The sequence below is a fragment of the Marinobacterium weihaiense genome (genome assembly GCF_019061305.1).
In the GTDB taxonomy this organism is placed as follows: Bacteria; Pseudomonadota; Gammaproteobacteria; order Pseudomonadales; family Balneatricaceae; genus Marinobacterium; species Marinobacterium weihaiense.
This window is the reverse complement of sequence record NZ_JAHQZT010000002.1, coordinates 172,435-224,185: the sequence shown is the minus strand read 5'-3', so window position 1 is coordinate 224,185 and position 51,751 is coordinate 172,435. Positions and strand designations below refer to the sequence as shown.

The 51,751-nt window shown below is 57.8% G+C and carries 43 protein-coding genes and 2 tRNA genes (1 of these 45 cut by a window edge); 30 read left to right on the top strand and 15 right to left on the bottom strand.

The annotated features are described in order from the left end of the window. Positions 1 to 15 precede the first annotated feature (15 nt). The 12 genes from KTN04_RS02855 (at position 16) to KTN04_RS02800 (ending at position 9,735) form a co-directional block, all read left to right on the top strand. Positions 16 to 92: transfer RNA gene (locus tag KTN04_RS02855), tRNA-Asp, on the top strand. Positions 93 to 158: 66 nt separating this feature from the next. Beyond that, positions 159 to 234: transfer RNA gene (locus KTN04_RS02850), tRNA-Val, on the top strand. A 59-nt stretch (positions 235 to 293) separates the two neighbouring features. Further along, entirely contained in the window at positions 294 to 1,253 is a 960-nt protein-coding gene (locus KTN04_RS02845) for a 1-aminocyclopropane-1-carboxylate deaminase/D-cysteine desulfhydrase (RefSeq protein WP_217333689.1), read from the top strand. Positions 1,254 to 1,298: 45 nt separating this feature from the next. After that, positions 1,299 to 2,186 carry an NAD(+) kinase gene (locus KTN04_RS02840; RefSeq protein WP_217333688.1) on the top strand — a complete coding sequence of 296 codons (888 nt, stop codon included), beginning with the start codon at positions 1,299 to 1,301 and terminating at the stop codon, positions 2,184 to 2,186. 3 nt (positions 2,187 to 2,189) lie between these two features. Next, complete coding sequence (locus KTN04_RS02835) at positions 2,190 to 3,173, top strand: metallophosphoesterase (RefSeq protein WP_217333687.1); 984 nt, start codon at positions 2,190 to 2,192, stop codon at positions 3,171 to 3,173. Then, a complete protein-coding gene (locus KTN04_RS02830; RefSeq protein WP_217333686.1) occupies positions 3,170 to 4,021 on the top strand; it encodes a rhomboid family intramembrane serine protease in 852 nt (283 codons plus the stop codon). The genes KTN04_RS02835 and KTN04_RS02830 overlap by 4 nt, the downstream gene beginning before the upstream one ends. Positions 4,022 to 4,066: 45 nt before the next feature. Next, positions 4,067 to 4,336, top strand: a complete 270-nt coding sequence (locus KTN04_RS02825) for a YeaC family protein (protein ID WP_217333685.1) — start codon at positions 4,067 to 4,069, stop codon at positions 4,334 to 4,336. 1 nt (position 4,337) lies between these two features. Beyond that, positions 4,338 to 5,165, top strand: a complete 828-nt coding sequence (locus KTN04_RS02820; protein ID WP_254262328.1) for a DUF2797 domain-containing protein — start codon at positions 4,338 to 4,340, stop codon at positions 5,163 to 5,165. 11 nt (positions 5,166 to 5,176) lie between these two features. Beyond that, positions 5,177 to 7,792, top strand: a complete 2,616-nt coding sequence (gene pepN, locus KTN04_RS02815) for an aminopeptidase N (protein WP_217333683.1) — start codon at positions 5,177 to 5,179, stop codon at positions 7,790 to 7,792. Between the two features lie 83 nt (positions 7,793 to 7,875). After that, positions 7,876 to 8,262 (top strand): MFS transporter, encoded by a 387-nt coding sequence (locus tag KTN04_RS02810; RefSeq protein ID WP_217333682.1) that lies wholly within the window; start codon positions 7,876 to 7,878, stop codon positions 8,260 to 8,262. Positions 8,263 to 8,270: 8 nt separating this feature from the next. Next, on the top strand, positions 8,271 to 9,086 hold the full coding sequence (locus KTN04_RS02805; RefSeq protein ID WP_254262327.1) for an AlbA family DNA-binding domain-containing protein: 816 nt from the start codon (positions 8,271 to 8,273) through the stop codon (positions 9,084 to 9,086). A gap of 91 nt (positions 9,087 to 9,177) precedes the next feature. Further along, a complete protein-coding gene (locus tag KTN04_RS02800; RefSeq protein WP_217333681.1) occupies positions 9,178 to 9,735 on the top strand; it encodes a hemerythrin domain-containing protein in 558 nt (185 codons plus the stop codon). Here the strand turns inward: KTN04_RS02800 and KTN04_RS02795 are convergent. Beyond that, positions 9,724 to 10,341, bottom strand: a complete 618-nt coding sequence (locus tag KTN04_RS02795; RefSeq protein WP_217333680.1) for a riboflavin synthase subunit alpha — start codon at positions 10,339 to 10,341, stop codon at positions 9,724 to 9,726. The two genes, KTN04_RS02800 and KTN04_RS02795, sit on opposite strands and share 12 nt — an antisense overlap. A 78-nt stretch (positions 10,342 to 10,419) precedes the next feature. Here KTN04_RS02795 and KTN04_RS02790 point away from each other — a divergent pair, with 78 nt between their 5' ends. Further along, a complete protein-coding gene (locus KTN04_RS02790) occupies positions 10,420 to 11,313 on the top strand; it encodes a TIGR01777 family oxidoreductase (protein WP_217333679.1) in 894 nt (297 codons plus the stop codon). Here the strand turns inward: KTN04_RS02790 and KTN04_RS02785 are convergent. Then, positions 11,308 to 12,960, bottom strand: coding sequence for a BatD family protein (locus KTN04_RS02785; RefSeq protein WP_217333678.1), 1,653 nt, complete (start codon positions 12,958 to 12,960; stop codon positions 11,308 to 11,310). The genes KTN04_RS02790 and KTN04_RS02785 overlap by 6 nt on opposite strands. A gap of 183 nt (positions 12,961 to 13,143) precedes the next feature. Between KTN04_RS02785 and KTN04_RS02780 the strand changes: the two genes are divergently transcribed. From KTN04_RS02780 to KTN04_RS02770, 3 genes are all read left to right on the top strand, one after another. Further along, a complete protein-coding gene (locus KTN04_RS02780; RefSeq protein ID WP_217333677.1) occupies positions 13,144 to 17,985 on the top strand; it encodes an NAD-glutamate dehydrogenase in 4,842 nt (1,613 codons plus the stop codon). Positions 17,986 to 17,994: 9 nt separating this feature from the next. Further along, the gene (locus tag KTN04_RS02775; protein ID WP_217333676.1) at positions 17,995 to 18,216 is read left to right on the top strand and encodes a DUF2835 domain-containing protein; all 222 of its coding nucleotides are present in this window, start codon (positions 17,995 to 17,997) and stop codon (positions 18,214 to 18,216) included. A 66-nt stretch (positions 18,217 to 18,282) separates the two neighbouring features. Continuing rightward, positions 18,283 to 19,311, top strand: a complete 1,029-nt coding sequence (locus KTN04_RS02770) for a quinone-dependent dihydroorotate dehydrogenase (RefSeq protein ID WP_217333675.1) — start codon at positions 18,283 to 18,285, stop codon at positions 19,309 to 19,311. Positions 19,312 to 19,369: 58 nt separating this feature from the next. Here KTN04_RS02770 and rmf read toward each other — a convergent pair whose 3' ends face one another. Continuing rightward, a complete protein-coding gene (gene rmf, locus KTN04_RS02765; RefSeq protein WP_217333674.1) occupies positions 19,370 to 19,576 on the bottom strand; it encodes a ribosome modulation factor in 207 nt (68 codons plus the stop codon). A gap of 319 nt (positions 19,577 to 19,895) precedes the next feature. Here rmf and rlmKL point away from each other — a divergent pair, with 319 nt between their 5' ends. Next, positions 19,896 to 22,037 carry a bifunctional 23S rRNA (guanine(2069)-N(7))-methyltransferase RlmK/23S rRNA (guanine(2445)-N(2))-methyltransferase RlmL gene (rlmKL, locus tag KTN04_RS02760; RefSeq protein ID WP_217333673.1) on the top strand — a complete coding sequence of 714 codons (2,142 nt, stop codon included), beginning with the start codon at positions 19,896 to 19,898 and terminating at the stop codon, positions 22,035 to 22,037. Positions 22,038 to 22,247: 210 nt separating this feature from the next. Continuing rightward, positions 22,248 to 23,459 carry an ammonium transporter gene (locus tag KTN04_RS02755; RefSeq protein WP_217333672.1) on the top strand — a complete coding sequence of 404 codons (1,212 nt, stop codon included), beginning with the start codon at positions 22,248 to 22,250 and terminating at the stop codon, positions 23,457 to 23,459. Positions 23,460 to 23,524: 65 nt separating this feature from the next. Here the strand turns inward: KTN04_RS02755 and KTN04_RS02750 are convergent, their stop codons facing one another. Then, positions 23,525 to 24,007, bottom strand: coding sequence for an FKBP-type peptidyl-prolyl cis-trans isomerase (locus KTN04_RS02750; protein ID WP_217333671.1), 483 nt, complete (start codon positions 24,005 to 24,007; stop codon positions 23,525 to 23,527). 229 nt (positions 24,008 to 24,236) lie between these two features. Between KTN04_RS02750 and KTN04_RS02745 the strand changes: the two genes are divergently transcribed. From KTN04_RS02745 to KTN04_RS02720, 6 genes are all read left to right on the top strand, one after another. After that, positions 24,237 to 25,199, top strand: a complete 963-nt coding sequence (locus KTN04_RS02745) for an NAD(P)/FAD-dependent oxidoreductase (protein WP_217333670.1) — start codon at positions 24,237 to 24,239, stop codon at positions 25,197 to 25,199. 46 nt (positions 25,200 to 25,245) lie between these two features. Then, entirely contained in the window at positions 25,246 to 26,181 is a 936-nt protein-coding gene (locus KTN04_RS02740; protein WP_328515950.1) for an AAA family ATPase, read from the top strand. Next, positions 26,171 to 27,148 carry a DUF58 domain-containing protein gene (locus tag KTN04_RS02735; protein ID WP_217333669.1) on the top strand — a complete coding sequence of 326 codons (978 nt, stop codon included), beginning with the start codon at positions 26,171 to 26,173 and terminating at the stop codon, positions 27,146 to 27,148. The genes KTN04_RS02740 and KTN04_RS02735 overlap by 11 nt, the downstream gene beginning before the upstream one ends. Beyond that, entirely contained in the window at positions 27,145 to 29,130 is a 1,986-nt protein-coding gene (locus KTN04_RS02730) for a transglutaminase family protein (protein ID WP_217333668.1), read from the top strand. The genes KTN04_RS02735 and KTN04_RS02730 overlap by 4 nt, the downstream gene beginning before the upstream one ends. Further along, on the top strand, positions 29,127 to 29,813 hold the full coding sequence (locus tag KTN04_RS02725; protein ID WP_217333667.1) for a M48 family metallopeptidase: 687 nt from the start codon (positions 29,127 to 29,129) through the stop codon (positions 29,811 to 29,813). Before KTN04_RS02730 ends, KTN04_RS02725 begins: the two co-directional genes overlap by 4 nt. A gap of 120 nt (positions 29,814 to 29,933) precedes the next feature. Beyond that, positions 29,934 to 31,733 (top strand): methyl-accepting chemotaxis protein, encoded by a 1,800-nt coding sequence (locus KTN04_RS02720; RefSeq protein ID WP_217333666.1) that lies wholly within the window; start codon positions 29,934 to 29,936, stop codon positions 31,731 to 31,733. Positions 31,734 to 31,754: 21 nt separating this feature from the next. On the opposite strand, the gene KTN04_RS02715 is transcribed toward KTN04_RS02720, so the two are convergent. After that, entirely contained in the window at positions 31,755 to 32,558 is an 804-nt protein-coding gene (locus tag KTN04_RS02715) for a response regulator (protein ID WP_217333665.1), read from the bottom strand. 254 nt (positions 32,559 to 32,812) lie between these two features. Here KTN04_RS02715 and KTN04_RS02710 point away from each other — a divergent pair, with 254 nt between their 5' ends. Together KTN04_RS02710 and KTN04_RS02705 are read left to right on the top strand one after the other, a co-directional pair. Next, positions 32,813 to 33,991, top strand: coding sequence for an MFS transporter (locus tag KTN04_RS02710; protein ID WP_217333664.1), 1,179 nt, complete (start codon positions 32,813 to 32,815; stop codon positions 33,989 to 33,991). A 14-nt stretch (positions 33,992 to 34,005) separates the two neighbouring features. Next, positions 34,006 to 34,845 (top strand): class II glutamine amidotransferase, encoded by an 840-nt coding sequence (locus KTN04_RS02705; RefSeq protein WP_217333663.1) that lies wholly within the window; start codon positions 34,006 to 34,008, stop codon positions 34,843 to 34,845. Here the strand turns inward: KTN04_RS02705 and KTN04_RS02700 are convergent. The 4 genes from KTN04_RS02700 to ptsP form a co-directional block, all read right to left on the bottom strand. Continuing rightward, positions 34,842 to 35,387 carry a mechanosensitive ion channel domain-containing protein gene (locus tag KTN04_RS02700; protein WP_217333662.1) on the bottom strand — a complete coding sequence of 182 codons (546 nt, stop codon included), beginning with the start codon at positions 35,385 to 35,387 and terminating at the stop codon, positions 34,842 to 34,844. The two genes, KTN04_RS02705 and KTN04_RS02700, sit on opposite strands and share 4 nt — an antisense overlap. Before the next feature lie 14 nt (positions 35,388 to 35,401). Next, positions 35,402 to 37,414 (bottom strand): flavohemoglobin expression-modulating QEGLA motif protein, encoded by a 2,013-nt coding sequence (locus KTN04_RS02695; RefSeq protein WP_217333661.1) that lies wholly within the window; start codon positions 37,412 to 37,414, stop codon positions 35,402 to 35,404. Further along, entirely contained in the window at positions 37,398 to 37,634 is a 237-nt protein-coding gene (locus KTN04_RS02690; protein ID WP_217333660.1) for a hypothetical protein, read from the bottom strand. Before KTN04_RS02690 ends, KTN04_RS02695 begins: the two co-directional genes overlap by 17 nt. Before the next feature lie 485 nt (positions 37,635 to 38,119). Continuing rightward, positions 38,120 to 40,417 carry a phosphoenolpyruvate--protein phosphotransferase gene (gene ptsP, locus KTN04_RS02685; protein ID WP_217333659.1) on the bottom strand — a complete coding sequence of 766 codons (2,298 nt, stop codon included), beginning with the start codon at positions 40,415 to 40,417 and terminating at the stop codon, positions 38,120 to 38,122. A gap of 216 nt (positions 40,418 to 40,633) precedes the next feature. On the opposite strand from ptsP, the gene KTN04_RS02680 reads away from it, so the two are divergent. Further along, positions 40,634 to 43,087, top strand: a complete 2,454-nt coding sequence (locus KTN04_RS02680; protein WP_328515952.1) for an EAL domain-containing protein — start codon at positions 40,634 to 40,636, stop codon at positions 43,085 to 43,087. 12 nt (positions 43,088 to 43,099) lie between these two features. After that, positions 43,100 to 43,315: a hypothetical protein gene (locus tag KTN04_RS02675; RefSeq protein WP_217333657.1), complete on the top strand. Its 216-nt coding sequence runs from the start codon at positions 43,100 to 43,102 to the stop codon at positions 43,313 to 43,315. Here KTN04_RS02675 and KTN04_RS02670 read toward each other — a convergent pair. Beyond that, positions 43,312 to 43,461 carry a hypothetical protein gene (locus tag KTN04_RS02670; RefSeq protein ID WP_217333656.1) on the bottom strand — a complete coding sequence of 50 codons (150 nt, stop codon included), beginning with the start codon at positions 43,459 to 43,461 and terminating at the stop codon, positions 43,312 to 43,314. The genes KTN04_RS02675 and KTN04_RS02670 overlap by 4 nt on opposite strands. Before the next feature lie 145 nt (positions 43,462 to 43,606). Further along, positions 43,607 to 44,179, bottom strand: coding sequence for a TIGR04211 family SH3 domain-containing protein (locus tag KTN04_RS02665; RefSeq protein ID WP_217333655.1), 573 nt, complete (start codon positions 44,177 to 44,179; stop codon positions 43,607 to 43,609). 129 nt (positions 44,180 to 44,308) lie between these two features. Here KTN04_RS02665 and KTN04_RS02660 point away from each other — a divergent pair, with 129 nt between their 5' ends. After that, positions 44,309 to 45,121 (top strand): mechanosensitive ion channel family protein, encoded by an 813-nt coding sequence (locus KTN04_RS02660; RefSeq protein WP_217333654.1) that lies wholly within the window; start codon positions 44,309 to 44,311, stop codon positions 45,119 to 45,121. On the opposite strand, the gene KTN04_RS02655 is transcribed toward KTN04_RS02660, so the two are convergent. The 4 genes from KTN04_RS02655 to KTN04_RS02640 all read right to left on the bottom strand — a co-directional run bounded on the left by KTN04_RS02655 (position 45,118) and on the right by KTN04_RS02640 (position 50,982). After that, positions 45,118 to 47,325, bottom strand: coding sequence for a sodium:solute symporter family protein (locus tag KTN04_RS02655; RefSeq protein ID WP_217333653.1), 2,208 nt, complete (start codon positions 47,323 to 47,325; stop codon positions 45,118 to 45,120). The genes KTN04_RS02660 and KTN04_RS02655 overlap by 4 nt on opposite strands. 54 nt (positions 47,326 to 47,379) lie before the next feature. Continuing rightward, complete coding sequence (gene yidD / locus KTN04_RS02650) at positions 47,380 to 47,646, bottom strand: membrane protein insertion efficiency factor YidD (RefSeq protein ID WP_254262326.1); 267 nt, start codon at positions 47,644 to 47,646, stop codon at positions 47,380 to 47,382. Positions 47,647 to 47,749: 103 nt separating this feature from the next. After that, entirely contained in the window at positions 47,750 to 49,267 is a 1,518-nt protein-coding gene (mqo, locus tag KTN04_RS02645) for a malate dehydrogenase (quinone) (protein ID WP_256449042.1), read from the bottom strand. 326 nt (positions 49,268 to 49,593) lie between these two features. Beyond that, positions 49,594 to 50,982: a PhoH family protein gene (locus KTN04_RS02640; RefSeq protein ID WP_217333651.1), complete on the bottom strand. Its 1,389-nt coding sequence runs from the start codon at positions 50,980 to 50,982 to the stop codon at positions 49,594 to 49,596. Positions 50,983 to 51,199: 217 nt separating this feature from the next. On the opposite strand from KTN04_RS02640, the gene ppnN reads away from it, so the two are divergent. Further along, positions 51,200 to 51,751 carry the 5' end (the start) of a nucleotide 5'-monophosphate nucleosidase PpnN gene (gene ppnN / locus KTN04_RS02635; protein WP_254262325.1) on the top strand. It continues 834 nt past the right edge of the window, so the window shows 552 of its 1,386 coding nt (coding positions 1-552); it begins with the start codon at positions 51,200 to 51,202; its stop codon lies off the right edge, out of view.

The following is a 51,751-nucleotide window of genomic DNA, read 5'->3' as shown; positions in this document are numbered from 1 at the left end:
CGCCCACCAAAACACGGAGCGGTAGTTCAGTTGGTTAGAATACCTGCCTGTCACGCAGGGGGTCGCGGGTTCGAGTCCCGTCCGTTCCGCCACTTACAAGATATTCGTCTTGTTTCAGTGCACAACACGTTGTTTCATTCCTTGCGAATATGCATTCTGGGCGAATAGCTCAGTTGGGAGAGCATCTGCCTTACAAGCAGAGGGTCGGGGGTTCGAACCCCTCTTCGCCCACCAGAATGCAATGTCCTTTATAACTCTCCTTTAGCATTGTCAGCTCTCCGGCGGGATTTTGTATGTCTGTTTCAGGGCTTGTCGTGACACCTGATGCGGTTGTGCTGCAGGCGCTTTCCAGTCCTTTTCTCGACCATTTCAACATTGACCTTTCTGTGTTACGTCTTGACGGCATTCACCCTGCGATCAGCGGCAATAAATGGTTCAAGCTGATGCCCGCGCTTGAACAGGCACAGCGTCAAAACAAGCCCATATTGAGTTTTGGGGGCGCCTGGTCCAATCATATCCATGCGCTGGCTTGGGCGGGGCATGTGCTGGGTATACCCACGACAGGGGTTGTGCGCGGTGAAGCGGATTACGCCCGGAATGCCATGCTGAGTGATGCCCGGCGTTGGGGGATGCGGCTGCACTTTGTCACGCGTGAGGACTATCGGCGGCGCCACGAAGCGGGCTATCAGCAGGTGCTTTTGCGGCGGTTGGGGGATGCGGTAGTGGTGCCGGAAGGTGGCAGTACGCTGGCATCGGTACGCAGCGTTGCCGACATCTGGCGCCTGCCTGCATTGTCAGCGGTGACATGTGATGTGCTGGTAACGGCTGTGGGGACAGGGGCAACCCTGTCGGGGCTCGTGCTGGGTCGCCCGCCCGGTGTGCATGTGCTGGGTGTACCTGTGCTTAAGTATGATCAACGGCTGTCACAAACTGTGCAATCATGGCTGCAGGCGTTGAAAGTGGCGGATGAGGGCTGGTCATTCGTAAGTGGCGGGCATGGAGGTGGCTATGCGCGTATCAATGCCGAGCTGGCCAGGTTGATACAGGAGGCGGAGCAGCATTTTAATCTGCCCCTTGATCCCGTCTATACGGCCAAGGCTATGCATGCGCTCCATCGACAGATTGTCCAGGGGCGCATCAAGCCGGGCAGTCATGTTGTCTTGCTCCATACCGGTGGGTTGCAGGGGAAAAGAGGGCTGCAGGCACAGCTGGATGATCTGGCCCCTGCTTTTACAGGTCCACTGGCCTTATAATGACTCAATCTAATAAAGACCAATAACGGGAGTGCGTGGCGAGGCATGGATAATTTTCGAAATATCGGTTTGATCGGACGACTCGGCAGCAAATCCGTGATTGATACCTTGAAGCAGTTGATTCGTTTCCTGGATGATCGCGGGCTGAACGTGATTCTGGATCAGAACATCGCCGAGGTCATGCCCGGGCATGGTCAGCAAGTCTGCAAGCAGAAAATGATGGGCGAGATCTGTGATTTGGCCATTGTCGTCGGTGGTGATGGCAGTCTGTTGGGTGCTGCCCGTTCGTTGGCGCAGAGTAAGATCCCTGTAATAGGGATCAATCGCGGTAATCTCGGTTTTCTGACCGATATTCCGCCGCTGGATTTTGAAGATAAGCTGGGCCAGGTGCTCTCTGGCCGCTATACAGTAGACACGCGCTTCCTGCTGGATGTGGAAATCAAGCGCAATGGAGAGCCGATTGGTGAAATGACCGCACTGAATGACTGCGTGGTGCATCCAGGCAAGGCCACGCGCATGATTCAGTTTGAGCTCTATATCGAGGGGCAGTTCGTATACACTCAAAAATCGGACGGCCTTATCGTTTCGACGCCAACCGGCTCAACGGCATATGCGCTCTCGGGCGGTGGTCCGATCATGCACCCCAAACTGGATGCGCTGGTTCTGGTACCGATGTTTCCGCATACCCTGTCCAGTCGCCCGATCGTGGTTGACGGCAACAGTGAGCTCAAGCTGGTCATTACGGAAGAGAACAAGACCTATCCGGCCATATCCTGTGACGGTCAGCTGAATCAGAGCCTGGCACCCGGTGACAGCGTCACGATTCGCAAGCGGTCACAGAAACTGAAGTTGCTGCATCCGCTTGACTACGATTTCTATCGAACCTGTCGCGAAAAACTGGGGTGGGGTACCAAATTGGGTGAGCAGGAGTGAGATGTGAGCTGCCAAGGATACGACCTGATCGGTGATATTCACGGCTGTGCGCTAAGCCTGCGTATGCTGCTGGCGCGTCTGGGGTATCGTCAGGTCAACGGTGTCTACCGGCACCCGCAACGGAAGGTGATTTTTCTCGGTGACATTATCGATCGTGGCCCCCACATCCGAGAAGCACTGCAACTGGTGCGGAGCATGGTCGACGCCGGTGAAGCCCATATCGTCATGGGCAATCATGAATACAATTTTCTCAGCTACATGACACCACACCCGGACCGCCCCGGTGCCTACCTTCGTGAACACACTCCCCGCCATGAGCGTATCCTGCAGCAGACCTTGAAGCAGCTGGCGCCCTATGGTAGCGAGCAGCAGGATTACATGAACTGGTTCCTGGAGCTGCCGCTGTTTCTCGAATTCGAGCATTTTCGCGTGGTACACGCCTGCTGGCATCAGGGGCTGATCGACCGGTTTCGTGATCAGTACGGCGGGCCCTGTATCGATCATGATTTCCTGTGCCACTCGGCCATCGAAGACAGCTTTGAGTGGGAAGTGATGGACAGGCTGTTGCGCGGTACGCACCTGCGCCTGCCCAACAATGAAATGATGGTTAGCAAGGATGGTTTCAGACGTCATTTCTTCCGCACCAAGTTCTGGATGCCGGACCCGCAGTATCTGGTCGATGTGGTGTTTCAGCCGGATCCCTTGCCGGCGCATCTGGCACGATTGCCGATTACGCCGGAACAGCGCGAGGATTTGATCTGCTATGGGCCGGATGAAAAGCTGCTGTTCATTGGTCACTACTGGCGCCAGGGCACCCCCGAGCCTGTCACCAATAATATCGCCTGCCTCGATTACAGTGCCGTTAAATTCGGCAAGATGGTGGCCTATCGGCTGGATGATGAGCCCTGCATTCGACCGGACAAGTTTGTCTGGGTTGATGTGGCCCGTGAAGTGCACCTCTCCAATGTCGAGGTAGGGGCGTCATGATCCCTGTGTTGGAGGTGCCGTCGAGCGAGGATTTGACCGAGCTGACGGCCTTTCTGTGGCAGCAAGGGGTTGCCCACCGTGTCACAGAGGAGGATGGTCGCCAAGTGCTTTGGGTTGCGGATCAACAGGATCCGGTCCGTTTGCAGGAGCTGTATCGCTATTGGCGCAGCGGTGGCAATCTGGCTGCGGTTCAGTGGCCTCAGGCGCGCCACCGACGCCGTGCCGAAGTCAGCTGGACGGCGCTGCCGGTCACGCTACTGCTGATTGTGTTGAGCTTTGTGTTCAGTCTGATGATTGGTTTCGGTGCCAGCTTCGAGCGCATGAGCTGGTTCAGCTTCACGCCCTTTCAGGTGCAGGGGCAGGCGCTCATGCATCAGCTACTGTGGCCAACCCTTGTTTCAGGTGAAGTCTGGCGCTTGTTGACGCCCATTTTTCTGCACTTCAGCTTAATCCACATCTTGTTCAATCTGCTGTGGGTCTGGATTGTCGGGTCGCGCATGGAGCCCACGCAGGGCAGTCGCTCTCTGATCGGCTTGGTACTGTTCAGTGGCCTGTCATCCAATCTGGCACAATACCTCGTAAGCGGTCCCATGTTTGGTGGCATGTCCGGTGTCGTGTTTGCGTTGCTGGGTTATAGCTGGCTCTGGGACCGTCAGGGCGGGCAGCCGCGCTTTGGTCTGCCGCCGGCCTTGATGGGTATGATGCTTTTCTGGCTGGCGCTGGGGTATACCGGCGTACTGGAGGGTGTCGGCTTGGGGGCCATTGCGAACACGGCCCATCTGGTGGGGCTGTTGGCCGGCTTATGCTGGGTGCCGATTGCAAGGTATCTGAACAGGCATTCAGGTTGAGCACTATGCTAGAATCGAGAAGACTGGATCGGGAGAGTTGTGGTAATGACCTTTGAAAAAATGATTGAGGCAATGCAGCCTGAAGTCTATCAGTCGCTGCGACGTGCAGTGGAACTGGGCAAGTGGCCCAATGGTGAGCGCCTGACCCAAGAGCAGCGCGAGACCAGCCTGCGCGCCGTGATTGCCTATGAGCACACGCATAACGTTGCCGAAGATCAGCGCGTCGGCTTCATCGATCGCACGCGCCAGGATGGTACCCAGCACGGGACCGACCCCCTGCAGCCTCAGGTGTTGAAGATTCTGACGGATGCCTGAGATGACAGTTGAGGGCCGGTGCGGCCCGTTGCGCAAGATGCACACCCGTCTGGAGTCGCCGGTCTCCTATCAGTTGCCGCTGGGGGACCAGTTGGTCAGCCTCAACGAACACCTGGGAAAGGTGATCACACTGGAGTTCACCGGCCAGATCAATTGCCTGCATTGTGGCCGCAAGACACGCAAGAGCTACAATCAGGGATTCTGCTACCCCTGTTTCACCCGTTTGCCACAGTGTGACAGCTGTATCGTCAAACCGGAAAAGTGCCACTACCATGAGGGCACCTGCCGAGACCCTTCCTGGGGCGAGCGCCATTGCTTCCAGCCGCATGTGGTCTATTTGGCCAACTCATCCGGCATCAAGGTCGGTATCACACGTGGCGAGCAGGTGCCAACGCGCTGGATGGATCAGGGGGCGATACAGGCCCTGCCGATTCTGGAAGTGGATACACGCCTGCACTCGGGGCTGATCGAACAGATCATTGCCGCCCATGTCAGCGACAAGACCAACTGGCGCACCATGCTCAAGGGCGAAGTGGCACCGCTGGATCTGCCGCGAGAACGTGACCGCCTGCTGGAACTCTGTGCACTGCAGCTGGATGCCCTGCGTGATCAATACGGTGAGCAGGCCATTCGTCAGCTGGATGCCGATGTGATCGATATTGAATACCCGGTGCTTGAATATCCCACCAAAATCGCAACGCACAACTTTGACAAACAGCCGTTGGTGTCCGGTGTACTGCAGGGCATCAAGGGCCAGTATCTGATTCTCGATACCGGCGTGATTAACATCCGCAAGTTTGCCGCCTATCACGTGCAGTTAAGTCTTTAATTGGAGTTGTAATGTCATCCAAGCAGCCTAGCACCATTTACCTGGAAGATTATCAGCCGCCGGCCTGGCTGGTGACACACACCGAGCTGCGTTTCGAGCTGGAAGAAGACCAGACGCTGGTTCGCGCCCAGCTCAGCATCCAGTCCAACCCCGCGGTCAGTGATCGCCGCAAGCCCCTTGAGCTGCTGGGGGATGCGGGAATGGAGCTGTGCCGCCTGAGCATCGACGGCCAGGTGCTGGATGCTGCCGACTATCAGCGCGAGGCCGGTTGTCTGCGTATCGCCAATGTGCCTGAAAGCTTTGTCCTCGAATGTGTTACGCGTCTGCTGCCGCACGAAAATACGGCGCTTGAGGGGCTGTACAAGTCCGATGGCATGTTCTGTACCCAGTGCGAGGCCGAAGGCTTTCGGCGCATCACTTTTTTCCCGGACCGCCCGGACGTCATGTCCATCTTCCGCACCACGCTGGTGGCGGACAAGCAGCGTTATCCGGTTCTGCTGTCCAACGGCAACCCGGTCGACAGCGGTGAGGATGATGAAGGCCGCCACTGGGTGACCTGGGATGACCCCTGGCCCAAGCCGAGCTACCTGTTTGCACTGGTGGCGGGTGATCTGGCGCTGCTGGAAGATCAATACACCACCGCTTCCGGGCGTGAGGTTGCCCTGCGTATCTATGCCGAGCGCAAGGATCTCGACAAGCTTGACTATGCCATGCAGGCGCTCAAGGATGCCATGCGCTGGGATGAGGACGTCTATGGCCGCGAGTACGACCTCGATATCTACATGATCGTGGCGGTCGATTTCTTCAACATGGGCGCCATGGAAAACAAGGGCCTCAATATCTTCAACACCTCTTGTGTACTGGCGCACCCGCAGACCACCACGGATCAGGGCTTCCAGCGCGTTGAAGGTGTTGTGGCGCACGAGTATTTCCATAACTGGTCCGGCAATCGCGTTACTTGTCGCGACTGGTTTCAGCTCAGCCTCAAGGAGGGCTTCACCGTCTTCCGTGACGCCGAGTTCTCGGCCGACATGAACTCGCGTACCGTTAAGCGCATCGAAGATGTGACACTGCTGCGTACCGCCCAGTTTGCCGAAGATGGTGGTCCCATGGCGCATCCGGTGCGTCCAGAGTCATACATGGAAATTTCCAACTTCTATACCCTGACCGTATATGAAAAGGGTGCGGAAGTAGTGCGCATGCTGCACACCCTGCTGGGGCCTGAGCTGTTCCGTCAGGGCAGTGACCTCTACTTCGAGCGGCATGACGGTCAGGCGGTCACCACGGACGACTTCGTGGCGGCCATGGAAACGGTATCCGGACGTGACCTGAGCCAGTTCAAGCGCTGGTACAGCCAGGCTGGCACTCCACGGCTGCAGGTCAGCGACAGCTTTGATGCCGCGACCGGCTGTTACCAGCTCAAAGTGCGGCAGAGCTGCCCGCCATCACCGGGCCAGGAGCACAAGCAGCCTTATCACCTGCCGCTGGCTGTTGGCCTGCTGGCCGAAGACGGACGGGAACTCTTTGCCGGTCTGCTGGAGCTCACTGAAGAGGAGCAGGTATTCCGTTTTGACAATATCAGCGAGCGCCCAGTACCTTCGTTGCTGCGTGGTTTCTCGGCGCCCGTCAAGCTCGACTACGATTATACCGATGCCCAGCTGCTGATGCTGTTGCGGCACGATACCGATGGCTTCAACCGCTGGGATGCCGGTCAGCGACTGTGTATCCGTCTGTTGCAAACCCAGATACGCAACCATCAGCAGGGTGTGGCGCTGAGCTGTTCAAGCGAGCTGATCGAGGCCTGGCGCAACCTGCTGCAGGATGCCAGCCTGGATCCGGCGATGCTGGCACAATGCCTGCGGCTGCCGTCAGAAGCCCAGCTCAGTGAACTGGCCGAACAGATTGATGTCTCAGCCATCCATGAAGCGCGTGAATTCATGCGTACCACGCTAGCGCAGGTGCTGGAACAGGAGTGGCTGCAGGTGTATCAGCGCTGCGATACCGGTGAGACCTATTCCACCGATGCCGAGGCGATGGGGCGTCGCAGTCTGAAAAACCTGGCGCTGGCCTATCTGATGGCAACCGGTCGTGAGCCTTGGCTGGAGCTGGCGCGCCAGCAATACAGTCAAAGCGATAACATGACCGACCAGCTGGCTGCGCTGTCACTGGTGGCGCACTCTGACTTCCGTGAAACTGCTGACGAACTGCTGCAGGCGTTTTACCTGCAGTGGCAGCATGAGTCACTGGTGATGAATCAGTGGCTATCCGTGCAGGCCTCGGACCCGTCGGCGGGTGCGCTGGCGCGGGTCAACCAGCTGGCAGAACATCCGATTTTTGATGCTCGCAACCCGAACAAACTGCGCGCACTGATTGGCGGATTCTGTGGCCAGAACCCCATGCATTTCCATGCCGAAGACGGTTCGGGCTATGCCTGGCTGGCCGACTGGATTCTCCGGCTGGATCGCCAGAATCCGCAGGTTGCGGCGCGACTGCTGACACCGCTGACACGCTGGAAGCGCCATGAACCGGTGCGTTCAGCTCTGATGCAGGGACAGCTTCAACGAATGATGGATACCGCTGAGCTGTCTGCTGATGTATATGAGGTAGTCAGCAAAAGTCTGATGTAATCCGGCCGGATCAACCGGCCACTTTCGACGTAAGCCGGGCCACCCCCGTGGCCCTACAACAACAAGCTGTGAAGGACACGCAGATGGAACCCTATTTTGACGCAAGCGACAAATTTGATCTTCAGCAGAACTACCGTCGTTACCTGAAGTTTCATGACCAGAGCCAAACGGCCAATGAACTGTTCAAGGATGCGCGTGCCAGCCGTGTATGGGTGGCCGGTATCATCCTGATGGTATTTGCCATGGCATCCGAGTTCTTTTTGGGGGCTGCGGCTGGCCTGTTTGGTCTTTACTTTTATCGTATTTTGGCGGCTTGGCACCGCGTCAGCCAAGCGGATGAAGGTCTGGAAGAAACTGCTCGCTGGTTTGCCAGCAAGGGCCTGAAATTCGAAGGGCGCATCCTGTACCCGCGTACCGATGATCAGCTCGAGCGTCCGCTTGACCCGTTCAACGAAGACCTGTATCGCTGATCGTCGCCATGCAGCGTGAATACCGCCGCTTGAGCCGTCGCACACAGTACCTGCTGTCACTGCCGGAGGGGCTCAACGTGGACTTCAAACGCGAAGTCCATGCGGTCAAAAGCTCTGATCTGGTGGCGTTTGCCAACACGGCTCAGGGTGGTACGCTGCTGATCGGCATTGATGAATACACGGCCGACAATGGTGTCCAGCGCGGACGCGTTGTCGGTTGTGAGGTGGACGACAAGGCCCGTTTGATGCTGGTCAACAAGTCCACCGGCTGTATCCCCAACGTGGAGATTCAGATCTTCACCGAAAACCTTTCCCAGGCGCGTCCCATTCTGAGGGTTGAAATCGCGCCCGGCCAGCACAAGCCTTATTGTACTCAGCGCGGTGAATATGCCGTGCGCACCGACGGGCGCAACCGGGCCCTGTTGCCCGAGGAGTTGTTGGCCATCTTCATGGAGCGTGAAGGGGAGCAGTTTCTGTCGCGTTTTCGTGATGCGGTGCACCAACTGGAACATCAGCTGGGCAGCGTCAGCCACGCGCTGAGTGAGGGCATGCTGGGCGTCAGTGAACGCCTTTATGAGCTGGATCATCAGCTGCAGCGCACGCTGGGCCGAATCGAGCAGCTGACCGACAGCAACAAGAAGCGCTCGCGCAATCTGATGCAGGCGCTGCGTCAGAGCCAGGCCGGTATCGTTCAGCTCGAAAACAGCATCGCACCGGTGATCAATGATCAGGGCCAGCATCTGCTGCAGGATATCGAGCATAAGCTGGGCATGCTGCTGGATCTGCTCGACAGTGATAGTGGCAACGGACATCAGGGACACTGACAGGCTTTGCGACTGATTTGATACGCATCAAGAAGCGGTGGTCAGAGTCGTCTATAGTGAAATCAAACTACCTGATTCGGAGATGAGCACCATGAATATCGTGTCAGAACTGCACCAGGATCACGTCAACCTTGACCGCCTGCTGGAAATCCTTGAGCGCAAGGTGACGCGGCTGCGTGCCGGCAACCACCCGGACTTTTCCTTGATGGCGGAAGTGGTCGACTACGTGGGCGATTATGCCGATCAACACCACCACCCGCGTGAAGACAGGATGTATGCCTTCTTTCGCGGGCGTGATGCGGCGCTCGACAAGGCGTTCGACAAGAGTGAAGCCGAGCATGTTACGCTCAAGCAGCTTTCCACCCGTCTGGCCGAATCGATTGACGGCATTCTGCATGACGCCGTAATGCCCATGGATCAATTCACGGACCAGCTGGAGGCCTTCGTCAAGGCGGAAAAAGCGCATCTGCGGCATGAGGAAAAGGCTATCTTTAAGCCGCTTGAGTCACTGGCCTCGGATACGGACTGGCAGGCACTGGCCGAGCAGTTGCCACAGTCGGAAGACCCTCTATTCGGGGAGCGTCAGGCCGACCAGTACCGTGCATTGTATAAGGCACTGGTCGAGGACATGAAATCGTCAGACAGTTGAGTGGTGCAGCGCCATGTAACGCTCAACCGTATCGACAATGGCCTGTGTCTGAGGGTCAACCTCCAGGTTGACCCGATCACCCACCTTCAGATCACGAAATGTGGTCTGGCGCAGGGTTTCCGGAATCAGAGCAACCGAAAAACATTCCCGATCCGCCTCGGCCAGTGTCAGGCTGCAGCCGTTCAGTCCAACATATCCCTTGGGCAGCAGGTAGGCCGATGCTTCGGGGGGAGTGGCGAAGCGGATACGGCAGTTGTCTTCGCGCGTGGTAATATCGGTGATTTCTGCCGTGCACAGTATATGACCGGACATCTGATGCCCGCCGATTTCGTCGCCGATCCTGGCGGCGCGTTCAAAATTGACCCGACTGCCAGGCTCGATGTTACCCAGATTGGTCAGTGCCAGGGTGGTATCGATGACATCCAGTTTTACCCTGTTGTCCGCAAACGAGGTGATGGTCAAGCAGGTGCCATTGATGGCAATGCTGGCACCGACTTGCAGGTTCTCGCTGGCAGCTGCCGGCAACGCCAGTTCGATCTGCATGAAACCTTCGCGCCGTGTGCAGTCAATCACTTGGGCGGTACCCTGAACAATGCCTGTAAACATACTGTGCTACCCTCAAAACAAAAATCTGAACCGCTAGCGGGGACGTAATCTTATCTCAAAGCGCCAAGGAGAATGCAAATGCGAGTATTGATTACCGGTGGCAGCGGATTTATCGGGCAGGCGCTGACGCATGCCCTGACAGCACGGGGCGACCAGGTCGTGGTACTGAGTCGCTCACCGGACCGAGTGCCGACTCATACGGGCATGGTCTGTGTTGCGGATCTCAAAGAGGTTCAAGGACAGGTAGATGCCGTGGTGAACCTGGCCGGGGCGCCCATTGTTGACAAGCGGTGGACGGACGCTCGCAAGCAGCTATTACGTGACAGCCGTATTGAAACGACGCGCCGACTGGTTGACTGGATAGAGCAGCGTGAACAGCGGCCAAGTGTATTGGTCAGCGGCTCAGCAATCGGTTTTTACGGCTCCCACCTGGATGAGGTGTTGACCGAGTCGGCGTCGGTTGAGGCAGGCTTTCCGCATGAGTTGTGTCGCGATTGGGAGCAATCGGCAATGGATGCCGTCAAGCTGGGTGTGCGTGTTTGTCTGATTCGTACCGGTGTTGTGCTCGGTCGCGGCGGTGCTCTGTCCAAGATGCTACCGGCCTTCAAGCTGGGGCTGGGTGGACCCATTGGCAGCGGCGCCCAATGGATGTCATGGATTCACCGTGATGATGAAGTGGGGGCCATTATATATCTGCTGGACAATCCGTCACTGCAGGGGCCGTTTAACCTCACGGCACCTGAGCCGGTTACCAATGAGGTGTTCAGCAAGACGCTCGGTAAAGTTTTGGGGCGACCGGCCTTTATGCGCGTGCCCGCAGTGGTCATGAAAGTGATGCTCGGGGAGGCCAGTGAGCTGTTGGTAGAAGGCCAGCGGGTCGTGCCGGCCAATCTCAATACGGCCGGATACACCTTCCGCTACCCTCAACTCGAGCCGGCACTGAAGCAAGTGTTGGGTCAGAAGCCTTCATGATGCCACTCTGAATGCCACGGCATCGGTCTCAGTATGCTCCGGTGCCGTAGAGTGGCTGCGTCGACTGCGCAGTTTTTCGATCGCTTCCAGCAGCAGGTCACCTTCCCAAGCATAAGGATCCTGATGCAGATGATGGTCTAGATCCAGCACCAGAAAGTCCAGGGTCTGGCTACGTGCAGCCTCGCACAGGGCTTCCAGGCTATCCAGGCTGTGCTCGGGCCAGAAGTTCTGTCCCCACTCCACCAATCGCAGGCGTGCGGCTTCCGCATCATTTTGTTGACAGGCAATGGCCAGTGCCTGGTAGGTATTGCGCTCGGCGCGTTGGTGTGACAGCAGCAGTTTCTGCGCGCGTCGCTGCTCCTCCGCTACGCCTTCTGCCTGGCTAAGGCGACGCAGACGATGCAACTGTACCCAGCTATAGGCCCAGCCTGTCGACGTGGTGGCAAGTAATACGGTTAGCAGGGTGGTCGCCAGCATCCACGGCCACAAGGGTTTGGTTGTATCGGGCTGAGCCGGTGCCAGGTCCGTGGCGGAGTCTGTCAGGCTTGCGGGCAGAGCCGGAGGTGCAACTTCTAACTGGATGGGGGGCAGGCTGGCGTGGTCGGCACGTTCGGCGAGCGTATTCCACCAGTACACGTCAATCGGTGGCAGTGTCAGCGCGCCCGGTCCCAAAGGCTCAATGCGGATGCGCTCAGTGCGGGTGCTGATCAGGCCTTGAGCCGTCATGTTCTCGGTCAGGCTGACATCGTCTCGCTGGGCAAAGAAGCTGTCGCTGTCAGCCGTAAACAGTACCGGCAGCGCATCCGCCGGCAAGCCATGTGCCTTCAAGGTGATTTGGCGCACGAAGCTTTCTCCCGGCATCAGCTGTTCGGGCGTGGGGCTGTCTTCCTGTAAGGATACGCGTTCGGCCGGCAGCCAGTACCCTTGGCTGTTGCGGTGCGCAGGCTCCAGTATCTCGACATCAAAAGTTTCGCGAACAGCAGTCGGCACCGGCTGATTGTCCATTACCAGCTCCGGTCCGATCAGCGTACGCAACCCGGTGGACGACGGGAACAGGGCAAAGGCCTGTTCCAGCACATGCCAGCTCTGACCGTCACGGTTGGTACGGTAACGCTTGGGCTCTCCCAGTGTGAATGTCAGCGCGCCCGCAAGTTCAGGGCGACCGAAACTGACAGCATCGGGAATGGGCTTCTGTTGAAACAGACGCGCCGTGAACAGCAGTTGAGCGTGTGAATACACCTGATCCTGACTGAGCAGGCTATTCATGTAGCGGTCAGGTGTTTGACTCTGCGCGGTGCGAGTTCCGGTGACTGTTATGTTATGGGGAGTGCTGATTGCATCACCCAGGCGTATGGCCGGGATGCGCAGGGTGCCGGTATTGCGCGGACGCAGCTGCAGAAGCCAGCGAGTCCGAACATCTCGGCTGGCCGAGGAGTGGCTTGAGATGATGACTTTCTGGCTGCTTTGAATGTGAAAATCCGTTTCCAGCGCCTGCAGGTCGGGCCGCTGCTCCAGTTGCCCGGGCGTTTCCAGAGTCAGAGTCAAGGTATCGGCGGCCGTCAGTGTATAACGATCAACCGTGGTTTTAACCTCAGCCGCTACCATGGATGATACAAACAAGGAAAACAATAACAGGTAGGCGCGCATCAGCGGGTCCGTTCAGAAATAAACACCATGTGATCCGGCATTATCATCCATGGATGCATCCAGATCAATTTGATGAGCCGCTTGCCTGAAAAGGACACATTAAGAATGTGTCGCATGACTTGACGCCGGGTTTAACTATACTGCTGGAAAACATGAACTCAATTAGCTGGCAAGAGAGAGCTTATGACCCGTCGACTGGCTGAAAGCAAGACTGAATTGATCAAGCAATTGAAAGCCATGGTCACCGATCGTCTGCCCGAAAAACGGTCGGCACCATTGATTTGCTTTATGGATGCCTATTTTGCCCACGCGGCTGAAAAGGATCTGTTGCAATGGCGGCTTGATGATCTTTATGGCGCGGTGCTGGCGGCCTGGCAATTCATGCAGGAGCGTGGCGAGAGTGAAACACGCATTCGGGTTTTCAATCCGGATTATGAGCGTCATGGCTGGCAGTCCACGCATACCGTGATAGAGGTGTTGCAGTGTGATATGCCGTTTATTGTTGATTCGCTGCGCATGGAATTAAATCGCCGTAACCTGTCCATCCATGCCATCTTGAATACCGTATTCAGTACGCGCCGTGATGGCGATGGAAAATTGACCGAGCTGCTGGCGCGCGACAGTCGTGCCAAGGGAGTTCAGCGAGAGTCGCTGGTTGCGATTGAAGTGGATCGGCATACTGACCCTGAGCAGCTGTCACAACTGGAGCAGGCCTTGCTGGAGGTGTTGGCGGATGTTCGCGTGGCTGTCAGTGACTTTGACGCCATGCTCGAGCAGGCTGATGAGCTGCTGGTCGGGTATGCCAAGGATCCTGAAGGGTTTGCCAGTGAAGACGTCAGCGAAACACGCGACTTCATTCGCTGGCTCAAGCAGCACTTTACCTTTTTGGGCTATGACGAGTACCAGCTGCAGGGCAAGGGCAAGCAGCAACGCTTGGAGCCGGTCAAGGGACGTTCGCTTGGCTTGTTGAGGCACACGGCAGGGCGTGCCGATCAGGGGCCGCTGTTTTCGACGGAGCGGGATGTAGGCGCTTTCACCCTGATTCCGGATTTGCTTTCCTTTACTAAATCATCTCGCAAGTCACGTGTGCATCGTCCTGCCTATCCGGATTACATCAGCATCAAGCGCTTCGATGCCAAGGGCCAATTGGTGGGCGAGTCGCGTTTTCTGGGGCTGTATACCTCGGCTGTATATCTGCATGGATCAACTGATATTCCTGTGGTGCGGCGCAAAGTCAAGGCTGTCATGGAGCGCTCAGGCCTGCATCAGAATGGCCATGACTGGAAAGAGCTGCAGCAAATTCTAGAAATCTATCCACGAGATGACCTGTTCCAGTCCAGCATTGATGAGCTGTACCAGACCGCCATGGGTATTCTGCAAATCCATGAACGCCGCCAGATTCGGCTGTTTCTGCGCCGTGATTACTACGGCCATTTCTTTTCGGCACTGGTCTATGTGCCGCGTGAAATCTACAGCACCGATTTTCGCATCAAGGTACAGACGATTCTACAGCAGGCGCTGTCGTGTGATCAGGCAGAGTTCACGACCTATTTCTCGGAATCCGTGCTGGCACGCACCCAGTTCTTGTTCCGGCGTCAGGACCACCAGCATGTGACCACCGATTACGATGTCGCCGAGCTGGAGCAGCAGATCAGTCATGCGGCCAGTAGTTGGCAGGAGGAGTTGTATGAAGCTCTGGGTGATGCGCTGGGTGAGGAAAAAGGCATTCGTGCCTACAACCACTACCACGACAGTTTCTCGGCCGGTTATCGCTCAGACTTCACGCCACGGGCTGCCGTGGTCGATATCCAGCACATGGAAAGTCTCAGTGATGAACGGCGTATGGCGCTGAGTTTTTACGAGGCGCTGGAGCGTGAGCCGGAAGAACTGAACTTCAAGCTGTACCACCGAGGCGAGGCCTTGCCGTTGTCGGACGTGTTGCCGGTGCTGGAAAACCTGGGTCTAAGGGTGATCGATGAGCACCCTTATCAGGTTGAAGTAGATGGTTGTTGCGTATGGATTCATGATTTCAATCTCCGCTACACAGGGTCCCGGCAGATTACCGCTACCACCATGCAAGAAGTATTTGAAGACGCCTTTCTGAATGTCTGGTATGGCCATGCCGGCAATGATGATTTCAACAAGCTGGTGCTGGGGGCGCAGCTGCACTGGCGTGAGGTGTCGCTGCTACGGGCCTATGCCGGCTACATGAAGCAGATGCGTTTTCCGATCAGTCAGGAAGCGGTCAGCATTGCGCTGAAACATCATGTGGAACTGGCGCGGCTGCTGGTGGAGCTGTTTGCGGCACGTTTTGACCCTTGCAAGGTGTCCGACAAGCATGAGGAAAAGATCAAGGAGCAGATTCAGGAGGGGCTGGATTCGGTAGCCAGCTTGAACGAAGATCAAGCGATCCGACAGTATCTTGCACTGATCGAAGCCACACTGAGAACGAATTTTTATCAAGAGCAGGAGGGCAAGCCCAAGGATTGCATTGCTTTCAAACTGTCGCCAAGGGATATTCCGCTGCTGCCCGAGCCCAAGCCCCTGTATGAAATTTTTGTTCACTCGCCACGGGTGGAAGGGGTGCATTTGCGTGGTGGCAAGGTTGCCCGTGGCGGCCTGCGTTGGTCTGATCGCCTGGAGGATTTCCGTACCGAGGTGCTCGGTCTGGTGAAGGCCCAGCAAGTTAAGAACGCGGTTATTGTTCCGGTCGGCGCTAAAGGCGGTTTCGTGGCGCGTCAGTTGCATACCAGCATGAGCCGTGAAGAGTGGCTGTCCGAAGGGGTAGCCTGTTACCGGACCTTCATTCGTGCCTTGCTGGATGTCACGGACAATCTGGTCGATGGTAAAGTGGTGCCACCGCCCCAGTTGGTGCGTCACGACGAGGACGATACCTACCTGGTAGTGGCGGCAGATAAGGGTACGGCCACGTTCTCTGATATCGCCAATGAGATTGCTGCCGAATACAACTTCTGGCTGGGTGACGCCTTTGCTTCCGGTGGCAGCCAGGGGTATGACCACAAGAAAATGGGCATCACTGCCCGGGGGGCCTGGGTCTCCGTGGAGCGTCACTTCCGTGAGCTGGGGCTCAACACCGCCGAGGATACCTTTACTGCCATCGGCATCGGGGACATGTCAGGGGATGTGTTCGGTAACGGCATGCTGCGTTCGGACAAGACCCGTCTGGTGGCGGCTTTCAACCATCAGCATGTGTTCATCGATCCCGATCCGGATCCGGCAGCCTCTTTTGCGGAGCGTCAGCGTCTGTTTGAGCTGCCGCGTTCGGGCTGGAACGATTATGATCGCAAACTGATTTCCGCTGGTGGCGGTGTGTTTGATCGCAGTGCCAAGTCGATCACGTTGACGCCGGAGATCAAAGAGTTGACCGGACTTAATGGCAGCCGTGTGACGCCGACCGAGCTGATATCCGCACTCCTGTGTGCCCCGGTTGACTTGATCTGGAACGGCGGTATTGGCACCTATATCAAGGCCAGTGATGAAAATCATGTTGATGTGGGCGACAAGGCCAATGACAGCCTCAGGGTCAATGCCGACCAGGTCCGTGCACGCGTGCTGGGCGAGGGCGGCAATTTGGGGGTAACCCAGCGCGGCCGTATGGAACTGGCAGCAGGAGGCTGCCGATTGAACACTGATTTTATTGATAATGCCGGTGGAGTCGACTGCTCGGACCATGAGGTCAATATCAAGATTCTGCTGGATTCCATTCTGGCCAGTGGCGATATGACTACCAAGCAGCGCAACCAGCTGCTCAGTGACATGACCGATGACGTGGCTGATCTGGTACTGCAGAACAACTACCGCCAGGTGCAGGCCATTTCCCTGGCAGAGTCCCGCGCTGCCGGCAGCATGGCGGAGTATCGACGCCTGATCAACGGCCTGGAATCAGAGGGCAAGCTGAACCGTGAGCTGGAATTTCTGCCCAGTGACGAGCAGCTGATCGAGCGTCAGAACAGCGGTCAGGGATTCAACCGGCCGGAGCTTTCGGTGCTGGTGTCCTACAGCAAAGCCGACCTCAAGGAGCAGCTATTGGCTTCGTCCGTGCCTGACGATGCCTACCTGGCGCGGGAGCTGTTGACCGCCTTCCCACAGCGGCTGCAGGATCAGTATGGCGAAGCACTGTACACGCATCGCTTGCATCGGGAGATTGTTGCGACTCAGATTGCCAACCAGATGGTCAACTTGATGGGCATCAATTTTGTCGAACGGCTGATGACATCGACTGGCGCCGATATCGAGCATGTGGTTCGGGCGTATGTGTTGGCACGAGATGTGTTCTCGCTGCAAACCACCTGGGAAGGAGTTGAGGCACTGGATTATCGGGTGGATGCACAGACTCAGCTGGACATGATGCTGGAACTGCAACACCTGATTCGTCGGGCTGCCCGCTGGTTCGTGCGCAACCGTCCTGCGGTGCTGGATTGTGAGCAGGAGCGAGCCCACTTTGCACCGCATCTTGAATCGATCAGTTGCAACCTGGGTGATCTGCTGTGTGGCGAGCCCTGCGAGGCCTGGCATCAGGCTTATAGCCATTACACCGACGCAGGTGTTCCGGCCAAGCTGGCGCAGGTTGTGGCCGGGTCACGGTCACTCTATTCGGCGCTGAGCATCATCGAAGTGGCCAGCGAACAGGGGGCGACCGTTGAAGCAGCGGCTCAGGCCTATTTTGGGCTGGGTGAGCAGCTGGATATGCAGTGGTTCAGTGCGCAGCTGAACGATCTGGGCATCACCAGCTACTGGCAGGCGCTGGCGCGCGATACCTTCCGCGACGACCTGGATGCGCAGCAGCGGGCTCTGACCGCGTCGGTACTGAGCACCGAAAAGCATGACTCTAAGCCGGTGCATGAGCGGGTAGCACTCTGGATGGCGCATAACCGCCCCCATGTGGATCGCTGGCTGATGGTACTGTCGGAATTGAAAAATGCCACGCACCAGGATTACGCCATGTATACTGTCGCCGTTCGTGAGCTGGCTGATATGGCTCGCTGTAGTGCACAATTGGAATAACAGCGTTGCATGAATGAGATTATTGTTGATCTGCGAATCAGCAAAGATGAATGTTTGAAAATGTATCAGGGCCCGTCTCGTGTGGTGTCAACCCGCGCCAGAGACGGGCGCCGGGTACAGTTCCCTGCCGATATCCTGCGTCCCTGGGTGTTGCATGACGGTATTCGAGGGTGCTTTCGAATTCGTTTTACCCCTGAAGGCAAGTTCAGTGACATCCGCCGCCTGAGTTGAGCGGTGTTCATGTCGCGTCGCCTCGCCTATAATGCCGCTTCCGTTCATTAACCATCAGTGAATACCATGCTATACGATCTTGCACGCGCACTTATGTTCAGGCTTGATGCCGAAACCTCGCATGAGATGGCACTGGGCAGTATGAACCTGGCGGCATCGCTGGGGCTGCACAAGCTTATGGGGGCCGGTGCACCGTCGCTGCCGACCAAGGTCATGGGTATTCGCTTTCCCAATCCGGTTGGTCTGGCTGCGGGTCTGGACAAAAACGGCACCGCCGTGGACGGTCTGTCAGCCATGGGATTCGGTTTTCTGGAAGTCGGCACGGTCACGCCGCGACCGCAGCCGGGCAATCCCAAGCCGCGCCTGTTCCGCATTCCGGAGCACAGCGCCATCATCAACCGCATGGGGTTCAACAATGACGGTGTTGATCAGCTGCTGAAAAACCTGGATCGCAGCAGCTACAATGGCGTCTTGGGTATCAACATCGGCAAGAACAAGGATACGCCCAACGATCAGGCGCATCTGGACTACCTGCTGTGCCTGCGTAAGGTTTATACCCGCGCCAGCTACATCACCGTCAACGTTTCCTCACCCAATACACCGGGGCTGCGCACTCTTCAGTTTGGCGAGTCGCTGAACAGCCTGCTGGATGCCCTGAAAACTGAACAGGCCCGGCTGGCCAGCCTGCATGGCCGTTATGTGCCCATTGCGGTCAAGATCGCACCGGACATGGATAGTGAAGAAACCGCCATGGTCGCGTCTGCACTGAAAACCTACGAGATGGATGGTGTCATCGCCACCAACACGACACTGTCTCGCGAAGGGGTGGAAGACAGCCCCTTGGCGGCTGAGGCCGGTGGCTTGAGTGGCTCTCCGGTACGCAACCGTTCCACGGCGACCATTCGCACGCTGGCACAGCACCTGGATGGTGCGCTGCCGATCATTGGCGTGGGTGGTATTACCGAGGGCTTTGATGCGGCGGAGAAAATCGAGGCCGGTGCCAGTCTGGTGCAGATCTACACCGGTTTCATCTACCGTGGTCCTGAGCTGGTCCGTGATGCGGTGAACGCGATCGCACAGACTCAGGGACGCTGAGGCCGTAAACGAAAACAGGCTCCCGTGGGAGCCTGTCGATGGTCAGATGAGGATATGTTTAGTGTAATGAAGGGTTGGCCTGAATTGCAGAAACACCGGACATTCCACTCCAATGCGCTTCTCGTCCTTCGCGCCAGCCGCTCATCCAGTGGCTGCGCATTTCAATGGTTTGGACAGGGCACTCCTCACGGGAACGCCCGTTAATGCCAGCCAGGAATCCACGGTTGAACAGAGTAGAGGTACGATCTCGTTTCTGTTTCTTCATATTGCGCCTCACATATTCTGATTATACAGTCTTCGGCGGTGCTCAGCTGCGTTGGCCGAAGATGCGCTGACTCGATCGATTCACTGTGACGTCACACCCCTATTGATATCTGAAAAAAGCCTCCGTGGCGATTTAAAAAAACTATAATGTTATCAAAGTGTCATAAAGTTTATCCGAGCGCAGTTGCAGCAAAGTCATTTAATTCAATAAGTTAAGTACGCATTGCTCGTTAAGGTAATGCGGTGAAATATTTTCACCTTGCAGTCAGCAGGGGTTCAGCTGCCTGACCGGGTTTATCAGTATCGGAGTCACCCTGCCCATGAAACTATTCATTACCTGCCCCAAGGGCCTGGAAAACCTGCTTCAGGACGAAATCATCGCGCTGGGCGGTGAGGGCACGCGCCAGACCGTGGCCGGTGTCTATACCGACGGTGACCTGGCGCTGGCCTACCGTATCTGCCTGTGGTCGCGTTTGGGCAACCGGGTGCTGATGCCGCTGGCCGAAGGGGAAGCGGAAAACGCGGACGCCCTGTACCAGCGTGTACAAGACGTGGACTGGCTGGCTCACCTGCGCCCGTCCGGCACCTTGACGGTGGACTTCACGGGCCGCTCGCGCGAGATCAACAACACCCATTTTGGTGCCCTCAAGGTCAAGGATGCCGTGGTTGACCAGATTCGTACTGCCACCGGGCAGCGTCCGACGGTCGATCGCAATCAGCCGGATCTACGGATCAATGTCCATCTGCACCGGGACCGTGTCACTGTTGCCCTCGACCTGTCCGGTGAGAGCCTGCACCGACGTGGCTACCGTCTCAAGGCGGGTGCAGCACCGATGAAGGAAAACCTGGCGGCCGCGGTATTGCAGCGTGCTGGCTGGCCGTTTGCGGATACGGCCGCACCGGTATTGGACCCGATGTGCGGTTCCGGCACCCTGTTGATCGAAGCCGCGCTGATGGCGGCCGATGTGGCGCCCGGTCTGTTCCGTCAGCGCTTCGGATTCAGCCGCTGGCTGGGCCACGACAGCCGTCTCTGGAGCGAACTTCAGGCGGAAGCTGAACAGCGACGTCAGCAGGGACTGGCACAGCTGCAGGCGCGCTTTTTCGGGTTTGATGCCGATGAAAACGTCCTGGGTCGGGCCCGTGAAAACGCACGCCGTGCCGGTGTGGCGGATCGGATCGTGTTCAGTCAGCGTCCACTGGAACAGCTGGCGGCGTTGCCCGAGAACCGTCCGGGCCTGGTGGTGACCAACCCGCCCTATGGGGAGCGTCTGGGGGAGACCTCGTCCCTGATGTTCCTCTATCGTACCCTGGGCGAACGGCTCAAGGCCGGTTTCGTTGACTGGCAGGTTGCTGTGTTCACCGGCAACCCGGATCTGTGCAAGGTGATGAAGCTGCGGGCCGACCGTCAGTACCGCATGTTCAACGGCGCCATCGACAGCAAGCTGTTGCTGTTCAAGGTGCACGAGCGTGTCGAGTCCGATGCCGCGGCAGCTAAGGCCGAAGTGTCTGCGGACGGCTTGTCCGAGTCGGCGCAGATGTTTGCCAACCGGCTCAAGAAAAACCTCAAGCAGCTGTCGCGTTGGGTCAAGCGCGAACAGATCAGCTGTTACCGCGCCTATGATGCCGACATGCCAGAGTACGCGGTGGCCATCGATATCTATCCGGGACATGCGGTCGTGCAGGAATATGCACCGCCGGCCAAGGTGGATCCGGTGAAGGCGTTTTCGCGCCTGCAGGACGTGATGCAGGCGGTGCCGGTGGTGCTTGAGCTGCCGGCTGAGCGCGTGGTATTGAAGCAGCGCAAGCGTCAGCAGGGGCAGCAGCAGTATGAGCGCCAGGATGAAAGCGGCCATTTCATGGAGGTGCTGGAGCATGGCTGCCGGTTGCAGGTCAACCTGCATGATTACCTGGATACCGGTCTGTTTCTCGATCACCGCCCGGTGCGCCATCGCATCCAGCAGCTGGCCCGGGGCAAGGATGTCCTCAACCTGTTCTGCTATACCGCGACCGCCAGCGTCCATGCTGGTGTGGGCGGGGCCAGCACCACAACCAGTGTTGACATGTCGGCGACCTACCTGGAATGGGCACGGCGCAACATGGAACTCAATGGGCTGCCCAAGGCACAGCACAAGCTGGTGCAATCGGACTGTTTCAAGTGGCTGGAGCAGCCCCGCGCCGAGCGTTATGACCTGATCTTCATGGATCCGCCCACCTTTTCCAACTCCAAGCGAATGCAGGACGTGCTGGATGTGCAACGTGACCATGTACGTTTGATCGAAGGTGCGATGGCGCTGCTGAAGGAGGACGGACTGCTGATCTTCTCCAACAATTATCGCCGTTTCAGCATTGACCGGGAGGCGTTGGCGGCATTCGATATCCGTGATGTCACGGCACAAACACTGGATCCCGACTTCAAGCGTAACAGCAAGATTCACTGCTGCTTCGAAATACGTCACCGCTAACGTCTGCTGGCGGAGCAGGCCGCCGGGGCCATCAGAGTGGCACGAAAGCTGCTTATACCTTCGTCCGATGCGCACTCCGGCCTGTGCTGTTTTCAGACAGTGCAGGCCGGCACGTGCGCTATTCTGATTCGAGGGTGCTCGGCGGCGCTGCCACTTTTTGGTGCGCGTGCCCGGCAAAGAGGCACTCTCCAACCTGACGGAGGACGCGACGTGGATTCGATCAGTACGGCTATCGGCACGCTGACGCAAAGTGCCAATACGATGTTCATTTTGCTGGGGGCAGTCATGGTGTTCGCCATGCATGCCGGCTTTGCATTTCTGGAGGTCGGCACGGTAAGGCGCAAGAACCAGGTCAATGCACTGGCCAAGATCATGAGTGATTTCGGCTTTTCGGCGCTGGCCTATCTGCTGGTCGGGTACTGGCTGGCGTATGGCGTCACCTTTTACGACAGTGCGGCCGTGCTGTCTGAAAACAACGGCTACGCACTGGTCAAATTCTTTTTTCTGATGACGTTTGCAGCGGCGATTCCGGCCATTATCTCCGGCGGTATTGCCGAACGCGGCCGCTTCTGGCCGTTTCTGACGGCTTCGGCCCTTGTGGTCGGTCTGGTATATCCGCTGTTTGAAGGCATTGCCTGGAATGGCAACTACGGCATTCAGGCCTGGCTGGAAACCTGGTTCGGCGCGCCCTTTCATGACTTTGCCGGTTCGGTGGTGGTGCACGGAGTCGGCGGTTGGCTAGGGCTGGTTGCGGTGCTGATGCTGGGCATTCGCCAGGGACGCTACAAGGGCGGTCGGCTGGTGGCGTTTCCGCCGTCCAACATCCCCTTTCTGGCCCTGGGGGCCTGGATTCTTTGCATCGGCTGGTTCGGCTTCAATGTCATGTCGGCCCAGACACTGGAGGGCATTTCGGGGCTGGTGGCGGTCAACAGTCTGATGGCGATGGTCGGCGGCATCATCAGTGCACTGATCGCCGGACGCAATGACCCCGGCTTCATTCATAACGGGCCGCTGGCCGGTCTGGTGGCGGTATGTGCCGGTTCCGATGTCATGCACCCGCTGGGGTCACTGGTGGTGGGTGCGGTTGCTGGTGTGCTTTTCGTCTGGAGCTTCACCCTGTTGCAGACACGCTGGAAAATCGATGATGTGCTGGGCGTGTGGCCGCTGCACGGGCTCTGCGGTGTCTGGGGTGGTCTGGCAGCCGGTATTTTCGGCAGCGAGACGCTGGGCGGCCTGGGTGGGGTCAGTTTCATGGCGCAGCTGGCCGGTTCCGTACTGGGCGTTGGCATTGCCGTGGTGGGCGGTCTGATCGTGTATGGCGTCCTGCGTCAGCTGGTCGGTTTGCGGCTGGATGCCGAGCAGGAGTACAACGGTGCCGACTTGAGCATCCATCGTATCGAATCCACGTCGGATGATCGTTGAAACGGGCGACAAGGCATAAAAAAACCGGCTTCATCAGAAGCCGGTTTTTCGTTGCAGGTGTGGCCTTAGTGCTGGTGACCACCTTCGCCGTGCACGTGGCCGTGCTCGACTTCTTCATCGCTCGCTTCACGGATTTCAACAACTTCAACGTCGAACGTCAGAGTCTGTCCCGCCAGCGGATGGTTGCCATCCAGCGTGATGTTGTCGCCTTCAACCTTGACGACGGTCACCGGCTGCTCGCCCCAGGGGGTCTGCGCCATGAACTGCATGCCGGGCTGAACGTCATCGATGCCGGCGAAGGCGCTGCGATCAACGTCCTGTACCAGCTCGTCACGCACCGGGCCGTAGCCTTCTTCAGGCTCAACGGTTACTTGCAGGCTGTCACCAACGGCCTTGCCTGCCAGCGCGTTTTCCAGGCCCGGGATGATGTTGCCGGCACCGTGCAGGTAAGCCAGGGGCTCCTGACCGTTGGAGCTGTCCAGCACATTGCCTTCGGCGTTGGTCAGGGTGTAGTGAATGGATACAACGGATTTTTCAGCGATCTGCATCAGGGGTCTCCTGGTTGATCAGAGATGCGTCGGTGCTCAGGCTACCCGCCGTGTCCTTTGCCTGAGCACAAAGGGTGTAAAGCCGGTAACAGGGCAGCTTGCAGGGCTCCCGGTTGGTTTGACGGCACATGCTAACCATCGCGTATCCAGGGTGCAACCCGAAACCGGCGGGGAGTGATCCCGAGACAGGAAAAAACCGTAGATATCTCTTTTTGTGGGAGGTTAGGGAATGACAGCAAAGCAGCGAGTGGCCATTGTCGGGGCGGGATTGGCGGGGAGCCTGGTTGCCTTCGGGTTGCGTCGGCGCGGTTGTACGCCGGATGTGTTCGACAAGAGTCGAGGCACCGGCGGGCGCTTGGCCGCGGCACGTCTGGGGGGCAGCAGTGCTGATCTGGGGGCGCCGATGATCCCGACGGATTTGGCCAACGAGCTGCGTGCATTGTCGCCCGAGTTGCCGATCCAGGCCTGGACAGTACAGGTGGCGAATTTTCAACTTGAACTGCAGGGCGAACGGTCGCTGCAGGTTCCCGTGCCGCGCGCCAGCGCACTCACGCGTCAGCTGCTGGAAGGTACCACTCTCTATACACAAAGCCGCGTGCGGGCCATTGAGCCACTGGATGCCGGCTGGCAGCTGGTCATGGATGATGATAGCGTGCATGGTCCCTACGACCGTGTTGTGCTTGCCGTGCCGGGCCCTCAGGCGGTTCCTCTGCTGGCCGCCGTGCCGGCGCTTCAGCAGCGTGCACAAGAGGTGGTGATGGCGCCGGCCTGGGTGATGCTGGCCGAGCAGCCCGCGTGTCCTGAGGCCCTGGCCGAGATTGACTGGCTTGAAGGCGAACATCCCGTGTTGGCACGCATTTGTCGTGACTGCGGCAAGCCGCAGCGCAGCGGCAATATCTGGCAGCTGCAGGCACGTGAAGACTGGTCGGCAGCTCATGTCGATGCGCACCCCGACTGGATTGCCGAGCAGCTGCTGCATGCTGTGTCCGATTTGGCCGGGGCTGGTTTCACCCCGGTGACTCAGCGTGTTCATCGCTGGCTGTATAGCCAGGTAGCGGTATCACCCGGCTCCGAGCCCTTGTCCCCCTGCGGGACTTTGGGTGTCTGCGGTGACTGGGTTGGCGGGGCTGGCCTCGAAGGGGCCTGGCACAGTGCACAGCGACTGTTGGCGGCGTTCGACACTGGTCGCTGACTAAGGTGACAGGTAGACTGTCGGCCAAATGTCGAGGGAGTGAAACGTGGCTGATACATTACGCAAAGAAGTAGACCAGGCGCTGGCGTCGTTGTCGACCGTCCTGCTGGGCAAGACATCATCCGTACGACTGGCCATGACCTGTCTGCTGGCGGAAGGGCATTTATTGATTGAAGACCTGCCGGGCATGGGCAAAACCACGCTGGCGCACGCGTTGGCGCGGGTGCTTGGCGTGGATGACAAGCGTATTCAGTTCACCAGTGACATGTTGCCGGCCGACATTACCGGCGTCTCCATTTTTGATGCCGCCGAGAGCCGCTTTCGCTTTCACCCCGGGCCGGTCTTTACCCAGCTGCTGCTGGCGGATGAAATCAACCGTGCCACCCCCAAGACCCAGTCGGCGTTGCTGGAAGCGATGGAAGAAGGTCAGGTCAGTGTCGACGGTGAGCGTTATGCGCTGCCCGAACCGTTTTTTGTGATCGCAACCCAGAACCCCTCCAGCCAATATGGCACCTTCCCGTTGCCCGAGTCTCAGCTGGACCGTTTCCTGATGCGCATCAGCCTGGGGTATCCGGCGCCTGAAGTCGAGCGTCAGCTGTTGGCGGGTGGAGGGACGCGTAACCAGGCTCGCCAGCTGGAGCAGCAGTTGCCGCCCGAACGCTTGGCTGCAGCCCAGGCGGCCTGTGCCGAAGTGCATGCCTCATCAAGTCTGATCGCGTATGTGCAGCGGCTGCTGCAGCATACCCGCGACGCCGCCGGTTTCAGCTATGGCGTGTCACCTCGAGGAGGGCTGGCACTGTTGCGGTGTGCCCGCTGCTGGGCCTGGTTGGCGGGGCGTGACCATGTTGTACCCGAAGACGTGCAGGCGGTGCTGGGGCCGGTGGTTGGGCACCGTATTCGCTCAGCCGATGACCTGTCGGGACAGGAGGGTGACCGCCTGGTGGCACGGCTGCTGGCTGAGGTGGATGTCCTTGGCCACTGAGCAGCTGCAGGGGGCCCGGCGCCGCATACGACGCTGGATGTTGTCGCGGCAACAGCCGGCCCGCTCGCACCGTCTGACCCAGAACCGAATTTTCATCCTGCCGACGCGCGCTGGCAGCGTCTATCTATTGCTGTTGGTGCTGTTGTTGGTAATGGCAATCAACTATGAAAATAACCTGATCTACGCGCTGACGTTTTTGTTGCTGGGCGTCTTCATGAGCGCCATCTTCCATACCTACAGCAATCTGGCGGGCATCGAGGTGGAAGTGCAGGATGCGCAGCCCTGTTTCGCTGGTGAGCAGGCCGGGTTCGAGATTGAGCTCAAAGGGTCCGCACGGCGCACGCGCGAGCAGTTGCAGTTGCAGTTGGCCGCACAGACGCTGCCACGCATACTGGATGTGGTTCAGACGCGGCAAAGGGTGCAACTGGACTGCCCGGCCGCTCAACGGGGTTGGTTGCGACCCGGCGGACTCAGGCTGCAAACCACTTTTCCCTTGGGGCTTTTTCGTGCCTGGGCTTGGCTGAATTTGGACGCGAAGGTGCTGGTCTACCCTGCACCGCTGGATGTGCCCCTGCCGTCGGCGCTGCAACCGGCGACAGGGCAGGGGCAGGATTCGCTGTCACGGCGAGCCGGTGAGGACGACTTTGGCGGCCTGACCCGTTTTGAGCCCGGGATGTCGCCGCGTCAAGTCGATTGGAAAAGCTATGCCCGTGGGCGAGGGCTGCACGCCAAGCAGTTTGAAGGTCATCAGGATCCGGATCTCTGGCTCGATTTGGACATGCTTGGGGGAGAAGCACTGGAGCGACGGTTGTCAAAGTTGACCGGCTGGGTGTTGGAACTGTCACGTCGAGATGTGCGTTACGGCATCAAACTGGGCAGTTTCGTACTGCCTCCTGCCAGTGGTGAAGGCCAGCGGACACGGGCCTTGAGTGCTTTGGCCCTCTATGGATTGGAGGTGACCGAATGAAGAGTGCACAGATCAGTCGTACCGCGGTTGCCCTGCAGTTGGTAGCCGTTTTACTGGCCGTGGTACCGCATGTGACCTGGTTGCCCTTATGGGTGCTGGCGCTGCTGCTGGCGAGTACCGGCTCGCGCCTGATGATTCACAGTGGTCGCTGGCCGTTTCCGCATTGGCTGGTCAAGGCCGTATTGGTTGCGGCGGCCAGTATTGGCCTGATTCTGAGTTTCAATCACCGCGCCGGCCCCGAAAGCATGGTGGCGCTGCTGATTGTGGCGCTGTCACTGAAGTTGCTGGAGGTGTATCACCGGCGGGATGCGTTCGTGGTCCTGTTTGTCTGCCTGTTTGTGGCTGCCACGAGTTTTCTGTTCGATGAATCATTCTGGATGGCGCTGTACATACTGGCGGTTACCCTGTTGATTCTGGCAGCGTTGAACAGCATTCAGCAGGGGGCCGGCGCCGGGCGTTACAGCACCAACCTGAAAACCGCAGCCAAGCTGTTGTTACCCGCTGTGCCCTTCATGTTGGTGCTGTTTTTCCTGTTTCCGCGTCTGGATCCCCTCTGGTCTGTCAGAGTGCAGGGCAGTGGGGCTACGACAGGGCTGTCGGATGAGCTGTCGCCGGGGGATATAGAATCACTGGCACAGTCCAGCGCTCTGGCCTTTCGCGCTACCTTTGAACATGATGAGGCGCCGCCTCCCGAGCAGCGGTACTGGCGAGCGTTGGTAATGAGTGAATTTGACGGACGCCGCTGGACGCGTCCCGATCCTGCTACACGGCAGCGGCTGCGTCCCGAAAAAATGACCGCTGAGGGCGCGGTATTGGAGTATAGCGTGGTGATGGAACCCAGCGGCCGACCCTGGCTAGTGGCGTTGGATCAGCCACTGGCGCCGGCACCGGGTATGGCCCTGAGTGCAGTGCGGACCCTGCAGCTTGATGCGCCGCTAGAGCGGCGGCGTCAGTATGAACTGCGCTCGTCCCCGGCGTACCGTTTACAGCCGTTGTTAACAGCGGCTGAGCAGCGCCATTATCTGCAGTTGCCTCGAGGCGGCAACCTGCAAAGCAGGGCCTTGGCCCGTCAGCTGCAGCAACAAGCCGGTGGCGACCCTCAGGCCCTGATACGGGCGTTGATGCAGCGTTTCAATCGCTCCTATGTCTACACCCTGGAGCCGGGGCGGCTGGGCCGAGACAGCGTTGATGCGTTCCTGTTTGACACTCAGCAGGGATACTGCGAGCACTTTGCCAGTGCCACGGCCTTTGTTCTGCGCAGCGCCGGTATTCCGGCCCGTGTCGTGACCGGCTACCAGGGCGGGGAATGGAACCCATACGAACGCTATATCCAGGTGCGCCAGTATGATGCCCATGCCTGGGTGGAAGCCTGGCTGCCGGGGCAAGGCTGGCGCCGTCTGGACCCGACCGCGGCGGTGGCGCCTGAACGGATCCGCATGTCGGCGGGTGATTTTTTTGACACGGATCAGACGCGGTTCGGTCGTGCCGCCACCGGCTTGGACATCGCTTGGCTGCGCACCCTGAGTCAACGTTATGATGCCTTTAATTTTGCCTGGCATCGTTGGGTACTGAACTATCAGGGTGAACAATCCGGTTTGTTGGAGGACTGGCTCGGGGGGAGTGATACCTGGCGTCTGGTCCTGGCCTGGTTACTGCCGACCGGGGTGGTCTTTGGTCTGGTGGCCTGGTGGCAGCTGCGTCCGCGTCGGGTACGTCATCCCGACCCGCTGGAGCGTCAACTGCAGGCGTTGCAGCAGGCCCTGCAGCGGTTGGGCTGGGGGCGTGAACCTGCCGAGACTGTTTCGGCTTGGCTGACGCGCTTGGCCGATGAATGGCCCTCCATGCGGGCGGAGATGCAGCGTTTGGCATGGCTGGATGAACAGCAGCGCTATGCCGGTGAGTGCAGTCACGACGTGCGTGGCGAAATGCTGCAACTGTGTCGTCGATTGAGACAGCAGTTGCCGCGCAAGAGGTCAGTATGAGCCAGGCTTATCGGCTGTTGCGCAGTGCCCGGCGCAAGACTCTTGCGATTCAGGTTCGTGAGGGTGAGGTCATCGTGCGTGCACCGCAGCGAGCAAGACGCGCGGATATCGAATCGTTTGTGCATAGTCGTCGCGACTGGATTCTGCATCATCAGGCCTGTCAACAGCAGGCCATCCAAGCGATCGGTGTGCGTATTGAGCAGTCGGGCGTGATTCCCTGGCAGGGGCAACTGTTGCCACTGTTCTGGCAGCGTGACGGCACCAGTCAGGTGCTATTGCAGCCGGCACGCGTGGACGTCCACCTGTCACGCCGCGTGCGGCGGCCTGAGCCGGAGGCGGTTGCCGACGTGCTCAAGCGCTGGTTCCGGGATCAGGCGCGGGTGCGGTTGTTGCCACGGGCCGAGATATTGGCAGCTTCTACCGGGCTTAAGCCCGCGCAGGTCGAGATTGGCCACTGGACTGGACGCTGGGGTCAATGTTCGAATCGTGGCGAAGTGAAATTGAACTGGCGGCTGTTGCAATTGAGCCCGGAACTGCAGGATTACGTTATTCTGCATGAGCTTTGCCATCTGAAGTACATGCATCACGGGCCCGCGTTTCAACGACTCTTGCAGCGCCATTGTTCCGATCACCCGCGTCTGAAACGTGAAATGGCGCAGTACACGCTGTGGTTGAACTGGTAACTGATACCTTAGGAGAATGGTGTTGGGCGCACGACTGTGACAAAAATAAGACGCTTATAATGAACCAGCAGCCCATGGAAGGCTGCCCCGACCCTCAATAACGATAACAACGGGGTAATAATGAGTCTTTACACGGCAATTGAAAAAACGGCATTCAACACATTGACTCGCAAAATTGTGGGTAATGTGCTGTTTTTGTTGTTTCCGCATGTAGTTCTGATCATATTCGGCAGTTATTTTGCAGCTGAAATTCGGGGTGTACTGGCCGGGCTGGATCTGCGACCTGACCAATTAGCGGCTATTGAAGGCAGCCTCTCGTCACTGTTGCTAACCACGGGCATTACCATTAGCGTCGCGCTGGTGGCGGGTATTTTCACCATCTTCTTCATGCGCCACCTGTTTCTGCGCCCCATCCGTGAAATTACCGCTGTACTCAAGGCCATCAAGGACAAGGATGGTGATATTTCGGGGACCTTGCCGGAATACACCCATGATGAAATATCCGAGATGGCGGCCGCCTACAATGAATTTGCCGACAGCCTGAAAAAAATGATCGCCGAAAGCCAGCGTCGATCAGTCAGTGTGGCGCTTTGTGCAACCCGGTTACAGAAGGTGGTGGTGCAGGCGCACCAGTCTGCCGAGCGTCAGGAAAGCCAGGCTCAGATGGTGTTCCAATCAAGCCAGGAATCAACTCAGGCCATTGATGAAATTGCCGGCAGTACGCTGACCATCAGTGAGCAGAACGGCACTAATCTGCAAGAAGTTCATGGTTCCAGTAACGAGCTCAAGCGAGTACATGAACAGGTGCGTGCCGTCTGTGAGTTGGCTGCGGGGTTCCAACAGACGGTTGACAAGCTGAGTGAAAATTCGGGCAATATCACCAACATTTTGTCCATGGTAAAAGACTTCTCGGATCAGACCAATCTGCTGGCACTGAATGCCTCCATCGAAGCGGCCCGTGCCGGTGAGGCCGGACGCGGCTTTGCCGTTGTTGCGGACGAGGTGCGCAACTTGTCACAGAAAGTCAGTAATGCAACTCGCGAAATTGATGCCAATATCGGCGAAATGGCAGCGCTGGTCGAAGATACGCGTGACAGCGCCCACAATATTCTCGAATATGTGGACAATACCGACCGCTTCATTACCAGCACCAATGAACAGTTCTCGCGCATGGTGGGTGACTTTGAGGAGGTCAATGCGCAACTGACCGGCATCAGCGCCGCCATTGATGAGCTGTCGCATACCAACCGAGAATCTCATGGCCATGTACAGTCGATTACCGAACTCTCGGCCGGCATTCGGGACGAAATGGCACAGTCGCGCAGTTATTCCGAAGAGTTGGAAATCTCGACCGAGGAGACACAGGAGCTGCTGTCCCGTTTCATCATTGGCTATGGCGGCTTTGAGCGCATGATTCAGACCGGCAAGCAGTGGTCGAATGAAACGCTCTTGGCCATGGAGCGGTTGCAGGTACAAGGCGTCAACCTGTTCGATCATAACTACCGACGTATGAACGAGGGGCAGTTACCGGAGAAGTTTGAGTGTGGCTATACCGAACGCTTCGAGCGAGAGCTGCAGCCGTTGTTTGATCGTTTTATTCAGGAGCGGCCGGAGTTTATCTATGCGATTGCCGTTGATCGTAACGGCTATGCGCCGGCTCATCATGCCAAGGTGTCCAAACCGATGACAGGGGATTTTGCTGTCGATAACCTGCACAGCCGTCATCGCCGTATCTTTGCCGGTAACCGGGCGGAAAAGCGACGCGCTTCACATACTTCGCCTTTCCTGCTGCAGACTTTCATTCGAGATACCGGAGAGGTGCTCAATGACCTGTCGATTCCCCTCTACCTTGATGGGCGTCACTGGGGGGCGCTGATCATGGGGTTTGACCCCGAGCATCTGCTCAAGGATGTGAACTGAGTGCGCAGGGCTCCAACCTGATCAGAGGTCGGAGCCGGTGGTGAACTGGCGTACCAGTCGCTTAAGCGTGTCGTAGTCGAGCGGCTTGTTGCAGATGGCCGAGACGCCTGCACTCTGAATAGATGCCAGTCGCTTTTCGTTTTGTTCCGATGTGATCATCATCACGGGCACCGTTGGCTGGTCACTGTAGTGGCGGATATGCTCGACCAGTTCCAGTCCGTCGATATTGGGCATATTGTAATCGGAGATGACCAGATCAAAACGACGCTGCTTCAGAATCTGCAATGCTTCAGCACCATCCTTCGCCTCCACCACCTGTTCGATGCCGATGGAGTTCATGCTTTTGCGCACGAACTTGCGTGACAATGGGCTGTCATCCACGATCAGCACCTGCATGAATTCCAGTTCATCACTTTCCTGCGGCTCAGGGTCATGCAGATCACGGATGTAATGCATGGTGTTGCGCAGCGCCGTTTCCAGCTCCTCCTTGCAGAAGGGCTTGGGCAGAATGGCGATGGCACCGGCCTGGCGGATAGGCTCCAGGTAGCGGTAATGCGTTTCGGATGAAATCAGCAGAAAGGTGACATCCATCAGCGCCGGTGTATCGCGCATGCGGCTAACAAGCTCAGTGCCGGTCATGTCCGGCAGGTGCATGGAGGAGACCACGATATCCGGTACCACATGCTGCATGCGTTCCAACGCCGGGCCAGCTTGTTCGAAAGGTTCGATTTCCTGCAAGCCTACCTCGTGCAGGTAATCGATAATGATGGTGCGCTGCAGTTTGGACGGTTCAATGACCAATACCAGAAGTTCATCGAGATTCATATTCAGTTTCATCCGGTTCAAGTCTGTGACAGGGCACAGGTAAGGTGGCTGCTGTCGGCAGCAAGCCAATACCGTTTGTTTTAATGTGCAATATACAAAAACTGGCTTCTAGTGTCTCAGATTATCGACTATGAATCTGTACTCTGTTGCATCTTCAATTCTTTTCACATTGTTGCGTGTGTGCAGCGCAGCATTGAGTTGCGTATCGCTGGCCGAAGCTCTTTAATGGTGCCGGGCATAGAAGAGTAAGTTATATGAATAGAGATGTTTGGTTGCTTGCGCTGTGTCAGGCGCTGCTGAATACCGGGAATGTGCTACTGGTGTCGGTCAATGGCCTGATTGGGCGTCAGTTGGCGCCCGTCGAGGCTCTGATCACGCTACCGGTGGCGTTTCAGTTCATTGGTTTGATGTTGGCAACGATTCCGGCATCCCTGATCATGCAGCGCATCGGGCGTCGCAACGGCTTTTTGCTGGGCAACCTGATCGGCCTGTCCGGTGCGCTGCTCTGTTTGTATGCACTGCAACTTGGGTCCTTTGTGTATTTCTGTACGGGCACTGCGTTGCTGGGCGTCGGTATTGGTTTTGGTATGTTGTATCGCTTTGCTGCCGTCGAAGTGTGTCGCAAGGGGCACGAAAGTCGTGCCATCTCCATGGTCATGCTGGGGGGGGTTATTGCGGCCGTGCTGGGGCCCAACCTGGCGGTACACGGCCGGGATCTGGCGTGGGGTGTTGATTTCAGCGGGGCCTTTGTCGTGCTGGCTGGGGTGTACCTGCTGGCACTGGTGTTGCTACTGCGTATTCGCATACCGCCCATGGTAGCCGACCACGGCGGCACCACGCGTCCGCTGCGTGCAATCATGCTGCAGCCGCGCTTCGTGATGGCGGTGATGGCCGGCATGGTGAGTTTTGCTGTCATGAACCTGCTGATGACGGCCACCCCCCTGGCCATGGATCGCTGCGGTTACAGTTTTGCCAGTGCTGCCAACGTCATCGAGTGGCATGTGCTGGGCATGTATCTGCCGTCCTTTTTCACCGGGCATTTGATTCGACGCTTCGGCGAAGTGGCCCTGATGAAAACCGGTGCGCTGGTCATGCTGGGCTGTATTGCCATCAATCTGCACGGTCAGACCGAGTGGCATTTCTGGGCGGCGCTGTTGTTGCTGGGTGTTGGTTGGAATTGGATGTTCATCTGTGCGACTTCGTTCCTGACGGCGGCATATACACCGGCTGAAAAGGCCAAGACACAGGCCGCCAACGAGTTTCTGGTATTCGGCATGGTGACCTGTTCTGCACTGGCGGCGGGCTGGCTGGAGTCCAGCCTGGGCTGGGCCAGCATGAATGTATTGATGATTCCGGTCGTGGGCTTTACGCTGCTGGCTCTGTTTCTGTTGGAGCCGGTCAGGCGCGAGGCCGAGCCGGTCCCCACTTGCTGAGGGTATGCTGATCCATGTGTGAGTTGCTGGCGATTACCACGGCACAGCCGTTGCATCTGTCATTATCGCTGGCGCGGTTTGCGCGCCATGGAGGCGAGGAAGGGCCGCATGGCGACGGCTGGGGACTGGCCTGGTACGAGCAGGGCGATGCTCAGCTGATCCGTGAGGCAGCGGCTTGTGCTCACAGCGAGACCGCTCATTGGTTGACCGAACGTCACCGGCCGTCAACGCTGTTTGTCGGCCATATTCGCCACGCGACCCAAGGTGAAGTGGCGCTGCGCAACACCCAGCCGTTTCAGCGTGAGGCCGGTGGCGTGACCCATGTGTTCGCACACAATGGCAACCTGAACAGCTTCATTCACAACCCCAAGCGCTTTGCGACCGGGCATTACCGCCCGGTGGGCGAGACCGACTCTGAACGCGCCTTCTGCGTACTCATGGCACGCATGGCCGCAGTGTGGCAGGAAGGGCGGCCGGCCGAGGATGTCCGGCTGGCGATCGTGGCTGACTTTGCCGCGCGTCTGCGTCAGCTGGGGACGGCCAACTTTCTCTATACCGATGGTGAGTTGCTGTTTGCACACAGTCATCGCCGCCGCCAGAACAATGGCGAGACTCGCACGCCGGGACTGTATCTGTTGCAATGCGATGGCAGCGATACGGCGGGTATTGAAGGGCTGGAGCTGGAAGCGAGGCCGCATCAGCCGACCGCCATGCTGGCCAGCGTGCCCCTGGACGAGCGTGACTGGCAGCCACTGCCTGAGGGCGAAGTGCTGATGTTCAAGGACGGAGTACTGCTGGAAAGCTGCCCCCGCCTAGTGCTCTGGCATGAAACGGCCCAGGAGCTTGAGGGTTAGGCCCGGGGAGGCGGAGAGTCTGCGCCGAGCACGCCTTCAGTCTCGGTCTTGGGTGCAGCATCCAGGCGCCTGACCGCTTTCTGCAGGATCAGGTTGTTGGGGTAGTGGATCACTTCGCCATTGTCACAACGGATGTGCAGGTGGAACAGGCCGATCTCCGTGATGGTACCGGTAATGTCATCGTCCTTGTCGAGCACCTTGATCCGGTCGCCAATGCGATAGGGGAACGCAAAAAAAATGATGATGCTGCCGGTAATGTTGCTCAGGATGGACCACTGGGCAAACAGGGCAACCCCGATGACCGCAAAGGCTGACGAGAACAGAATCATCAACTCGGCGTAGTCAACGCCCCAGATGATGCAGATCAGCATCACGGTAATGACCAGCTGCAGCAGGCCGAAGAAGCGCTTGACCACCAGCAGGCGTCGGTTGGCCACCTGCTTCTGCAGGCCGACCCGGTCCAGCAGGCGACTGCTGATCCAGCGGGCAACGAACAGTGCCGTAACCGCGGCGGTTGTCAGAATCAGTTGGGTTTCCCACATGCATAGCCTCCTTTTCAGCGAATGCAGTTTACCAGGTAAGCAATTTCGGCACTGCAGGTCTGCGGGTTGATGAGACTGTCAGGCAGACGCTCCGGTGCCTCAACCAGACCGCGTGCGATCAGCTCATTGATCAGCGGCAGACTGCTGAACCCGGTCTTGCCAACGTAAAGCCCCTTGATATCGTCGCTGCGCCAGAGTTTCAAGGCCTGGCTGAAACCGCTCAGGTACAGGTGGTCTTTGGTAAAACCGCCGCCGCGATGTACTCGGGCCGTGATTTTGAAGGCTTCCTCCTCACTGCATTGGTGGTCCTCTACCAGCATGCGCCAGGTACGGCAAAAGTCATTGTGTCGCAGCATCTGATCAACGGCGACGACTCTCAGGGCAAGGGTTTTGAGGCGCTTTAAAGTCAGGTGGCCGCACAGGTACTCACTGAGAATGGCCAACCCCTCCTGTGCATGGGTATTGCCCGGTAGGCCCAGGGTGAAAACCTTCAGCGGCTGGGCGGCAGCGTTGAGCGATGTCACCATGTGAACGCCCAGCTCGTGATGGGCCAGGGCGTGCATTTCGGACTCGCTGGCTTGACTGCTGCGGCGGACCATCAATGCCTTGCGACCGTTATTGACCATGGCCTGTGCCAGCAACCGGTCGGACAGCTCAACCTTGCATTCAAGTCCCCAGTCACGCGCTTTCTGCTCGAAAAACGGCACCATTTCCTCTGATCGATAGCGCGGGCCGTTTTGCTCTTCAGGCCGGTCCGCTGCATGCAGCAAAAAGTGGGCGTTGGCAAGATCCTCGGGTGTGGGCTCGCCATAGTAGCGTAGCGAGTTATACAGAAACCGGTCCGTGCCGATGCTAACCAGCAGGTCGATACGCGCAGCCAGGGTATCGATCACGTCCCGATACAGTTGGCGCAATGCCGGTTCTCGAATGCGATCCACCGGCAGACGATAGAGCTTTTCACGGTGGGCGAAGGGGTCAATACGCAGCTGACGATAGCTGAAATCGGGAGCTGTACGGCCCTTATTGCGCAGGAAACGGCGCTCTTCACGGCTGATGTTGATCGGGTTGATATACAACAGGGTTTCGAGGCCGCGGGCCAGCTTCTTTAGCGCCTGGTCAAGGCGTAATACCTCTGCCGGCATCTGGCTGGGCATGAGGTCGTGGCCGCTTACTCGGCGGTTGCTCAACTGGCGGGCCAGAGTGGCTGCCGCTTCATACAGGCTGGTGTGCAGGCCATGCTGTAGGGCATCAGTCATGACTGGATAGAGCTGTCCCTTGTCATCACGGAACACGGGCTGTATTTGAATCGGCATGGTTAATGTCTGTTCATGCCGTGTATTGACGTGAGCGCTCAAGTAATCCCCGGTTTCCGGCGCTTCACCTCGGCTGATACTGGCCTCTATATGTGGCAATTCCAGCGCCTGCAGCTGTTGATTCAGGCAGCCGATAACGGCCTCGCCGTCCGGCATGCGCACCTGGGTGTCGATCAGATGAAAGAGTCCGGGAGTCGCGTCCGTCTTCGGCTCACCGGCCGCCACTTCGTCCGAGCCGGGCGCGCCGCCGTGCAGATCGATCAGCAAACAATGGCCGTGATCGGCCTCCAGTGCATCCAGCAGGGCGTCCAGCAGATGATAGAAGCGCTGGTGCTCGCGCTGGGACAGCTGCTGCATGGCCTTCGTGGGCGGGCGCTGCCACAGGCCGCGATTATTGATGCGTCGGCGCAGGCACTTGGTCAGCGGGAAGTTAAGGTCACAAGCCAGTCGGGATGTAGCAGTGGTCAGGGTTATCGGCAACAGCTCGACCAGCGCATCGGTGCCGACGGACTCCAGTTGGCTTCGGGTCCGTGGGGCAAGCTGTAGGCGCTGCTCGAACGTTGGCCGCAGCTCGGTGCCGGCGTGGAGCACGGTACAGACCAGTGGCACATATTCATCCACACGCAGCTGCAGCCCACTGCCACGCAGGCGGGCATTGATCGGCTGGCGGTTTTCGATCAGTGTTAGAATGGCCGCTTCAGACAGCATTTGCATTTTCAATTACCTTACGAACGGCGTTCTTGTCCTGTTTAACCCTTTTGAGTCTCGTGGTAAGGGGGCGACAGAGCGCGTTGCTGATATTGTTGTGGAGGGAGAGGTTGGCCGAACCGGTGACGGCATTGCCTTGCAAAGCCGCTTCATGCATCAGGCATAGGCTGGTGTCGTTATTGGGCTTGACCTGTTCCTGGGTATACATCAGAAAGCAGATTTTCATCATGGTTCTCCTGCGGACAGGTGGCGAGCGATCGGAAAAACCCCTGATGGTGGCTGTCGGTGTTTGGTCGTCACAACGGAAAGGTGCCGATGCTCAGGCATGAGCAGCTTGGGGCAAGAGCGCGCATTGGACGCCATAATTGTCCGCGCGGCAAGCATTATTAGACGCGCCAAAGCGTAATTTTTTCATCCATGTCCGGCAGTATAGTGCGCTTTTTTCATACTGCCGTGGGCTGTATGAGTATGCCGGTCACAACATGGGCATGGTGACGGCACTGCGCTTGATAGCATGGCCCTGCCAAGGAAGACATGTGCACATGTTCGATGGTATTCCTCGCACAACGCAGGCTTCACCGGGCGTGTGGGTGTGGCATGGCTCAATCGTCCAGTCGAGCAGGTGCCGGGTCAAGGTATCGAGGTTCGGGTGTATACGCTGTAGGCCTATGGTCTCACGATAACGCGTATTAACAGCGAACTCCCAGCCCGTCAGGTCTCCGAGACCGGCTCCTCCATCCAGGGGCCTTTTTCTTGCCCCCAGCCCGCCTGCTTCAGCAGCGGTGCCACCAGTTCGCGTACTTCCGTTTCACTGTTACATCGGCGGGTCTGCTCCAGCAGGGGGAGCAGATCGGTGCGATCGACAGAGCGCAACAGTAGCTTGATGCGCGGAATGTTGTAAGCGCTCAGGCTCAGGCAGTCATACCCCATGGCTGTGAGCAGCAGCACGGCGGCCGGGTCGGATGCCATTTCGCCACACAGGGACACCGGCAGTGATAGAGCGTCACACTGCTGCCGGATCTGCTCCAGCGCTACCAGCACGGCCGGGTTGAGGTGATCGAACAGTGCGGATACGCGCGGATTGTTGCGGTCCACGGCCAACAGGTACTGGGTCAGGTCGTTGGAACCGATGGAGACAAAGTCGATAAAGGGTGCCAGGCGAGGCAACAACAGCATGGCCGAGGGCACTTCGATCATCATGCCGATATCCGGCATGCGTACCTCTGTACCCTCTCGCTGTAGTGATTCGACGGCCTTTTCCACGTAGCGGCGAAAACTCTGAATTTCATCGACTCGGCTCACCATGGGTACCAGCAACTTGAGGTTGCCGTTGCCGATATCGGCCCGGAGCATGGCGCGAATCTGACTGATCAGCAATTGCGCATTGTCCAGAGTAAAGCGGATGCCGCGCCAGCCGAGGTAGGGGTTGCTCTCGCTGATGTCAAAGTAAGGCAGCTGTTTGTCGCCGCCGATATCCAGCGTGCGCATGCTGACCGGGCGCGGGGCGTAGGCGGCCAGTACCTTGCGGTACAGTGTCAGCTGCTCCTGCTCGGTGGGGAAACTGTCGTGAATCATGAAGGGGATTTCAGAACGGTATAAGCCTACCCCCTCTGCACCGCGCTGCAGCCCCGGTGTGGCGTCGGCCAGCAGACCGGTATTGGTCAGCAAACGTACCTGAAAACCGTCCCGAGTGACCGCCGGCTGGTCGCGCAGGCGCTCCAGCCCCTGCATGAAACGCTGTTCCTCATCAATCATGCGGCGGTACTCTGCCAGCAGTGCCGGGGGCGGGTTGAGTACACACTCGCCCCGGTGACCATCTGCAATCAGTGCCGCGCCCTTGTGTTGGTCGGGCTGAAAATTCTCTACCCCCATGACGGCCGGTATGCCCAGCGCATTGGCGAGAATCGCCGTATGCGACAGCGTTGAACCCTGAGTGCAGATGATGCCGTGAATGCGTTCCAGCGGGAATTCGGCCAGATCGGCAATGCTGATCAGCTCTCCGGCCAAAATCAGGGCTTCATCGGGCGCTTCCACGGAGGGGCGTTCCCGTGACAGCAGTTGGTTAAGAATACGCTGTCCGATATTGCAGATGTCTTCGGCACGTGCCTTCAGGTAGGGGTCATCCGCCTGCCGGAACTGTTCGGCCATATTGCCGATGGTCTGTTTCAGGGCCCAGGGGGCATTGTCGCCGGCATCGATACGCGCCAGAATCTGGTCGCTCAATTCAGGGCTTTGCAGCATCATCTGATAGACGTTGAACAGCGCACTTACATCCCCCGGGAGATGCTGTCCAAGGTGGCCTGAGCCGGATTCCAGCTCTTCGCTGACGGCTGCAATGGCATCGCGAATGGCAGCACGATCTGCTTCGGGGGCTGCGGTGCATGCGGCGCGCACCTGATCCAGCGACAGGTGGGGGCGCACCAGCCACAACTTGCCCAAGCCCAGCCCCGGAGCGCCCTTCAGGCCGGGAAAGCGCCTGTAGCGGGCCCGGGCGTGACGCTTTTCATACCAGCCGCCCTGGCTCTGCAGGTGAGACAGGGTGCCGGCTAACTGTGATGCAACGGTGATCAAGAAGGCCTCGGTTTCCTGCGAGAAGGGCTCCCGCTCCCGTCCCTGAATGACCAGCACACCGACCAGCTTGCGCAGGTGGATCAGGGGCACGCCCAGAAAGCGATGGTAAGGCATCTCGTGGGTTTCAGGTATGAAGACAAAACGATCATCCTCGGGTGCATCCCCCAGGTTGAGCGTGCTCAAGGACGCGGCGATATGCCCGACCAGGCCTTCGTCCAGTTTGAGTTTGGCTTTGCCCACCGCTTGTGGCGACAACCCCTCGGTTGCAGCCAGAATCAGATGCTGATGATCCGGGGTGCAAAGATACAGGCTGCAGACTTCTACACGGATCAGGTCACGCAGACGCTGGACAATGTTGGTCATGACAGTACGCGGGTCACCGGTGCGGGCTATCTGCTCGACAATGGATGTGAGGGCGTTCAGGGAGGGTTGTTGCATGACGGCTGTTCCGGTTTCAGTCTGACTTGGCTTGGATGCTTGCACAGGCAGTTTAACAGGGCAATGCCCCGTTTCGGTAAAAGATCGCTGTGGCGATATCAATTCTTCAGCGCTTTGTCGAGGCTGTGGTAATCTGACGCGATGAATACGCTTCAGTTTCACTCAGTCACGATGGATGTTGCCGATATCTGCCAGCCGAATCTGGTAGCTGTCGCTCTGGGCGATGCGCTCCAGCAGGTCGTCGTCTGCATGGCAGAATATCATGTGGGCTCGGTGCTGGTTGAGCATCAGGGTAAGCAGCAGGGATTGATCACTCGGCGTCGTGCGATGCAGTTCATACTGGAGCGCGGCGGCAGCAGCCCGGTGACGGAGGCCATGTTGCTACCGGTCCTCAGGGTTCAGGCGGGTACGGATATTGATACTCTGGGGCTGGAGATGCTCAGCCGCAATCTTATGCACGCATTGGTATACGGCCAGAATGACCGTTGTCTCGGCATTATCAGTCAGACCGATATTGTCAACAGCCAAGGGCTGGAGCACGACCTTGATCTGAAACCGCTGTGCGAAGTGGCCAGTTTTGATCTGATTCGGCTGGGAACTGAACAATCCCTGCAGGCCGCTCTTGAGCGTATGCAGCAAGCGGGTCACTCGGCAGCTCTGGTGGGGACGGACCGGCAGTGGCGAATTCTGACCGAAACCGATGCCATCCGATTTCTGTCCAGCGGTATTCGGTTGGATCTGCCGCTGGCGGACTTGCCGCTGGCAACAGTGGTGTCACTCAGTGGCACCAGTCACCTGCATCAGGCACGCCATTTTCTGCATGATCGGGGTTTCCGTCATATTGGTGTGACCAATGATGAAGGGGAGGTTGTGGGCCTGGCCTCCTATCATGACATTCTGCGCAGCCTCGAGCAGAGCTATGTCCACCGTCTCAGGGGCATGTTGGATGAGCGTGGGCAGGACCTGCGTCAGTCTCGGCATGACCTGCGGCTGATCGAACAGGTCATCAACGCGTCCCATGAAGGTGTGGTCATTACCGACACGCGGGGGCGTATCCAAAGTGTTAACCGAGCGTTCACCAGTATTACGGGCTATTCGTCAGAGGAAGCGCTGGGGCGCAACCCCAGCATGCTTAGCTCCGGACGCCATGGTGCAGACTTTTACCATAGCCTTTGGCAGCGCCTGGGTGAGGAGGGGCAGTGGCAGGGAGAGATCTGGAATCGCCGCAAGGACGGCCAGGTCTATCCTGAATGGCTCAGTATTACGGCTATCCGCAATGAGCGTGATGAGGTGACACAGTATGCCGCCATTTTTCATGACCTGACGGAAATGAAACGATCGGAGGCACGGGTCGAGCAGCTATCCTGGTTTGACAGTGTGACCGGGCTGGCCAACCGACGCCTGTTCGAAGACCGGTTACAGTTAGCGCATGCTTATTGTCATGAAAATGGCCAGCGACTGGCGCTGCTCGCGATCGACCTTGACCTGTTCAAGCAGATCAATGACCGTTTCGGCCACCGCGGCGGTGATCAGTTGCTGCACCAAGTGGCAGAACGTATCGAGTCGACGCTGGTGCAGCAGGGGACGGCTGCCCGTCCGGCCGGAGACGAGTTTTACATCATACTCAGTGAGCAGACGGACCCCGAAGCCCTGTCCCGTTATCTGGACAGTTTGAGCCAGTCACTTGCCGTGCCGTTCTGGCTGGCAGGTGAAGAGGTCAGGCTGATGGCCAGCATTGGCGTGGCTGTGGCGCCTGATGATGCCGAGTCGGCAGAGGCGCTGATTCGCGCGGCAGAGATTGCCCTGCATCATTCAAAGGAGCAAGGCCGTAACACGATCTGTTTTTTTTCGCCCGAACAGCACCAGGCGGCACTCAGCCGCTATCGCTTGGCGGGTTATCTACAGCAGGCTCTGGAACGTAACGAGTTCCACATGGTATACCAGCCGCAGATTGATGTTCACGATCAGCGCCTGATCGGAGTGGAAGCACTGTTGCGCTGGGAGCATCCCGAGCTGGGTGTTGTGTCTCCCGGGACTTTCATTCCGGTCGCTGAGGATGCTGGCCTGATCGATGCCATCGGGCAATGGGGGCTTGAGCGCTCGGTGCGTGATGCAGTTGATTGGCGTGATCAGGGCGTTTCGCTCAAGCTGGCGGTTAATGTGTCGGCACGGGAGTTTCAGCGGGGTGATGTGGCCGAGCGAGTACAAGCCGTGTTGAGCCGTGAGGGATTGAGTCCCGAGTCATTTGTGGTTGAATTGACGGAAACCTGCTTCATGCAAAGTGCTGATACGACTGAGCAGGCGCTGGTCAAGTTGCGTCGACAAGGTGTTCGCATCGCGATTGATGATTTCGGCACCGGCTTTTCCAGTCTGAGCTATATCCGTAACATGTCGCTGGATATCCTCAAGATTGATCGCAGTTTCATTACCGGGGTGGACTCATCAGGAACCGGAGGGCAGCTGGTACGTGCCATTGTAGACATGAGTCACGCCATGCAGCTGGAGGTAGTGGCTGAGGGGGTAGAAACGACTGATGATCTGATGGCATTGCAGCGGCTTGGCTGTGATCAGGCGCAAGGCTATCATGTTGCTAGACCCATGCCCGCTGATGAGCTGCTGCAGTGGGCTGCTGCATATGCTGCCGGTAAGAAAGCCATATCACCGCTGTAACGGGAGTACGCTTTGAAAAGTTATATTTTTGCCACGGACAATGAGCGCGGGGGCGTCATTCTTTGTGATATTGAGACGCTTGAAGAAGCGGTCGATTATTTGCGCAACCGTTTTGATGGGGTGATTCGTGTCGAGCAGGGACGTCGATACTGGGCCATGCAGGAGGGCTATGGCGAGTTAGAACCACTGCCGCCCCGGATTGGCGGCAGTGAACCGGCCGGTGCCTAGCGCCGACGGCGCGGGTGATGTGAATCCACACGAACTCTGATGGGCTCGGCGTCACTGCGGCTGGTGCGTGTTGCGTACAGCATCAATATGCCGGCTGCCAGCGTGGATGCCGTCAACAGGGTAACAGCCAATAAGATGTCCAACATGGGATAATCTCCTGTTAAGTTACAGGTGGGAGCCCGGATCCCGCCACTGACTCCCTTTACGTCAGCCTGCCCGATTCGGCTCAGCCTCTGATCATGTTTTGCGCTAATTCCACGCGGCTGTCAAGTTGCAGCTGCCCCCACAACGTTAAAACCAGTCATCGCGACGCTTACGCTTGCGCGGCAGGTAAGGCACGATCAAGCCCAGAATGACACCGCCGAACGCGACCAGGCCACCATAGGTCAGCCAGCGCATCAGGTTGCTTTGATCCATGTGGGCAATCTGGGACTGCAGGTCACGTATCTCGGTTTTCAGGGAGCGAATCTGGTCGGTATAGGTACTGCTTTCACGCTGCAGCTGCTGCAGGCTGCTGTTGAGTCGCTCAATGGTATCGGCCTGTTCGGTAATCGTGGTACGGCTCTCTTCCAGCGCGCTTTCCAGTTTGGGCAGCTCAATCAGCTTGCTGTCGCCTGCACCTACGAGAGTGCCCGGCAGCCAGCCGGTACGACCACTTTCGGTACGAATCTGTACATATTCGGTATTGTCATTGCGGCTCAGTATCTCGATGGGTTCACCGCTGTTGACGCGGCCGATGATTCGGTACTGATTGCTTGGTCCGCTGTGAAAGAACACATGGGCATCATCGGCAATGTGGCCGCGCTCGGCCCATGCCGGTGCCGACAGGCCAAGCAGGGCGGTAAACAGAACAATCTTTTTCATGGCGTTTCCAACGGCTGAAGCAACAAATACATGATTTTACACTACAAACACTTTATCGTTTAGGAGCTGTCCTGAATATGAATGGCAGCCTAATCGATGACCTTTTCTGAAGCCTTCAAGGGAGTTTACATGGAATCTTTCTCTCAGGAGTACATCCTGCCATGGGTGATCAATATTGCCATGGCGGCTGCGATTTTTATCGTGGGTCGCTGGGTAGTCAAACTACTGATCAACCTGCTGGGACGCATTCTGCGCAAGACCAAAATGGACACCATGCTGATCAACTTTATCAGCTCCATTGCGCATGCGGTTCTGCTGCTGTTTGTGGTAGTGGCCGCACTGGGTGAGCTGGGTGTTGATACTACCTCGCTGATTGCACTGATCGGTGCTGCGGGTCTGGCCATTGGCTTGTCACTGCAGGATTCATTGAAAAACTTTGCGGCTGGCGTGATGTTGATTGTGTTTCGTCCGTTTCGTGAGGGTGACTTTGTCGAAGCCGGTGGCGTCAGTGGCATTGTCGAGCACATCACCATCTTCAATTCCATTTTTCGCACCGGTGACAACCGTGAAATCATTCTGCCCAACGGCAAGATCTATAATGACAGCATCATCAACTATTCCAAGCGTGCAACACGCCGCGTGGATATGGTATTCGGCATCGGTTATGGTGATGATCTGCTGAAGGCCAAGCAGATTCTGGTGGATATCCTGGAGCAGGACGAGCGCGTGCTTAAAGACCCGGCTCCGGTGGTCAACGTGGCGGCACTGGCGGACAGCAGCGTCAACTTCAACGTACGTCCCTGGGTCAAGACATCCGACTACTGGCCGGTGCTGTGGGATACTACCGAGAAGGTCAAGCTGGAGTTTGACCGTCAGGGTATCAGTATCCCTTTCCCGCAGATGGACGTGCACCTGCACCGCGACACCTCTTCAGACGCTTAACTCGGGCTTCGTGGCAGTGGCGAGGGGTCGATTTGCCCCTCGCTCAACAGCTGCTGACGCAGCGCCTCGTTTTCATGACGCAGGCGCTGTGCTTCTACCCGATAGTCAAAGATCTCCTGGTATTGACGCTCCAGCTTGGCTTCCAGCTGTTCCATTTCGTTGTTCTGCTGATCCAGCTTGAGCTGCAGATGTTCCAGTTGATCCTGAAGGTCATCCAGCATTTCAAAGCCACGACTCTGTGGCTCGTGTGCCTTGTCGGGATGAAAACGATATGACCCCTGAAGCTCATTGACGATATGGCTGTACAGCGCCGTCAGGTCAGAACGCTCCCGGTCAGTATAACGGATGTTTTCCTCGATCGCCGTATGGGCACTTGCGGCCCCGATGGCACCGGCCAGTATCTGTTCCAGCATGCGATGGAACTCCATCAGTTCCACGACCGAGATGTGGCTCTTGTCATAGACCTGCAGATCTTCCGCGATACGGTTGACGCTGTGTTGTGCCTTTTCGTCGCCCAGATAGCGCCTCAACAGCTGTTCGGCCTCGACCAGCTTCGGTGCCAGCTCGATATAGGCGTTGAGACCGGTTGGGCGAGCTTTTTCCTGAGTGCGCAGGGTGCGGGTGGTGTACAGAAACTCGGTCGTCAGTGTGCGCTCATGCTTTTGGGGTTGGTATAACCAGGACCCCATCAGGTAAAAGAGGGTATTGAACAGCAGTGACCAGAAAACGGCATGCGGAACGGATGGCAGGTCCATGCCGAACAGTGCTTCGGGGCGTAGCCAGCTGATGCCCAGTGGCCCTTCCAGCAGAAGGCTGACGGGTAGCCAGCCTTCTTCAACCCAGGCAGGGATAATCAGGGTCCAGCCCCAAAGCGCAAAGCCGGCCATCAGCCCCAGCATGGCGCCCATGCTGTTGCCGCGGTTCCAGAACAAGCCGATGAAGGTGACCGGTGCAAACTGCAGTGCCGCGACAAAGGAGATCATGCCGACCGCAACCAGCATGTAGGTATCCGTGAGTACCCGTGCCAGCAACAGACTGCCGAACAGAATGGCGGCCACCAGAATCCAGCGTACCTGCAGCAGCCAGGTGCGCATCCAGGCCAACTGGCTGAACTTCTCGCACACCGGCAGCAGTAGGTGGTTGGAAACCATGGTCGCCAGGGTCATGGTGGTGATGATGACCATGCCACTGGCAGCGGCAAAGCCGCCCAAGAACGACAGCAGGGCCAGGTAGGGCTGCCCCAGCGCCTGTGGCACCAGCAACATGAAAAAATCGGCCGACTGCTCGGGCAGGCCGAGCATCAGTCCGGCCGCAGCAACGGGGATTACAAACAATACGATCAGCACCGCATACAGCGGGAACAGCCATAACGCACGCCCCAGATGAGTGGGTGATACGTTCTCGACGACCCCGACGTGGAACTGGCGCGGCAGCAGCTGCACCCCGACAAAGCTCAGTACTATCAATGTCAGCCACTGTATGCCCGCATCTTCGCCGCCGCTGCCCAGCAGGTGGTCGAGACGGTTCTGTTTGATCTGCTGATAAATGTCGACCGGTCCGTCAAAGAACTGGTAGGTGATGAACAAACCGATAACGAGTAAAATAATCAGCTTGATTACGCATTCTGCTACCAGCGCCAGAATCATGCCTTGGTGGCGCTCGGTTGGATCAAGACGGCGTACGCCGAAGACGATGGTGAAGGCTGTCATCAGCAGCGTGATCAGAATGCCGGATGAGCTCCAGTGAATGTGGCTAGCGCCCTCATGGGTAATCAGCCTCAATGAGCGTATAACCGCTTCCAGCTGGAGGCTGATGTAAGGCAGCAGGCCGAACAGGGCAATCAGTGTGACCAGTGCCGCAATGCGCTGTGAGCGCCGGTAACGAGTCGAAATCAGGTCGGCTATGCTGGTGATGTGAAAGGTTTCCTTGACCGCAATCATTCGCCTCAGGGTCAGGTGCCAGAAGAACAGTGATAGAAAGGCACCGGCGTAGATACCCAGATACAGCAGGCCGGAGCGGGTTGCAAAGCCCACGCTGCCGTAGAATGTCCAGGTCGTGAAGTAGACACACAGTGATAGTGCGTAGATGGTGGCGGAGTTGATCGGACGCCCGCGCCGTGTGCGGTGTTCGCCCCATTGTGCCAGTGCGAACAGTAGACCGGTGTAGACAACAATGAGCAGCAGAACACTCAGAGGGGAGAACATCAGTAAACCTCACAGGGGCGAAAGTCGGTATTGGTACAGTGTAGCGTTAAAACGTCAGGCATCGGTGCGCTCATGATGGGGGCAGCGGTGCTTTGGCGGGGGCACCGGGTCGATGCCGCCATCGGAATAAGGGTGGCAGCGCAGGATGCGACGTGTGCCCAGGTAAAGGCCTTTGAGAATGCCATGCGTCTGCAGTGCTTCAATCATGTAGCCGGAGCAACTGGGGTAAAAGCGGCAGTTGTTGCCCAGAAACGGGCTGATGGCAAGCTGATAGGCGCGAACCAGCAGGATGAGGATACGCATCAGCAGGCGGTGGATCATGATGATACTCCCTTGAACCATCTGTGACCGATGATAGCCTTCGGCATTGCGCTTGGCCAGTGGCGGGAGGGAAACGGGCCCCGGCTGAGGCCCGTATACAGGATCAGGACTGGCGGTCCAGCTGCAGAACCGACAGCGTGCGTGCACGCACACGGTTGAGCAGATCGGCATCGTCAGTCAGACTCTGACCATAGGACGGTACCAGTTCGCGGATTTTCTCTTGCCAGCTGTCTTCGGCAAGACGGTCTTCAAAACAGCGTTCGACGATGCTCAGCATGGCACTGACCGCTGTAGAAGCCCCCGGAGAAGCCCCCAGGAGAGCGGCCAGGGTGCCATCTCTGGAGGTAATGACCTCGGTACCGAACTCCAGCTTGCCGGCCGTTTCGGTGCCCGGCTTGATAATTTGTACACGCTGACCGGCGTAGGACAACTCCCAATCTTCATCCTTTGCGTCCGGGAAGAAATTACGCAGTGAGTCTACGCGTGAAGTGTGCGACTGCATCACTTCGCTGATCAGGTAGCGGGTTAGATCCATGTTGTTCTTGGCGACAGACAGCATCGGTTTCAGGTTGCCCATGCGAACGCTGCACGGCAGATCCATGAACGAGCCCTGCTTGAGGAACTTGGTCGTGAAGCCGGCAAAGGGTCCGAACAGCAGTGCCTTCTTGCCATCGATGACGCGGGTATCGAGATGCGGCACCGACATCGGTGGCGCACCGATCGGTGCCATGCCGTACACCTTGGCCATGTGCTGCTCGATGATTTCGGGGCGTTTGCAGACCAGCCACATACCGCTGACAGGGAAACCGCCGTAGCCCTGGCCTTCCGGGATGCCTGACTGCTGCAGCAGTGGCAGGGCGCCACCGCCGGCACCCAGGAACACGAAGCGTGAGTGAATGATCTCGCTGCCGCCTTTCTGGGTGTTTTTCACGCGCACTTTCCAGCTGCCGTCTTCCTGCTGGCGCAGACCGTCGACGACGCGGCTCAGCAGCAGGTCGAAATTCTCCTGCTGTTCCAGGTTCATCACCATCAGGCGAGCCAGCGCACCGAAGTTGACGTCGGAACCGTAACGTACACGGGTACCGGCAACCTTGTCGGACGGCGAACGGTCCTTCATGACCAGCGGCATCCACTCACGCAGGGTGTCGTGATCTTCGCTGTACTCCATGTCCTTGAAGCAGTGATGCTGGCTCAGCGCCTTATAACGCTTGCGCAGAAACTCAACGTTCTTCTCGCCCCATACGAAACTGGAGTGTGGGGTCGGGTTGATGAATTCCTGAGGCGAGGGCAGGTTGCCCTGTTCAACGAGGTAAGACCAGAACTGGAGGCTGACTTCAAAGGACGTGTTGATCGCGAACGCTTTGGTAGTGTTGATGCTGCCATCCGCCTGTTCCGGCGTGTAGTTGAGTTCACAGTAGGCAGCATGGCCGGTACCGGCATTGTTCCAGCCATCGGTACTTTCACGGGCAACATGGTCAAGACGTTCGACCATACAGATCTTCAGGCTCGGATCCAGCTGCTTGAGTATCATCCCGAGGGTGGTACTCATGGCGCCGGCACCGACTAGCAGCACATCTACAGTTTTAGTGGTCATATGAGTTCGCCATTTGGTCGTAAACAATGGGGTTGAAGACGATGGAAGGTGGCTTGTGGCACGCCCCGGGCCCTGCCCGTCAGGACTTCCGCGTCTCACTGCCGCTGATATCCCCCGATTGGGTGATGTGCGCGACAGATTGTTGGATTATTTACGCTTAATACTTTGGTGCGGTGCATTATATTCAACTGTTCATAGAATAAAACTCGAAGTGTCGACAAAGTCGTACAGGCAGGTACTGTCATCAGGCTGTAACCCGCGCCGTTATGGGTTTTGACTGTATTTTTAGACTTTGGTCTGCAGATGGGAAAAGGTGTGTTGCAGTGGGCGAATGCCCACTGCTGAGGGGGGGATCAGAGGTGTTCTTCGGCGTACTCGGCCAGACGGGAACGGAAGATGCCTTCAAAGTGGACGCTGGCGGAACCTTCGAAATTGCGGAAACGCTCGACGATATAGGTCAGGCCCGAGGTCAGCGGGGTCAGGTAGTTGGAGTCGATCTGGGCCAAGTTGCCCAGGCAGACCATCTTGGTGCCCTTGCCGCAACGGGTGATGATGGTTTTCAGCTGCTGTGGGGTCAGGTTCTGGGCTTCGTCTATGAGCACGATGGCATTCTGGATGCTGCGGCCGCGGATGAAGTTCAACGACTTGAACTGGATGTTGGCCTTTTCCAAAGCGTACTTGACGCTGCTCTGCGGGCGTTCGTCCTGTTCGTGCATGGCTTCCAAGTTGTCGTTGATGGAGCTCATCCAGGGCGTCATCTTTTCTTCTTCGGTGCCGGGCAGAAAGCCGATATCCTCGGCCACCGGCGGTGTCGAGCGTGTCACGATGATCTTGTTGAAACGCTGCTCTTCAATCACCATTTCCAGAGCACAGGCCAGGGCGATGAGGGTCTTGCCGGAACCGGCGGCACCGAGCAGGATGCTGAGGTCGATCTCCGGGTCCATCAGTGACTGCATGGCAAAGGCCTGCTGCAGATTGATGGGCTGAATGCCCCAGCATACCTGATCCATCAGGTGTTCGTACCCCAGGTCCAGCAGGGTGACCGAGGTTTCGTCAACGCTGTGGGTTCGGGCCGCAAAATCGCGGCTGTCATCGAAAATGAACTCGTTGGGGTAAGTGTCCGGCAGCAGGCTGCGATCCACCTTATGGTAGGTGCGGCCGTCGCGCTGGAAACTGTCCACCTTGTCCACGCCTTCCCAAAACGGGTGGTCCAGATGGTGGTGCCCGGCAGGCAGCATCTCGATGTCGGAGACCAGCTGATCGGTACGGTAGTCTTCCACCCGCTGCAGACCGGCGCCCAGCGCCTTGAGGCGCATGTTGATGTCCTTGGTCACCAGAATGATCTGGCGATGCGGAAAGGTGGCCTGCAGGTGCAGGGCACAGTTGATGATGCGGTTGTCCTTGTTGCTCTCGTCCGGCAGGAAGCCCTGACGTGTTGTCAGTTCATGGTCGGGGAAAATGGACAGCTTGCCCAGCTTGTGTTCGCGCTCCTTGCCCTCCAGCAAAATGCGGACACCTTTGGTGATTTGTCCGGGGTTGCTGGCCGTGGACAAAATGTTGTCGATGGCTCGAATAGCGTGTCGTGCCTCGGCCGCGACGGTCTGCTTTCGGTCCTTGATCGAGTCGAGCTCCTCCAGCACCGTCATAGGGATGGTAATGTCCTGTTCCTTGAACTGAAACAGACACTTGGGGTCATGCAACAGCACATTGGTATCGAGGATATACAGTTTGGATGCAGACATCGGCAGGCTTCCTTGTACGTCAGTGTATGCTTTCAAACTAATTCAAGGTGGGTGCAATTACAATGCGATATGACAACCCCTGATGCTCCCGGTTTTTCAGTAAGGGGTGTAACCGAACGGACACGGAACAGTAGTAAATCTCCACGTGAGCGTTCATAGTTAATGGACACGCGCAGGTATGCGGCGCGTGACAGCAGTAGCGAACAAGGAGGTCAGTATGATGACCGAGCATTACATTACATCCAGTGTTACACCGCTGGACAATCTCGACGTTCTTTCCCCCTACGAAGTGGCCCGCCTGCAGGACAAGACGCAGGGCGGCCTGTATTCACTGTTTCGCCAGTGTGCACTGGCGGTACTGAACTGCGGCAGTGAAATGGACAGCACCCGCATGGTGCTGAACCGCTTCCGCGAATTTGATGTTCAGATCAGCCAGAAACACCGCGGCGTACAGCTGGACCTGATCAATGCGCCGGCGGCCGCTTTTGTCGACGGCGAGCTGATTCAGGGTATTCACGAGCACCTGTTTGCCGTGCTGCGTGACTTGTTGTACGTGGCCGACAAGGTCGATGGCTGCTGCGAAGGGCTGGACCCTTCGGCCAGCATTACCAATCAGGTGTTCAACCTGTTGCGTCACGCCAACGCCCTGCAGCCCCACGTCAAGCCCAATATGGTGGTGTGCTGGGGTGGCCACTCGATCAGCCATGCAGAATACGAATACACCAAGCGCGTCGGTTACGAGATGGGGCTGCGCGGCATGAATATCTGT

Bases quoted from the DNA above. Each gene is read 5' to 3' on its own strand.
- KTN04_RS02795 (WP_217333680.1), bottom strand. From the start codon at position 10,341: ATGTTTACAGGCATTGTTCAGGGTACCGCCCAAGTGATTGACTGCACA.
- KTN04_RS02785 (WP_217333678.1), bottom strand. From the start codon at position 12,960: ATGCGCGCCTACCTGTTATTGTTTTCCTTGTTTGTATCATCCATGGTA.
- KTN04_RS02830 (WP_217333686.1), top strand. From the start codon at position 3,170: ATGATCCCTGTGTTGGAGGTGCCGTCGAGCGAGGATTTGACCGAGCTG.
- KTN04_RS02655 (WP_217333653.1), bottom strand. From the start codon at position 47,325: ATGTTCTCCCCTCTGAGTGTTCTGCTGCTCATTGTTGTCTACACCGGT.
- KTN04_RS02730 (WP_217333668.1), top strand. From the start codon at position 27,145: ATGAAGAGTGCACAGATCAGTCGTACCGCGGTTGCCCTGCAGTTGGTA.
- KTN04_RS02690 (WP_217333660.1), bottom strand. From the start codon at position 37,634: ATGAAAATCTGCTTTCTGATGTATACCCAGGAACAGGTCAAGCCCAAT.
- KTN04_RS02665 (WP_217333655.1), bottom strand. From the start codon at position 44,179: ATGAAAAAGATTGTTCTGTTTACCGCCCTGCTTGGCCTGTCGGCACCG.
- KTN04_RS02720 (WP_217333666.1), top strand. From the start codon at position 29,934: ATGAGTCTTTACACGGCAATTGAAAAAACGGCATTCAACACATTGACT.
- yidD (WP_254262326.1), bottom strand. From the start codon at position 47,646: ATGATCCACCGCCTGCTGATGCGTATCCTCATCCTGCTGGTTCGCGCC.
- ptsP (WP_217333659.1), bottom strand. From the start codon at position 40,417: ATGCAACAACCCTCCCTGAACGCCCTCACATCCATTGTCGAGCAGATA.
- KTN04_RS02640 (WP_217333651.1), bottom strand. From the start codon at position 50,982: ATGTCTGCATCCAAACTGTATATCCTCGATACCAATGTGCTGTTGCAT.
- KTN04_RS02705 (WP_217333663.1), top strand. From the start codon at position 34,006: ATGTGTGAGTTGCTGGCGATTACCACGGCACAGCCGTTGCATCTGTCA.
- KTN04_RS02790 (WP_217333679.1), top strand. From the start codon at position 10,420: ATGCGAGTATTGATTACCGGTGGCAGCGGATTTATCGGGCAGGCGCTG.
- KTN04_RS02745 (WP_217333670.1), top strand. From the start codon at position 24,237: ATGACAGCAAAGCAGCGAGTGGCCATTGTCGGGGCGGGATTGGCGGGG.
- KTN04_RS02710 (WP_217333664.1), top strand. From the start codon at position 32,813: ATGAATAGAGATGTTTGGTTGCTTGCGCTGTGTCAGGCGCTGCTGAAT.
- KTN04_RS02800 (WP_217333681.1), top strand. From the start codon at position 9,178: ATGAATATCGTGTCAGAACTGCACCAGGATCACGTCAACCTTGACCGC.
- rmf (WP_217333674.1), bottom strand. From the start codon at position 19,576: ATGAAGAAACAGAAACGAGATCGTACCTCTACTCTGTTCAACCGTGGA.
- KTN04_RS02775 (WP_217333676.1), top strand. From the start codon at position 17,995: ATGAATGAGATTATTGTTGATCTGCGAATCAGCAAAGATGAATGTTTG.
- KTN04_RS02715 (WP_217333665.1), bottom strand. From the start codon at position 32,558: ATGAATCTCGATGAACTTCTGGTATTGGTCATTGAACCGTCCAAACTG.
- KTN04_RS02670 (WP_217333656.1), bottom strand. From the start codon at position 43,461: ATGTTGGACATCTTATTGGCTGTTACCCTGTTGACGGCATCCACGCTG.
- KTN04_RS02700 (WP_217333662.1), bottom strand. From the start codon at position 35,387: ATGTGGGAAACCCAACTGATTCTGACAACCGCCGCGGTTACGGCACTG.
- rlmKL (WP_217333673.1), top strand. From the start codon at position 19,896: ATGAAACTATTCATTACCTGCCCCAAGGGCCTGGAAAACCTGCTTCAG.
- KTN04_RS02805 (WP_254262327.1), top strand. From the start codon at position 8,271: ATGCAGCGTGAATACCGCCGCTTGAGCCGTCGCACACAGTACCTGCTG.
- KTN04_RS02695 (WP_217333661.1), bottom strand. From the start codon at position 37,414: ATGCAAATGCTGTCTGAAGCGGCCATTCTAACACTGATCGAAAACCGC.
- KTN04_RS02725 (WP_217333667.1), top strand. From the start codon at position 29,127: ATGAGCCAGGCTTATCGGCTGTTGCGCAGTGCCCGGCGCAAGACTCTT.
- KTN04_RS02750 (WP_217333671.1), bottom strand. From the start codon at position 24,007: ATGCAGATCGCTGAAAAATCCGTTGTATCCATTCACTACACCCTGACC.
- KTN04_RS02825 (WP_217333685.1), top strand. From the start codon at position 4,067: ATGACCTTTGAAAAAATGATTGAGGCAATGCAGCCTGAAGTCTATCAG.
- pepN (WP_217333683.1), top strand. From the start codon at position 5,177: ATGTCATCCAAGCAGCCTAGCACCATTTACCTGGAAGATTATCAGCCG.
- KTN04_RS02780 (WP_217333677.1), top strand. From the start codon at position 13,144: ATGACCCGTCGACTGGCTGAAAGCAAGACTGAATTGATCAAGCAATTG.
- KTN04_RS02770 (WP_217333675.1), top strand. From the start codon at position 18,283: ATGCTATACGATCTTGCACGCGCACTTATGTTCAGGCTTGATGCCGAA.
- KTN04_RS02845 (WP_217333689.1), top strand. From the start codon at position 294: ATGTCTGTTTCAGGGCTTGTCGTGACACCTGATGCGGTTGTGCTGCAG.
- KTN04_RS02820 (WP_254262328.1), top strand. From the start codon at position 4,338: ATGACAGTTGAGGGCCGGTGCGGCCCGTTGCGCAAGATGCACACCCGT.
- KTN04_RS02840 (WP_217333688.1), top strand. From the start codon at position 1,299: ATGGATAATTTTCGAAATATCGGTTTGATCGGACGACTCGGCAGCAAA.
- KTN04_RS02810 (WP_217333682.1), top strand. From the start codon at position 7,876: ATGGAACCCTATTTTGACGCAAGCGACAAATTTGATCTTCAGCAGAAC.
- KTN04_RS02660 (WP_217333654.1), top strand. From the start codon at position 44,309: ATGGAATCTTTCTCTCAGGAGTACATCCTGCCATGGGTGATCAATATT.